This is a genomic window from Nannocystis exedens, assembly GCF_002343915.1.
In the GTDB taxonomy this organism is placed as follows: Bacteria; Myxococcota_A; Polyangia; order Nannocystales; family Nannocystaceae; genus Nannocystis; species Nannocystis exedens.
The window spans coordinates 5962981-6020651 of the sequence record NZ_NETK01000001.1 but is presented as its reverse complement, the minus strand read 5'-3'; the positions used below and the strand labels follow the sequence as shown (position 1 = coordinate 6020651).

At 71.0% G+C, this 57671-nt stretch carries 39 protein-coding genes and 2 tRNA genes (2 of these 41 only partly in view); 15 read left to right on the top strand and 26 right to left on the bottom strand.

Annotation, left to right across the window (positions count from 1 at the left end):
- Positions 1–442, top strand: the final stretch of a protein-coding gene (locus NAEX_RS23705; protein ID WP_143140544.1) for a c-type cytochrome. It extends 1184 nt beyond the left edge of the window; 442 of the gene's 1626 nt are visible here — the last part of the coding sequence; the start codon falls outside the window, past its left edge; its stop codon occupies positions 440–442.
- A gap of 144 nt (positions 443–586) precedes the next feature.
- On the opposite strand, the gene NAEX_RS23700 is transcribed toward NAEX_RS23705, so the two are convergent.
- From NAEX_RS23700 to hrpB, 3 genes are all read right to left on the bottom strand, one after another.
- Positions 587–1330, bottom strand: a complete 744-nt coding sequence (locus NAEX_RS23700; protein WP_096329750.1) for a spheroidene monooxygenase — start codon at positions 1328–1330, stop codon at positions 587–589.
- 4 nt (positions 1331–1334) lie between these two features.
- The gene (locus NAEX_RS23695; protein WP_096329749.1) at positions 1335–2096 is read right to left on the bottom strand and encodes a DUF4178 domain-containing protein; all 762 of its coding nucleotides are present in this window, start codon (positions 2094–2096) and stop codon (positions 1335–1337) included.
- A gap of 365 nt (positions 2097–2461) precedes the next feature.
- On the bottom strand, positions 2462–5011 hold the full coding sequence (hrpB, locus tag NAEX_RS23690) for an ATP-dependent helicase HrpB (RefSeq protein WP_245913785.1): 2550 nt from the start codon (positions 5009–5011) through the stop codon (positions 2462–2464).
- Between the two features lie 206 nt (positions 5012–5217).
- Between hrpB and NAEX_RS23685 the strand changes: the two genes are divergently transcribed.
- Both NAEX_RS23685 and feoB read left to right on the top strand, forming a co-directional pair.
- Entirely contained in the window at positions 5218–5448 is a 231-nt protein-coding gene (locus NAEX_RS23685) for a FeoA family protein (RefSeq protein WP_096329747.1), read from the top strand.
- Positions 5445–7619 (top strand): ferrous iron transport protein B, encoded by a 2175-nt coding sequence (feoB, locus tag NAEX_RS23680; RefSeq protein ID WP_096329746.1) that lies wholly within the window; start codon positions 5445–5447, stop codon positions 7617–7619. The genes NAEX_RS23685 and feoB overlap by 4 nt, the downstream gene beginning before the upstream one ends.
- 54 nt (positions 7620–7673) lie before the next feature.
- Here feoB and mscL read toward each other — a convergent pair whose 3' ends face one another.
- Together mscL and NAEX_RS23670 are read right to left on the bottom strand one after the other, a co-directional pair.
- Entirely contained in the window at positions 7674–8117 is a 444-nt protein-coding gene (gene mscL / locus NAEX_RS23675) for a large-conductance mechanosensitive channel protein MscL (protein WP_096333716.1), read from the bottom strand.
- Positions 8118–8308: 191 nt separating this feature from the next.
- Positions 8309–8728: an ExbD/TolR family protein gene (locus NAEX_RS23670; RefSeq protein WP_096329745.1), complete on the bottom strand. Its 420-nt coding sequence runs from the start codon at positions 8726–8728 to the stop codon at positions 8309–8311.
- Between the two features lie 1084 nt (positions 8729–9812).
- On the opposite strand from NAEX_RS23670, the gene NAEX_RS23655 reads away from it, so the two are divergent.
- A complete protein-coding gene (locus NAEX_RS23655; RefSeq protein ID WP_143825611.1) occupies positions 9813–10022 on the top strand; it encodes a hypothetical protein in 210 nt (69 codons plus the stop codon).
- 188 nt (positions 10023–10210) lie between these two features.
- On the opposite strand, the gene NAEX_RS48160 is transcribed toward NAEX_RS23655, so the two are convergent.
- Positions 10211–10609: a hypothetical protein gene (locus NAEX_RS48160; protein ID WP_143825610.1), complete on the bottom strand. Its 399-nt coding sequence runs from the start codon at positions 10607–10609 to the stop codon at positions 10211–10213.
- Positions 10610–10686: 77 nt separating this feature from the next.
- Positions 10687–11232, bottom strand: a complete 546-nt coding sequence (locus tag NAEX_RS23650; RefSeq protein WP_170135951.1) for a universal stress protein — start codon at positions 11230–11232, stop codon at positions 10687–10689.
- Between the two features lie 43 nt (positions 11233–11275).
- Between NAEX_RS23650 and NAEX_RS23645 the strand changes: the two genes are divergently transcribed.
- The 4 genes from NAEX_RS23645 (at position 11276) to NAEX_RS23630 (ending at position 14881) form a co-directional block, all read left to right on the top strand.
- On the top strand, positions 11276–12580 hold the full coding sequence (locus NAEX_RS23645) for a cytochrome P450 (protein WP_096329741.1): 1305 nt from the start codon (positions 11276–11278) through the stop codon (positions 12578–12580).
- Positions 12581–12753: 173 nt separating this feature from the next.
- A complete protein-coding gene (locus tag NAEX_RS23640; RefSeq protein ID WP_096329740.1) occupies positions 12754–13392 on the top strand; it encodes a hypothetical protein in 639 nt (212 codons plus the stop codon).
- Between the two features lie 5 nt (positions 13393–13397).
- Positions 13398–13973 (top strand): hypothetical protein, encoded by a 576-nt coding sequence (locus NAEX_RS23635; protein WP_096329739.1) that lies wholly within the window; start codon positions 13398–13400, stop codon positions 13971–13973.
- A gap of 41 nt (positions 13974–14014) precedes the next feature.
- Entirely contained in the window at positions 14015–14881 is an 867-nt protein-coding gene (locus tag NAEX_RS23630; RefSeq protein WP_096329738.1) for an RpnC/YadD family protein, read from the top strand.
- Here NAEX_RS23630 and NAEX_RS23625 read toward each other — a convergent pair.
- The 3 genes from NAEX_RS23625 to NAEX_RS23615 all read right to left on the bottom strand — a co-directional run bounded on the left by NAEX_RS23625 (position 14878) and on the right by NAEX_RS23615 (position 17328).
- Positions 14878–15441 carry a DUF3501 family protein gene (locus tag NAEX_RS23625; RefSeq protein WP_096329737.1) on the bottom strand — a complete coding sequence of 188 codons (564 nt, stop codon included), beginning with the start codon at positions 15439–15441 and terminating at the stop codon, positions 14878–14880. The genes NAEX_RS23630 and NAEX_RS23625 overlap by 4 nt on opposite strands.
- Positions 15442–15443: 2 nt before the next feature.
- On the bottom strand, positions 15444–16799 hold the full coding sequence (locus tag NAEX_RS23620; RefSeq protein ID WP_096329736.1) for a heterodisulfide reductase-related iron-sulfur binding cluster: 1356 nt from the start codon (positions 16797–16799) through the stop codon (positions 15444–15446).
- Between the two features lie 100 nt (positions 16800–16899).
- The gene (locus tag NAEX_RS23615; RefSeq protein WP_096329735.1) at positions 16900–17328 is read right to left on the bottom strand and encodes a rubrerythrin family protein; all 429 of its coding nucleotides are present in this window, start codon (positions 17326–17328) and stop codon (positions 16900–16902) included.
- Positions 17329–17467: 139 nt separating this feature from the next.
- On the opposite strand from NAEX_RS23615, the gene NAEX_RS23610 reads away from it, so the two are divergent.
- Positions 17468–18643 carry a molybdopterin-dependent oxidoreductase gene (locus NAEX_RS23610; RefSeq protein ID WP_096329734.1) on the top strand — a complete coding sequence of 392 codons (1176 nt, stop codon included), beginning with the start codon at positions 17468–17470 and terminating at the stop codon, positions 18641–18643.
- 72 nt (positions 18644–18715) lie between these two features.
- Here NAEX_RS23610 and NAEX_RS23605 read toward each other — a convergent pair whose 3' ends face one another.
- The 6 genes from NAEX_RS23605 to NAEX_RS23580 form a co-directional block, all read right to left on the bottom strand.
- Positions 18716–19435: a hypothetical protein gene (locus tag NAEX_RS23605; protein WP_143140541.1), complete on the bottom strand. Its 720-nt coding sequence runs from the start codon at positions 19433–19435 to the stop codon at positions 18716–18718.
- Positions 19432–20265 (bottom strand): hypothetical protein, encoded by an 834-nt coding sequence (locus NAEX_RS23600; protein ID WP_143140540.1) that lies wholly within the window; start codon positions 20263–20265, stop codon positions 19432–19434. The genes NAEX_RS23605 and NAEX_RS23600 overlap by 4 nt, the downstream gene beginning before the upstream one ends.
- Positions 20266–20506: 241 nt before the next feature.
- On the bottom strand, positions 20507–24289 hold the full coding sequence (locus tag NAEX_RS53885) for a BadF/BadG/BcrA/BcrD ATPase family protein (protein WP_170135950.1): 3783 nt from the start codon (positions 24287–24289) through the stop codon (positions 20507–20509).
- 58 nt (positions 24290–24347) lie between these two features.
- Entirely contained in the window at positions 24348–26153 is a 1806-nt protein-coding gene (locus NAEX_RS23590) for a hypothetical protein (RefSeq protein WP_211302461.1), read from the bottom strand.
- A 425-nt stretch (positions 26154–26578) separates the two neighbouring features.
- Positions 26579–27856, bottom strand: a complete 1278-nt coding sequence (locus tag NAEX_RS23585; RefSeq protein ID WP_096329731.1) for a NifU family protein — start codon at positions 27854–27856, stop codon at positions 26579–26581.
- Between the two features lie 47 nt (positions 27857–27903).
- Positions 27904–27986, bottom strand: a tRNA-Leu gene (locus tag NAEX_RS23580).
- Positions 27987–28011: 25 nt separating this feature from the next.
- On the opposite strand from NAEX_RS23580, the gene NAEX_RS23575 reads away from it, so the two are divergent.
- Positions 28012–28749: a hypothetical protein gene (locus NAEX_RS23575; RefSeq protein WP_096329730.1), complete on the top strand. Its 738-nt coding sequence runs from the start codon at positions 28012–28014 to the stop codon at positions 28747–28749.
- A 440-nt stretch (positions 28750–29189) separates the two neighbouring features.
- Here NAEX_RS23575 and NAEX_RS23570 read toward each other — a convergent pair whose 3' ends face one another.
- Positions 29190–30608, bottom strand: a complete 1419-nt coding sequence (locus NAEX_RS23570; protein WP_096329729.1) for an FAD-binding oxidoreductase — start codon at positions 30606–30608, stop codon at positions 29190–29192.
- A 127-nt stretch (positions 30609–30735) separates the two neighbouring features.
- Positions 30736–31014: a hypothetical protein gene (locus NAEX_RS23565; protein WP_143140539.1), complete on the bottom strand. Its 279-nt coding sequence runs from the start codon at positions 31012–31014 to the stop codon at positions 30736–30738.
- Positions 31015–31197: 183 nt separating this feature from the next.
- Between NAEX_RS23565 and NAEX_RS23560 the strand changes: the two genes are divergently transcribed.
- From NAEX_RS23560 to NAEX_RS23550, 3 genes are all read left to right on the top strand, one after another.
- On the top strand, positions 31198–32013 hold the full coding sequence (locus NAEX_RS23560) for a TatD family hydrolase (protein WP_096329727.1): 816 nt from the start codon (positions 31198–31200) through the stop codon (positions 32011–32013).
- 117 nt (positions 32014–32130) lie between these two features.
- Positions 32131–33618 (top strand): leucine-rich repeat domain-containing protein, encoded by a 1488-nt coding sequence (locus NAEX_RS23555; RefSeq protein ID WP_096329726.1) that lies wholly within the window; start codon positions 32131–32133, stop codon positions 33616–33618.
- Positions 33619–33813: 195 nt separating this feature from the next.
- Positions 33814–34236 (top strand): VOC family protein, encoded by a 423-nt coding sequence (locus NAEX_RS23550; protein WP_096329725.1) that lies wholly within the window; start codon positions 33814–33816, stop codon positions 34234–34236.
- Between the two features lie 8 nt (positions 34237–34244).
- Here NAEX_RS23550 and NAEX_RS23545 read toward each other — a convergent pair whose 3' ends face one another.
- Positions 34245–35051 (bottom strand): bifunctional hydroxymethylpyrimidine kinase/phosphomethylpyrimidine kinase, encoded by an 807-nt coding sequence (locus NAEX_RS23545; protein WP_143140537.1) that lies wholly within the window; start codon positions 35049–35051, stop codon positions 34245–34247.
- Between NAEX_RS23545 and NAEX_RS23540 the strand changes: the two genes are divergently transcribed.
- Positions 35050–35265, top strand: coding sequence for a DUF5818 domain-containing protein (locus tag NAEX_RS23540; RefSeq protein WP_096329723.1), 216 nt, complete (start codon positions 35050–35052; stop codon positions 35263–35265). The genes NAEX_RS23545 and NAEX_RS23540 overlap by 2 nt on opposite strands.
- A 216-nt stretch (positions 35266–35481) precedes the next feature.
- On the opposite strand, the gene NAEX_RS23535 is transcribed toward NAEX_RS23540, so the two are convergent.
- Both NAEX_RS23535 and NAEX_RS48150 read right to left on the bottom strand, forming a co-directional pair.
- A tRNA-Leu gene (locus NAEX_RS23535) sits at positions 35482–35564 on the bottom strand.
- A gap of 216 nt (positions 35565–35780) precedes the next feature.
- Entirely contained in the window at positions 35781–38837 is a 3057-nt protein-coding gene (locus NAEX_RS48150; RefSeq protein WP_170135949.1) for a methyltransferase domain-containing protein, read from the bottom strand.
- Positions 38838–39186: 349 nt separating this feature from the next.
- Between NAEX_RS48150 and NAEX_RS23525 the strand changes: the two genes are divergently transcribed.
- The gene (locus NAEX_RS23525; RefSeq protein ID WP_096329722.1) at positions 39187–40785 is read left to right on the top strand and encodes an adenylate/guanylate cyclase domain-containing protein; all 1599 of its coding nucleotides are present in this window, start codon (positions 39187–39189) and stop codon (positions 40783–40785) included.
- 342 nt (positions 40786–41127) lie between these two features.
- On the opposite strand, the gene NAEX_RS23520 is transcribed toward NAEX_RS23525, so the two are convergent.
- The 5 genes from NAEX_RS23520 to NAEX_RS23500 all read right to left on the bottom strand — a co-directional run.
- Positions 41128–53268, bottom strand: a complete 12141-nt coding sequence (locus tag NAEX_RS23520; RefSeq protein ID WP_096329721.1) for a tetratricopeptide repeat protein — start codon at positions 53266–53268, stop codon at positions 41128–41130.
- Positions 53269–53541: 273 nt separating this feature from the next.
- Positions 53542–54345, bottom strand: a complete 804-nt coding sequence (locus NAEX_RS23515; RefSeq protein WP_170135948.1) for a tetratricopeptide repeat protein — start codon at positions 54343–54345, stop codon at positions 53542–53544.
- A 438-nt stretch (positions 54346–54783) separates the two neighbouring features.
- Positions 54784–56886, bottom strand: coding sequence for an AgmX/PglI C-terminal domain-containing protein (locus tag NAEX_RS23510; protein ID WP_096329719.1), 2103 nt, complete (start codon positions 56884–56886; stop codon positions 54784–54786).
- A 121-nt stretch (positions 56887–57007) separates the two neighbouring features.
- Positions 57008–57286: a hypothetical protein gene (locus tag NAEX_RS23505; RefSeq protein WP_096329718.1), complete on the bottom strand. Its 279-nt coding sequence runs from the start codon at positions 57284–57286 to the stop codon at positions 57008–57010.
- Positions 57287–57511: 225 nt separating this feature from the next.
- Positions 57512–57671 carry the 3' portion of a tetratricopeptide repeat protein gene (locus NAEX_RS23500; RefSeq protein ID WP_096329717.1) on the bottom strand. Its footprint extends 1310 nt past the window's final position, so the window shows 160 of its 1470 coding nt (coding positions 1311–1470); its start codon lies off the right edge, out of view; its stop codon occupies positions 57512–57514.

Genomic DNA, 57671 nt, shown 5'->3' with positions numbered 1-57671 from the left:
CGACCCCGTCGTCGCCGAGGCCGGCACCGAGTACGCGCCCTACCTGGTCGACTGGTACAACGAGAGCTGGTACGGCCAGATCACCCGCATGGAGCCCGGCGACCCGTTCCCCGGCTACATGGCCCCGCCGCTCGACGGCGTGTGGGCGACCGGCCCGTTCCTCCACAACGGCTCGGTGCCGACCATCGAGCTCGTCCTCGACAGCACGCGGCGCCCCAAGTACTGGAAGCGCGTCGACCTCGACTCGACCAACTTCGACGAGGACGCGCTCGGCTGGCCGTTCGTCGACCTGCCCTACGGCCACGTCGGCGCCCCCGACGACGAGCGCAAGTTCATCTACGACACCACGTTCATCGCCCACAGCAACGCCGGCCACACCTTCGGCGACCACCTCACGCCGGCGCAGCGCCGCGCGGTGCTCGAGTACCTCAAGACGCTGTGAGGAGCCGGTGGTCGCCCTCGACGGAGACGTCGACGGTCCTCGATTCACGGTGACCTCCGCCGCGAGGCGGCGGACCCTGCCGTCTCGTCGGTGAAGCGCGCTCGAGCAGAGACTCGGCCGCCTGCGAGCGGTGCTCGCGCCCGTTCACCCGAACGCGGGGTCGCGGCCGTCGAGGCTGCCGGCCGAGCCGGCGGCGGCGAAGCGGAAGAACAGGTCCTCGGCGAACCATCGCCGCGCCAGCGCCGCGCGGGCCGCGGCCTGGTGGTTCGAGCCGGCCCAGGCGAACTGCTCGAGGCTCGCGGCGTCGTCCCACACGCTGAACGTGACCGGGCGGATCCACGGCAGCTCGCCGATCCCGAGCGCCACCCGCAGACCCGGCGCGCGCACCAGCCGGCGGTTGATCGCGGGCACCCGGGCCCAGAAGTGGAAGAACCCGCGCAGGCGCAGGCGGGCGCGGGTGATCGCCACCACGGGTAGCCCTTGGGGCAGGTCTGAAAGACCAGGTCCGAACGGACAGGTCCCGCCCCAGCTGCCGCGGCCGCGCACCGTCAGCAGCGCGACCGTCCACGCCTCGCGGGCGCGCGCGCGGTAGGCCGCGAACAGCGCGCTGCGGGCGAAAAAGTCCTCGAGGACATGCTCCGAAGACCAGGTCGCGACCAGGGCGTAGCGCGACAGGTCGGGCCGGGCGGAGAAGCCGAGGCCGCCGCCGCTGCCGCACAGGCGCCAGAACGAAAGCCCCGGGGTGGCGGCCAGCGGGGCGCGGGCGCGGCCCATCTGCTGGAAGGCCCACAGCCGCTGGCCCGGCGGGAAGCGCAGCACCGTGACGGTGGTGATCGGCGCGCCGGGCGGCGGGCGGTGGACCCACCGCAGAGCGGGCGCGTCGGGCAAGGGCTCACGACCCCGGCAGGAATTGGACCGCGTGCTGCGGGATGGCCGTGGCCGCGCCGACCAGCACCTGGTCGCCCCAGCGCTCGACCCACAGCGCGCGGTCGGCCGCGGCGCGGTAGACGTAGGTGGCCACCCGCGGCAGCGCCGGGCGCCCGTGCATGCCGACGCCGGCGGCGCTGGCCTGCCCGCGCCGCTCGAGCGCGTAGGTGTGCTCCTGGTGGGGGATGTGGCGCGGCGGCTCGCCCGACAGCCCGTGGCCGCGGACCGGCTCGGCGAGCAGCCACCGCTCCTGGTCGGGCGAGCCGATCAGCCAGCGGTGGCGGTCGGCGTCGGTCATCACCGCGATGACGGTGGCCGTCGCACCCTCCTTGAGGTTGACCACGCCGTCGATCAGGTAGTCGCCGTCGAGGTTGGGGTCGCCGGTCTCGACGACGACGACGTCGCCCTGGCGCAGCGCGGTGAGGGTGAGCTCGGGCCCGTCGGGGGTGTCGGGCGCGGCGCGAGGCACGGGGGCCGGCTGGAGGCGGCCCTGCAGGCGCTGGGCGACGCGGGCGCGGATCTTCTGGCTCACGGGGTCGCCGGGGATCGATCCGGACGTGGTCGACACGGAGGCCGCCGCGGCGAGGGCCAGCGGCGGATGCGGACCGTCGCCCTCGGTGAGCTGCCGCCGGTCGCCCCAGTCGCGGAGCCGCCGGGCGGCGAGGATCCCGACCCAAAAGGCGCCGGCGATGGTCATGGCGGCGAGCAAGGAGGCGAGCGTCAACATGCGGGAGCGGAGGCCCTCGACGCTTGCTTGTAGCATGCCGCTCCGGCCCGCGGGAGGCCGCGCTCGCCAGGACCGCCGCCCGCGCGCCCGGCCGTGCCCCCGCGCCGGACCGATCGCCGCCCGCGCGAGGTGCGAACCACCGGCCCGGCCCCGGCCGGTCCGACGCCGGCCCGCGGTCCCCCGAGCCCGTCCCGACCGCGCGCGGCGGCGCGCCCGACGACGGTCCGAAGAGACATGTCCTTTCGGGCATCCGGAGCAAGCGTGCGGCGGGCGGCGCCGGCGCGGGGAACGACGCGTTCATTCGGACATGTCTGGGAGGACATGTGCGGCACCGAACATGTCCCGAAGGACAGCTCGGCGACGGCTCACCGGCGCGGCGCCGGCGGCGCCGCGGTGCGCGGGTCTTCCGGCCACGAGTGGCGGGGGTAGCGGCGCATCAGCGCCTTGCGGACCTCGGGGTAGTGGCGGTCCCAGAAGCCGGCCAGGTCGGTGGTGACCTGCTCGGCGCGGCCGTTGGGGGCCAGCAGGTGGAGCACCAGCGGGACCTTGCCGCCGGCGATGTGCGGCCCGCGGCTCATGCCGAAGAAGTCTTGCAGGCGCGAGGCCAGCCACGGCGGCTTGTCGGGCTCGTAGTGGACGGCGGCGCGGCGGCCCCCGGGGAGCTGCACGTGCGTCGGCGCCAGCCGCTCGAGCCCGCCGCCGCCGGCGACGCGCGCCAGCAGCTGGCCGTACAGGTCGGCCGCGCGCAGCTCGGCGAAGCTGGTCCGCCCCTCGCACAGCTCGGCCAGCACCTCGCGCGCGACCGCCTCGGTGATCACCGGCGCCCCGGGCACGTGCGCCGCCACGAACGCCGAGCGCGCCATCAGCCCGCGCAGCGCCTCCGGATCGCCGACGAACCGCTCCGGCCCGGCCGCCAGCGCCTGGGTGCGCAGCAGCTCGCTGGCCGCGGGCGGCAGCTTCGCGCCGGTCGTGCGCTCGAGCAAAAGGCCCATGTACCGCAGCTCGCGCGCCCCCTCGACCCGCTCGCGCGCCGCGTTCCACTGCAGCTCGTCGCGCTCCTCGATCTCGTCGCACAGCTGGTCGATCAGCCACTCCGGCTCGATCGCGCAGGCGCTGCGCACCAGCACCTGGGCCCCGCGGTCGGCCTCGCGCCGCTGCTCGACCTCCAGCGCCAGCAGCCACGGCGCCGTGCGCACCACCGACCCCGGCCCGAGCCGCGCCGCCCCGCCGCCGGCCAGCGCCAGCGCCCGGAAGCCGCCGACGTCCTCGCGCGCCTGCGCCACCCGCTCGGGGAAGGCCGCCAGCAGGGCCATGCGCAGCCTGTCCTCTCGTTCCTGTTCTTTGATACCTAGCTCTTTGGACCTGTCCCTCGAATCATGCGGCAGCGCGCGCAGCAGTTGGTCGCGGACCTGCAGCGCGCGGCGGGCCGGGCCGGGCAGCAGGCCGCGCTCGTCGCCGCGGCGGCGCAGCTTCTCGAGGTCGGCGAGGTCGACCAGGACGTCGGCGTCGGCGTCGCACGAGGCGAGCGCGCCGGCCGGGCGGATCGACCGCTCCGACAGCAGCGCCGCGGCGCCGCAGGCGAGGCCGGGCACGCCGCGGTCGACGCCCTCGCACATCAGCCGCCCGAGCCGCGGGTGCAGCGGGAACGCCAGCATGCGCCGGCCGAGCGGGGTGACCCGGCCCGCGGGATCGATCGCCCCGAGCCGCCGGAGCAGCGCCTCGCCGGCCTGCAGCGCCGCGGCCGGCGGGGCCTCGAACCACGCGAACGCGGCCGGCTCGGCGACCCCGAACGCGTGCAGGTCGAGCAGCGCGCCCGCCAGGTCGACGCGGTGGATCTCCGGCGGCGTGTGCTCCGGCCGGCGGTCGTGGTCGTGCTGCGCGTACAGCCGCAGGCACCGGCCCGGCCGCGTGCGCCCGGCTCGCCCGGCCCGCTGGGCCGCCGAGGCGCGCGAGATCTTGCCGAGCTGCAGCGTCGGGATCCCGGTCCACGGGTCGTGGGCGGCCACCCGCGCCAGGCCGCCGTCGATCACCGCCGCGATCCCGTCGATGGTCACCGACGTCTCGGCGACGTTGGTGCTGAGGATCAGCTTCCTCTGGGGACATGGCCGGACGGCCAGGTCCTGCTCCGCCGGCGGCAGCTCGCCGTGGAGCGGGAACACCTGCAGCCCGTGGTGGGCGGCGAAGCCGGCGCAGGTCTCGGCGGCGCGGGCGATCTCGCGGGCGCCGGGCAAGAACACCAGGACGTCGCCGTCGAGCCCCTCGTCGACCAGCTTGGCCAGCGCCCGCAGCACGCCGGAGTGGAGCTCGTTCGGCTCGCCGAGGTGCTCGATCGCCACCGGGAACATGCGGCCGGCGCTGGTGATCCGGGCGCACTCGGTGGCTGCCCCTTCGGACAGGTAGGCCGCGACCGCGGCGCCGTCGAGGGTCGCCGACATGACCACGATCTTCAGGTCGGGCCGGGCCCCGCGCTGGAGCGCGCGCAGCAGGGCGAGCCCGAGGTCGCCGTCGATGTGGCGCTCGTGGAACTCGTCGAGCACGACCACGCCGACGTCGCGCAGCTGGGGGTCGGCGTGCAGCTTGCGCCCGAGCAGGCCCTCGGTGATGAAGCGGAGGCGGGTCTCGGGGCCGACCGCGGACTCGAAGCGGACCTGGTAGCCGACGGTGGCGCCGAGCGGCTCGCCGAGGCTCTCGGCCACGCGCGCGGCGGTCATGCGCGCGGCCAGGCGGCGCGGCTGCAGCACCAGGATCTCGCGCCCGCCGGCCAGCCCGGCCTGCAGCAGCGCCAGCGGCACGCGCGTGGTCTTGCCGGCCCCGGGCGGCGCCTCGACCACCGCGCAGGGCGAGCGCTGCAGCGCCGCGACGATGTCGCCGAGGACCTCGTCGATCGGCAGCTGCGAGGGTGCGCGCGTCGCCACGACGGGGCAGCATAGCGGCCCGCCACGGTCGCGCCCGCCCGCCGGTTTGCGCCTGGTCGCGTGAGTTTTCCGCGCGGCGCGGCCGGCCGCGTGAGCTGTCCTCGGGGTCATCTCTCCCGCAGACCTGTCCCGAACGGCAGGCAGCGGGTGGACCTCGCACGCCGCGCTTGACCGCGTGCGGGGGCCGGCGCCAAGCTCCGCGGGCGGTGGCCTTCAACCTGGCGCAGCTCGAGCTCGGCGCACGCGCCCGCGTGACCCTCGTCGGAGGCGCGGGGCCGCTGGCGCTGCGGCTGCTCGAGATGGGCTTCACGCCGGGCACGGTGGTGGTGCTGGTCAAGCGGGCGCCGTTCGGCGACCCGCTCGAGCTGCAGGTCCGCGGCTGTCACGTGTCGCTGCGCAAGGCCGAGGCCGCGCGGATCGAGGCGGTGAGGCTATGACGCCGCTGCGCGTGGCCCTGGCCGGCAACCCGAACGTCGGCAAGACCAGCCTCTTCAACGAGCTGACCGGCGCGCGCCACAAGGTCGGCAACTACGCCGGCGTCACCGTCGAGACCCGCGCCGGCGCCGTCGTGCCGCGCCTGTCGCCGGCCCGGCCGATCACCGTCCTCGACCTGCCCGGCACCTACAGCCTCACCCCGATCGCCGAGGACGAGGCGGTCGCGTTCCGCTGCCTCGCCGGCGCCGAGGGCGACCCGCCGGACGTCGTCGCCCTCGTGCTCGACGCCGCCAACCTGGCCCGCAACCTCTACCTCGCCGTCCAGCTGCTCGAGCTCGGCCGCCCGCTGGTCGTCGCCCTCAACATGATGGACGTCGCCGCCGAGGCCGGCATGCCCGTCGACCCCGCGGCGCTGGCCCGCGCCCTCGGCGTGCCGGTCGTGCCGACGGTCGCGCGCACCGGCGAGGGCATCGCGCGCCTGGTCGAAGCGCTAGGTTCGATCGAACATGTCCCGCAGGCCATCTCACCGCTGCGCGCGCGCCTCCTGGCCGACGACGACGCCCTGCCCGCGCCGCCCGGGATCGGCGCCGCCCGCTGGCGCTGGCTGGTGTCGGCGGCCGCGGCGGGCACGCTCGAGCTGGCCGGCGCGACCGCGGAGGAGCGGGCCGCCCTCGCCGCGCACCCGGCCGCCGACGTGACCGCGGCCGCGCACGCGCGGGTGATCGCCCGCTACCGCGAGGTCGACGCCCTGCTGGCCGAGATCGGCTTCACCGCGGCCCAGCGCGAGCGGGCGCCGGCGATGAGCCGCTCGGCCGCGATCGACCGCGTCCTGACCCACCGGGTGTGGGGGCTCCTGATCTTCGTCGGCGTCATGGCGACGATCTTCAGCTCGATCTTCACCTGGGCCGAGCCGCTGATGGGCGCGATCGAGTCGCTCATCGGCTGGCTCTCGGAGCAGGTCGCCGCCGCGCTCGGGCCCGGGGTGTTCACCGATCTGCTGACCCAGGGCGTGCTCGCCGGGGCCGGCAACGTGCTGGTGTTCGTGCCGCAGATCGCCCTGCTGTTCCTGCTGCTCGGGGTGCTCGAGGACTCGGGCTACATGGCGCGCGCGGCCTTCCTCGTCGACCGGCTGATGGCCCGGGTCGGCCTGCACGGGCGCGCCTTCGTCCCGCTGCTCAGCGGCTACGCCTGCGCGATCCCGGCGATCCTCGGCACCCGCACGATCACCGACCCGCGCGATCGCCTGGCCACGATCCTCATGATCCCGTTCATGAGCTGCAGCGCGCGCCTGCCGATCTACGTCCTCTTCATCAGCGCGCTGTTCCCCGCCGACGACCGCGTCGGCCCGTTCACCGTCGGCAGCCTGATGCTGGTCGGCTTCTACGCGCTGTCGACCGTCTCGGCCCTGGCCGCCGGCGCGATCTGGAAGCGCACCGCCCTGCGCGGCCCGACCCCGCCGTTCGTGCTCGAGCTGCCGCCCTACCGCCTGCCGCGGCTGCGCAACACCCTGCTCCACGTCTACGACCGCACCGCCGACTTCGTCCGCCAGGCCGGCACCGTCATCCTCTCCGTCACCGTCGTGCTGTGGGTGCTGCTCAGCTTCCCCCGCCCGCCGGACGCGCCGGACGGCGGGCGCGCGGTGGCCGAGGCCGTCCAGGTCGACCCGGCCGCGCATGTCCCCGAGGGCATGTCGCAAGGGGCAGCCGCGCATGTCCCGGAGGACATGTTGCAAGCGACCGACGAGGACTCGCCGATCATCCACTCGATCGGCGGCCGGATCGGCAAGGCCATGGAGCCGGTGCTGCAGCCGATGGGCCAGGACTTCCGCATGGGCATCGCCATCCTCGGCAGCTTCGCCGCCCGCGAGGTCATGATCAGCACGCTCGGCCTGGTCTACGGCATCGAGGCCGACGACGAGAACCAGACCCCGCTGCGCGAGAAGCTCCGCGAGGCCCGCGAGCCCGACGGCTCGCGCCGCCACACCCCGCTGAAGGGCCTGGCGGCGATGATCTTCTTCGTCTACGCCTGCCAGTGCATGTCGACGCTGGCGGTCGTGCGCCGCGAGACCCGCTCGTGGAAGTGGCCGCTGGTGATGTTCGCCACCATGTCGGCCCTGGCCTACGGGCTGGCGGTGCTGGTCTACCAGGTCGGACGCGCGCTCGGGTACACCTGACGTGCCCGAAGGGCGCTGTCCGCACGGACAGGACCGGCAGCGCGCCGCGGGCCGTCACAGCGGGCCGGAGCGGGCCTTGAGCAGGTCGCGGATCTCCATCAGCAGCTTCTCCTGCGACGACGGCTCCGCTGCGGCCTGCTCCTCCTTCTCGGTCATGCGCTCCTTGGCCCTGTGGATCGCCTCGATCAGCAGGTAGACGGCGAACGCGACGATCAGGAACGTGACGACGAAGTTGAGGAACACGCCGTAGCGGATCGTCACCGCGCCGGCCGAGGTCGCGGCGGCCAGCGTGTCGTAGGGGCCCGCCGGCGCGCCTTGCTTGAGGACGACGAAGAGGTTGGAGAAGTCGACGCCGCCGAGGAGGAGGCCGATGGGCGGCATGATCACGTCGTCGACCAGCGACTTGACGATCGCGCCGAACGCCGCGCCGAGGATGATGCCGGAGGCCATGTCGATCAGGCTCCCGCGCATGGCGAACTTCTTGAAACCGCTGAGCATCGGCGGCAATTTATTGTCCAGGTCGGACGCCGACGCCAGCGAACGGCGCGCGACGGAGTGCGATCCGCGGCTCGCGCCACGGATGAGCCCGGTCCGCGGTCCGCCGTCCGGGCGCGGACCGACCTGGCCGGAAGTTCAGGTCGGCGGCGAGGCCCTCACCGGCGGCCGGCGGGCGGCGGGGCGGCCGGCGCCTACAGCTTGTCGGAGGCGATGCCGACCGAGCCGACGCCGGCGTCGTGCGCCGCGGCCATCAGGCGGATCACCTCGCCGTACTTGACGCCGGGGGCGGCGTCGATCGCCAGCTTGCCGTCGTTCTGGACCTTCTGGTTGGCCTTGAGCGCCGCGACGACGCTGTCGGTGTCGCCGGCGATCACCTGCGAGCCGAGCTTGACGACCCCGCCGGCGTCGATCGACAGCAGCAAGGTCGCGTTCGGATCGGCCGCGCCCTGCACCTTCGACTGGGTGGGGATGTCGAGCGGCATCTGCGTGTTGGTGGCGGGCGGCGCCGACACCATGAAGATGATCAGGAGGCACAGGAGGACGTCGACCAGCGGGGTCACGTTGATCTCGTTGAGGGCGTCGCCCTCGTCACCGCCGACGCTGACAGCCATGGTGCGGCCACGCTAGCGGGCCGCGGCCGCCGCGTAAAGTCCGGGGCCGAGCGCCGGGGTCCGCGCCGGGGTTTCCGCGATATCCTGCGGCCATGCTCCGCGCTGCCCTCGTCCTCGTCCTCGCGCTCGCCGGGACCGCCTGCAACGCGCCCGCGACCGCGCCCGCCGCCAAGTCGGAGGCCGCCCCGAGCGCCCGACCGGCCCCGCCCGCGAAGGCCGAGCCCGCGCCCGCGAAGGCCGAGCCCGCGCCCACGCCCGCGAAGGCCCGCGACCCGCTGTGCGACGCCGCCGCGGCGCCGCTCGCGGCCCTGCGCGAGCACAGGGGCAACGCGCCGGTCGCCTACACGGGGACGCCGCTGCAGGCGTGGGTGAAGGCCAGCGACGCGGCGACCGGCCGCCACGACGACGCCGCGATCGCCGCGGTGCTGGTCGACACGTCCCCCGCCGGCTTCGCCTTCCTCCGCGCCCGCATCGAGGGCTCGATCGCCCAGTGGATGCGCGAGCGCCTGAAGCACGCCGCCGAGGACAAGGAGGGACGCGAGGCCGCGTGGGCGGCCGCCCGCTGCGCCTGGGACGTCGCCCTGAAGCCGCTCGCGGTTGAGGTCGCTGGCGCCGAGCCCGGCCTCGCCGAGGAGATCGACGCCGCCTTCGCGGCCGGCGAGGCGGCGCTGGCGAGCGGCGACCCGACGACGATCGACAAGGCCCTGCTGCCCGGGCACGAGGTCATCGAGAAGACGTGGTTCCGCCTGGCGCACCGCCGGCTGATGAGCGCCCTCGCCGAGGCCAAAGAGAAGAGCGACCCGGTGCCGCTGGCGCGCGCGCGCGGCGTGTTCGAGGACCTGCGCGACCGCCTGAAGGACCGCAACACCCCGGGCATCGCCGTCGTCGACACCGCCCTCACGGCCCCCCCACCAAGGTCGACGCCGACGCGATCGAGCGCGAGATCGCCCTGGCGCTGGTCAAGCGCGCCCGCAAGTACTGCGACGAGGCGCTCACCCCCGCCGCCAAGGGCCCGCTCGGCAGCGCGGCGGCGATGGCCACCGCGGCCGAGGGCATGGCCTACACGCGAGTTGTCCTTCCGGACATGTCCGAAAAGCTCAAGGGTCAGGGCTTCGACGAGGCCGCGCACCTGCAGGCCTGGCAGGGCTACGGCGAGGCGGTCGCGGAGGCCGACGCCGACGAGGCCAAGCGGCTCAGCGCCGAGCTCGTACAGTGGAACTGCGCCTATCAGCGCGCCCTGGCGATCCGCGAGTGCACGTCGTCGGCCGACGAGGTGTCGGCGAAGGCGCCGTAGCGTCCGCGGGCAGATGCTACCGCCGACGCGGGCGCGAGGTCCAGTGCCTGCGGTCACCCGCGAGGCGCGCAGCGACGTCGAGGTCGTGGCGCGCGGCGCCTCTCGCTCGCGTCACGCGACGTCGTCATGCGCCGGCCTCGTACTCGCGGCGGGCCCTCTGCGACGCATCGTAAACCGCCCGACGAGCGTCATGCGACGTCGAGTGTGTCTTCAACGACACCCATCGCGCCCCGATGGCCGCAAACACGCGCTCTGGCCCGGTCTGCGGCCATCATGGCCACATTAATGCCGCCTTGATTTGACGATCCTGGGGCCTCGCCAATGGTTTCGGCATGCGCCACACAGGACTCGCCGCCCGCATGATTTTCGCCGAACGCTTCACGGCCGCCGTCATCGATCGGCCCTTTTACGCCGGCCTGAAAATGGTCGCCACGCGCCCGCGCGTGACCGAGCCGACCGTCGTCGCGCCCGCCGAACCCGAGCCGGTCGCGCCGATGCCGCGCGCGGCCTAGCCGGTCGGACCTCGGTCCGGCGCGCTGGTCGGCGCGCCGCGCGTCGCACCGCTCCCACCTTCTTGCTTCTTGCACGACTCGATCTTTCCCAAAGGACATGGCCCTTGGAGCATGCGCTCAGGGCCATGTCCTTTCGGCGTCTCGCGCGGGGCTCACTCGTGCAGCGCGGGGATCACGAGGACCGGGCAGATCGCCTCGCGGATGACGCGGTCGGCGGTGCTGCCGACGAAGAACCGGGCGACCCGCGAGCGACCGCTCGCGGCCAGCACGATCAGGTCGGCGCCCTTCTTCTCCGACTCCTCGATGATGACGCTGACCGCCACCCCGGGCCGGGCCTCGATGACGACCTGGACCCCGGCGCAGTGGCGGTGGGCGATCACCTCGAGCGCGGCCTTGGACGTCTTCTGCGCCGCCTCGTGGACGTCGGTCAGCACCTGCGACGACAGGCCGACGCTGAGGTTGCCGGCGTACATCGTGCTGTAGTTGAGCGCGGGCGTGACGTGGAGGAGGATCACGGTGCCGAGGCTGGCGCGGGCGAGGTCGGCCGCGAGGACCACGCTGCGCACGGAGCTGGGCGAGAACTCGATGTACTGGCCGTCGACCTCGACCGCCTGGCCGGCGGCGATGTGCTCGTCGCTCGCCGGTGAGAAGTCGACCGGCACCAGGATCTTGGTGAAGGGGGCGCGCGCGGGAGTCATGCCGCTATTGTAGTACACCCCCGATCCGGTGGAAGGTGGACGCATGTCACGCCCCGTGCCCGGGCCGCGCCTCGCCCCGCTCGCCGCCTATCGCTTCGCCGTCGACCCCTACGGCTTCTTCGCCGCGTGCAGCCGGCGCTACGGCGACCCGTTCGCGTTCCACCTCGGCGGCAAGCGGCTGGTCGTGACCGGTCAGCCCGAGCTCGCCAGGATCATCTTCACCATGGACCCGGACGCCACCCGCTCGTTCGGCACCGAGCACCTCGCCGCGGTGCTCGGCCGGCACTCGCTGATCGTCGTCAGCGGCGAGCGCCACCGCCGCGACCGCAAACTGCTGACCCCGCCGTTCCACGGCGCCCGCATGCGCTCGTACGGGGCGATCATCCGCGAGGCGACGCGACGTCACGCCGGCGCGTGGCGGGTCGGCGAGCCGTTCGTCATGCAGCGCACGACGCAGGCGATCTCGCTCGAGGTGATCGTGCGCGCCGTGTTCGGCGTCACCGACCCCGAGCGGACCGCCGAGGTCGGCGAGGCGCTGGTCGGGGCGATCGAGGCGCTGCACCCGTCGTTGCTGTTCTCCCGCGTCCTCCAGCGCGACCTCGGGCCGCTGAGCCCGTGGCGCCGCTTCGCCGCCGTTCGTGCGCGGGCCGAGGCGCTCACGCGCTCGCAGATCGCCGCGCGCCGGGCCGAACCCGGAGACGACATCCTCAGCCTCATGCTCGCGGTCCGCGACGAGGACGGGCGGGCGCTCGGCGACGACGAGCTGGTCGACGAACTGCACACGTTGCTGTTCGCCGGCCACGAGACCACCGCGATCGCGCTGGCGTGGGCCATCTCGTGGCTGCTGCGGGCGCCGTCGGTGTTCGCCCGGCTGCGCGCCGAGCTGGTCGCGCTCGGCCCGGACCCCGACTACGAGGCCGTGGCGGCGCTGCCCTACCTCGACGCCGTGTGCCACGAGGTCCTGCGCCTGTGGCCGATCCTGCCGATGGCGCCGCGCACCCTGGTGAAGCCGCTGCAGCTCGGTCGCTACGAGCTGGCGCCGGGCACCGGGATCGCCGTCGGCACCGCCCTGCTCCACCAGGACCCGACGCTCTACCCCGATCCGCACGTGTTCCGGCCCGAGCGGTTCCTCGGCCGCAAGGTCTCGCCGTTCGAGTTTACGCCGTTCGGCGGCGGCCACCGGCGCTGCATCGGCGCCGCCTTCGCCCTGTACGAGATGAAGCAGGCCCTCGCCGTGCTGGTGCCCGAGTACGACCTGCGGCTGGTCGACGCCGCGCCGCCGCGGCCGGTGCGGCGCAACCTGTCGCTCGGACCCCTGGGCGGCGTCCGGGTCGTGCGGGCCTCCTGACGGGCGTTCGCGCGCCCTCGCCTCTACCCGCGCGCCCGGGCGCGGCGTATCCTGGGCCGCGATGGAAGGTCGCCCGATCCGCCCGCGCCGGCGAGCCGCGAGCTCGCGCCCTGCGGCGGCCGACCTCCGGTATGTCTTTCAAAACATGTTTGCTTGTACAGGAACTAAAGATTATGGATCCGCGTAGCAAGATCCCCGGGCTCGCCCTGCTGGCCCTCAGCTTCACCCAGTGTACCGGCCGCGAGCAGACGGCCGACCCGATCATCGGCGACTGGCGGGCGGTCCAGGTCGACGGCGAGAAGCACCCGCAGGCCCACGCCTACGACGAGGGGTTCCTGATCGGCGAGCAGCTCCGCATCGGCGACGACCTCGCCGGCGAGCTGGCCCTGTACCAGTCGGCGGAGCTCGACGGCCTCGACTACAACGCCGAGCGCGTGGCCGACCTGGTGGTCGACGCCTCGGAGGCGCCGAAGTACCGCATCGAGGTCGCGCACGACTTCTTCGAGGGCGGCAAGGAGCCCTACGACGTGCCGTCTTACCCGGACTACGGCGACGACACCGGTTACGCCGACACGGGCGCCGACGACACCGGCTACGCCGACTCCGGCGCCGACTCCGGCGCGCTCGCCGAGCCGGGCGACGACCTCGCCGGCTTGCGACCGCTGAAGCTGCCGAGCGCGCCGCAGCTGGCGCCCGAGGGCACCGTGTTCGCCTGCACCCTCGAGGGCGACACCTTGACCTGCGACCGCGAGGGCGCGGAGGAGTTCAAGCACTGGGTGTTCACCCGCATCCGCCCGGAAGACGAGGTCTGAGCGCCATGCAGCACCGCACCCGCATCCCCGTCCTGGCCCTCGTGGGCCTCCACTTCACCGGCTGCACCGGCGACGACGACAAGCCCGACCCGATCGTCGGCGACTGGGGCGCCGTCCAGCTCGACGGCGAGAAGCTGCCCGACGTCTACTCCGAGGGCCCGTACACGGCCCTGGTCGGTCTGCGCATGATCATCGAGGACGACCTGGTCGGCGCCTTCGAGTACTACAGCGTGCTCGACTACGACGACTACGAGTACCGCCACTCGTACGGCTCGGAGCTGATCGTCGACGACAGCGCGGCGCCGAAGTACCGCGTCGAGGTGCAGAAGAACTTCCTCGGCGACGACGTCGACTACACCGACTCGGTCGGCATGGCCGTCACCTCCGACGGCTACGACAGCGGCTACCTCGGCGACGACTCGTCGGCGATCGACCTGGCCGCGCCGGGCCGGCCGATCGTCGCGCCCGCGGAGCTGATCCTCACCTGTACCTTGGACCAGGACCTCCTGACCTGCAGCGGCGGCGACCTGAAGTCGCTGGTCTTCAAGCGCCAGGTGCCGGTGAAGCCCCAGGAGGGCTGACCCTGGCCCGCGCGCGCGCGCGATGCTAACTCGCGCGTACGATGCCCAAGCTGCCCCACGAGGCGCTCGTCCAGCTGGTCCGTCACGCCCCGGCGCTGATCCCCGACCTGCTGTGGCCCGGCGAGCGCTCGCCCGGACCGGTCCGGATCACCGCCGCCGAGTTCGTCGACCTCAACTTCGCCGAGCACCGCGCCGACGTCGTGCTCGGCCTCGGCGGCGCGCAGGACCGGCCCGACGAGGCGCTGGTGGTCGAGGTCCAGGTCGAGCGCGACCCTCGCAAGCGCTGGACCTGGCCGGTCTACGTCGCCGGCCTGCGCGCGCGCCTCGGCTGCCCGGTCACCCTCGTGGTCGTGTCGCTCGACCCCGAGGTGGCCCGCTGGTGCGCCGAGCCGATCGACCTCGGCCGGCGCCGCACCACGGTGCACCCGTGGGTGCTCGGGCCCGAGGCGGTGCCCGTGGTCACCGACCTCGAGCGGGCGCGCGAGCTGCCCGAGCTGGCGGTGCTGTCGGTCGCGGCCCACGCCGACGAGCCCGGCGCCGAGCACATCGCCCTCGTCGCGCTCGAGGCCACCCGCGAGCTCGACGACCAGCGGGGGATCTTCTATCCTGACTTCGTCGTCGCCCTCCTGGGCCGCGTGGCCCGCACCGCGCTGGAGAAGCTCCTCATGACCACCGGACGCTGGGAACCGCTGAGTGACATGTTCCGCAGACCCTGGCTCGACGGCATCGCCGAGGGCGAAGCGAGGGGGAAGGCCAGCATGCTGCTCAAGCTGCTGCAGCTCAGGGGTTTCGCCCTCGGCGACGAGCAGCGCGAGCGCGTCCTCGCCTGCCGCGACGAGGCCCAGCTCGACGCCTGGGCTGCCCGGGTGCTGACGGCGACCCGCCTCGACGAGGTGTTCGCCGATTAGTCGCGTTCGGCGAGGTCGGCCCGCAGGGCCTCGCGCTGGTCCGCGGTCAGGGCCGTCTCGCCGACCAATTCGCCGGCGAAGTCGACGCCGCAGGCGACCGGCGCGGCGCCCTGGACCGCGAACTTCAGGTACTGCACCGACGACAGCCGCCGCTCGCTGACCTGGCGTGGGTCCCAGGTCGCGCGGATGCGCCGGCCGTCCTCGCCGACGAGGTACAGGTGCTGCGGCAGCGCCTGCCAGCGCGACAGCTTGAGGTCGCGCTCCTGCGGGTCGTCGAAGCCGATCAGCACCGTCACCCCGAGGTCGCCGCCGTGGCCGAGCAGCTCGTTGTAGGTCGCGATCTCGTGGAGGATGTCGCGCTCGCGGACGATCTGCTCGACGCGCATCATCTCCTGGATCTGGTAGCGGATGGTCTCGTGGTTCTCGAACAGGAAGGTCAGGCAGTCGGCGACCACCACCCGGCGCAGCCGCTTGGCCGCCAGCGCGGCCTCGCGGAGCTGCGCCCGCTGCTCGTTGTAGGTCACGTAGTCGACGATCTCGGCGCGCTGGACCGCTCTCATGGCTACTCTTCCTTCGTCTCGTCGGTCTCGCCGGGGCCGAAGCTGTCGCCGCGGTAGGCGCGGGCCAGCAGCGACATCGGGTGCAGCGGGCGGGTCCCGGCGTGCTGTTCGAACTGGATCGCCGCCAGCGGGCAGTCGGTCACCCACGTCGTGGCCTCCGCCCCGCGCATGCCGTCGAACGCCTTCTTGCCGATCCGCTGCGACGGCTCGAAGCCCTCGACCCGCATCGCGTAGGTGCCGTCGTGGCCGCAGCACTCGGTCACGGTGGTGACCTGGACCCCGGGCAGCCGCTTGATCAGGTCGCGACCCTTGAAGCCGACCGCCTGGGCGCGCAGGTGGCACGGCGCGTGGTAGGCGATCTGGCCGTGGGGGCTGCTCTCGAACTTGCCGGCGAACCGCGGCTCGCGGCGGATCGACCACAAGAACTCGCTCGGGTCCATCACCGCCGCCGCCAGCCCGGCGGCCCGCTCACGATCTGTCCCTTCGAGCAGGTGGGGATACTCGCGGCGGAGCATCATCGAGCAGGTCGGGTTGATCGCCAGCACCTTGGCCCCGCGCTCGACGAACGGCATGAGCACGTCGAGGTTCTGGCGGGCGTTCTTGCGCAGCGACGCCAGGTCGCCGTGCTCCCACGCCGGCATCCCGCAGCAGCGCAGGCCGGACGCGCAGCGCAGGTCGACGCCGTTGCGCTCCATCACCTCGCAGGTGTCCTTGCCGATCTGCGGCTCGTTGTGCTCGACGTAGCAGGTCTGGAACAGCACCGCCTCGCCGCCGGGCTCCGCGGCGATCTTGCCCGACTGGTCGGCCCACTGCTCGAAGCCCTGCGGCGCGAACTCCGGCAGCAGCTTGTCGCGGTGGATGCCCAGCACTTTTTCCATGAACCACCGGTGCAGCTTCACCTGGTTCAAGGTGTTGACCACGCCGAGGCTGGCGCGCGCCAGCTTGCCGGTCAGGTCGGGGTCGCCGAGGAACTTGTCGCCGAGGCTCGTGCCCTCCTCGCGGGCGCGGATCGCCTGGTGGCGGTGGACCAGCTTGGGGAAGTCGAGCTGGAACTCGTGCTTGTCGCGCGGCGTGTACGGGCACTGGACCTCGCACAGCTTGCACTGGAAGCAAGCGTCCATCACCCGGTTCGTCTCCGCCGCGTCGAGCCTGGTGACGTCGCCGTCGTGCTTCTTGTCGAGCAGCTCGAACAGGGTCGGGAACGCGTCGCAGTACTTGAAGCACATGCGGCAGCCGTGGCAGATCTCGAACGCCCGCGTGACCTCCTTGGCCAGCGCGGACCTGTCCCAATAGACAGGCTCGCTCGGATCGTAGGACAGCCCGTCGGTCGGCTTGTACGAGATCGGCCCCTGGCTCATGGCGCTCTGTGGTTCGGAGATTGATCTGGCCTCGCGGGCATGTCCCGCGGAACATGTCCCTGAGGCCCTGTCAGCGTCCACGCCGCGGGCGGCGCGCGGCTCAGAAGTCCATGGCGTCGAGGGCCTTCTGGAACCGGCCGGCGTGCGAGCGCTCGGCTCGCGCGAGGGTCTCGAACCAGTCGGCGATGTCCTCGAAGCCCTCCTCGCGGGCGGTGCGCGCCATGCCCGGGTACATGTCCGTGTACTCGTGGGTCTCGCCGGCGACCGCGGCCTTGAGGTTGTTGGAGGTGTCGCCGATCGGCAGGCCGGTGGCGGGGTCGCCGACCTTGCGGAGGTAGTCGAGGTGGCCGTGCGCGTGGCCCGTCTCGCCCTCGGCGGTGTCGCGGAAGAGGCCGGCGACGTCGGGGTGGCCCTCGACGTCGGCCTGCTTGGCGAAGTACAGGTAGCGGCGATTGGCCTGCGACTCGCCGGCGAACGCGTCCTTGAGGTTCTGGTGGGTCTTGGTGCCGTTCAGCTTCTGCGCGCTCATGGGGAGGATGCTCCTGCGTGGATCGGTGCACCCCCCTTCTACCACGCCGGCCGTGCTCTTGGACACATGCCCGGACGGTCGTCACCGCCCCGGCTGCGTTGCTCGCGGGCACGGGCCGGGCTAGCGTGACGCCGTTCCGATGACGGACGGCGACACTCTCGGCGTACACGACTTTCCCGATGCCACCGACGTGCCCGCGGCGGAGGGGACCGCGCTCGAGCTGCGGCCCGTCGACGGCATGCCGACCTGGTTCGGCCGCCGGCTCGCGCGCGCGCTGCTGCGACTGGTCAGCATGGAGGAGAACAAGCCCGCCCAGCTGTCGCAGACGGTCACCCCGACCGCCGGTTATTTCCGCCGCGACCGCCACGTCCACCCGGTCGTCGACCCCGACACCTATCGCCTGCAGATCACCGGCGTCGCCGCCCCGCGCGTGCTGACCCTGCCCGAGCTGCTTGCCCTGCCCCGCGAGACCCGCGTGTGCGTGCAGGAGTGCGCCGGCAACGGCAACCACCTCCAGGGCTCGGCCGGCCTGTGCGGCCAGGCGGTGTGGGAGGGCCCGAGCTTCGCCAGCCTGCTCGAGCTGTGCGGCGGGCCGGGACCGGCCACCCACTTCGCCTGCCACGGCCTCGACGACCTCGGGTTCCTCAAACGCGGCTACCACTACGGGCTGTCGCTCGAGGAGCTCACGCGCGCGCGGGCGATCGTCGCCGTGACGATGAACGGCGAGCCGCTGTCGCGCCGCCACGGCTTCCCGTCGCGCCTGATCGTGCCGCGGATCTACTCGATGTCGCACGTGAAGTGGCTCGGCCACATCGAGGGCAAGACGAGCCCGCACATGGGCATCCACAACCGGTTCGTGTTCACCAACAAGGAGCGCAGGGGCGGCAAGTGGGTGCGCGTGCAGGCGCGCTGGATCGGCCTCAAGTCAATCATCTCCGACTGCCGCGCCGCCCGGGGCGGCGGCTGGCTGCTGCTCGGCGCCGCCTGGGGCGGCGAGCACCCGATCGCCGCGGTCGAGGTCAGCACCGACGGCGGCCTGTCGTGGCAGCGCGCCCGCCTGCAGCCGATCCGCGAGCAGGTCGCCCGCGACCCCCGCCTCGCCTCCGGCGAGGTCGACGGCGCCTGGTCGGTGTTCCAGTTCCACTGGCAGCCGCCCGGCCCCGGCACCTACAAGGTCGGCGCGCGCGCGATCGACGAGGCCGGCAACGTCCAGGCCCTCGACAACGACCCCAACGTCCACGGCCATTTCAATCAGACCCGCGTCAAGTGGCGCATGGTCGAAGTGCCCGAGAACCGGTTGCCACCTGGCGATTGAGACATGTGCTCAGGGATATGCTCTCACGGGCATGTCCCATCGAGCCTGTCTGCAACGACAGGAGAGCCCGAGTCAGAGCGGGGCGTAGCCGAAGAAGGCGCCGAACTGCGGCATCGGGGCCCGCTCCTCGTGGCCGATGTCCCAGCCGAGGCGGGCGAGCGCGCCGAACACCCACCGGCGCGTTTCGCCGAAGCGCAGCCCGATCCGTCCCTCGACCTCGACGACAGGGAGCAGCGGCAGGTTGAAGGAGACGCCGCCGCCGACGCTGGTAAAGCCGCGGCGGTCGGCCCCGAAGCCGTGCAGCGCCGTGAGGTGGTGGCGGTGCGCGAGCAGGCCGCTGAGGTAGCGCTCGGCCAGCCCGACCGAGACGGTCAGCTGGTAGCCGAGCGCCCAGGTGCGCGGCAGTCGACCGCCGAGGAACACGGTCACCGGCGCGGTCGAGGGCGCGGGGCTGATGCCCGCGACCACGCTCGGCAGCCAGGCGAACACGAACTTGCGCGGCGGGGCCGCGGGCGCCGCGGGCGACGGCGCCGACCGCGATGCGACGGGCGGCGGCCCTGCCTCGCCGAGGGAAGCCGAAGTCGCGGCGCCCGGCGTCGCGGACAGCGGCGCCACGGGCTCGGTGGACTCGGCGACCGGCGCCGCTGCGCTCGCACCGGCGCCGCTGCTCGCCGGGACGGACACGCCGCTCGCACCGACGGGTGCGGCGCTCGCATCGACGGCGTCGCTGGCCGGCCCGGCGCTCGCCCCGGCCGGCGCCTGGACCACCAGCAGCAGCGTCCACGCGATCATGCGCTCCTCGTCCGTCGCCCCGCGATCCACAGCAGCGGCGCGAGCAGCCACAGCGCCAGGTCCGGGCGCGAGCCACCGACCGCGCACGGGATGTAGACCGCCTCGCGCTCGCCGATCTCCTCCGGCTCGAGCCGCACCGCGTCGCCGCGCGCCCCGTTCGCGGCGACCGGCGTGAACTCGAGCGGACCCGCGGTGGGCGGCAGGCGGAGCTCCGCCTCGTCGCTCACGCTGATCGGGTACACCTCGCCGGTCGGATAGCGCAGCTCGATGCGCCCGCCCTCGCGCAGGTAGGGCGCGTCGAGCCCGTCGAGGCGCACGAGCAAGTTATCGACGTCGCCGGGGCAACAACCGCCGTCGGTGCCGCGCTCGATGCGGACCTCTCGCAGGCTCACCTCCCCCGGGGGCGAGGCCGCGGCGTGGCCGACGGTGAACTCGCTCCACGTCTCGTCCTCACCGCCCCCGGAACACGACATCGTGTAGGTCTTGCCGGCGACCAGCGGCTCCCGCGGCGCGTACTCGACCAACTCGCCGAAGCCCACCTCGTCGGCGCCGGCCCGGCAGTTGCGGCCGAGGCGGATGGGATCGGCGAAGCCGGAGTAGCCCTCGGCCTCGAGGATGCAAGCGTCGGGCTCCAGGCCGCAGGAATAGAGGCGCCACGGGTGCGCGTCGACCGGCACGTCCTCGGTGACCACCAGCTCGCCCCCGTGCTTCCAGCCGGGCCCCCAGCACGTCAGCGCCCCGGCGGGCGCCGGCGCGACCAGGAGCGCCGCGACGCCGAGGGCGAGCGGCGGCGCCAGCGACTTCCACGACGCTTCCGATCGGCGACGCATGAGCATCACCCCTCAATGTACTACGGCGCCATCGATTCGGCACCCGCAAGGGAACGCGAGCGTGACCATGATGGTCGAAGTCAAGATCGGGGATGACCATCGCGGCGCGGTCACGCTGGACCTATCCCTCGCCAATCACCCCTGACCGACAGGTCCTTCCGACCCGTCGCCCTGCGACTCAAAACGAAGAGCGACGACCTCCGCGCGGGAGGCCGTCGCTTCGGCTCGGCTGGCCTTCAGGTCAGCCCTTCTTGTCGAGGTGCGCCCCGGCCGGCACGCCGCCGGCGTTCGGGCGCGGCAGCAGGCCCGCGGCCGCGAGCACGACGTCGGGCTTTTGCGCCTGCTCGGCGGCCAGGCGCGCCTGGGCCGACTCGATGCGGCGCAGCAGCTCGGCCTGGTACTCCTCGAGGCGCTCCTGCACGCGCTGCTTCTTGGCGAGCTGGCGACGCATGTCCTCCTGGTAGCGCTTGAGGAAGTAGCCGATCGTCTCGATGCGGATCTTGATCGACCCGGTCGGCTTGTTCTCGTCGATGTCCTTGAACGAGAAGTACGGCGTGCCCGAGTTCTCGATGATCTCCTCGATCACCGTGTAGATCGGCGCGTCGTGGCCGCACTTGAAGCTCGACAGCTCGAGCGCGACCAGGTTGGGGTGGCGCGCCGTGAACTTGGCGGCCCACACCTTCTGGTTGGTGTTCTCGCTGTAGCTGTTCTTCCACACGTCGGTGATGTCGAACGGGTCCTTGATGAACCCGGCGTCGATGTCGGGCTGGAACAGCGGGCGGACGATGTCCTCGTCGAGCGGCAAGGACTGCACGGTGAAGATCGGGTAGCCGAGCTTCTGCAGCTCGTCCGGGATCTCGTGGTTCATGCCCGGGTCGTTGTGGTACGGCCGCGCCAGCAGGACCACGCCGATCCGCTGCTCCTGCTCGAGCCACTTCAGCACCTTGCGCCCGTCGGCGCGGTGGTTGACGAAGAAGCCGTCCTGGGCCTTGAACGCCTCGTCGACCGCGCGGCTGTTCTCCTCCTCGGACAGCCCGAGGATGTCCTTGAAGTAGGTGAACATCTGCTTCTTGCACAGCTTGCGCTCGGCCATCTGCACGAACGGCACGACCAGCTTGATGCCCTTCTGGGCGAACACGTCGGCCTCCTTGATGAAGGCGGCCTTGGTCGTGTCGGCCGAGCCGACCACCGTCGGGCACGCGCGCGAGCCGACCGTGCCCGACAGCCAGGTCTCCATCGAGTCGACCTGCGGGAACACGATCACGTCGAGCGGGCGCTTCTTGTGCTTGGTCTCGACCAGGTTGTGCATGTGGGCGATGCACACCTTCGACGGGAAGCACGGGTCGATCGCGCCGCGCTTGGCGCCCTCCTTGTAGAGCTCCTCGGAGGTGAAGTCGGAGTAGACGAGGTTCTTCGCCGGGACCCCGAGCGCCTCGAAGTAAGCGCTGAAGAACGGGTTCTGCGAGTACTGGTTCAGCACCCGCGGGATGCCGATCCGCAGCGTCGCCCGCTTCTTCATCAGCTCGACCCGCCGCTGCTGCGCCGCCAGCGTCTCGCGCGTGACCGCGGCCAGCGGCGCCGCCTTGCCGACCTTCTCCGCCACCTTCTCGAGCGTGCCCGCGGCCTTGCCGAGCAGCTCGACGACCTTCGGGCTGCGGTTCAGCTTGCGCAGCAGGCCGTCGACCTTGTCCTGGTGCTCCGCGAGCTGCGGCGGCAGGTCGAGGTGCTCGCTCAGGCCGAGGCCGACCTCCTCGATCTTGTCGGCGACGTTCGGCGGGTTCTGGGCGTCCCAGATGTCCTTCGCGGCCTTGGCGGCGAGGTTCGGGAAGTTCTTCTTGAGCTGGTCGAGGCCGCCCTTGATCTTCTTCATCGAGTCGAGGTCCTCGACCTCGCCCTTCTCGCAGGTGGCGATGATCAGCCGCTTGGTGCCGACGGCCTCCTCGGGCTTGTCCTCGCGCTTGCGGATCTTGAGGAGCTGACCCAGCGCCATCCGCCGCTCGGCCTCCTGCTGCTTCATCTCGAGCTCGACGTCGATGAAGGTGCGCAGGCACTTGTTCTTGCAGAAGTAGCAGCGGGTGCTCTCGTCGCGTCGCTGAGTGAAGTCGATGCTGGCGACCTTGTCGATGCCGATCCACTCGGTCTTGTGGTCGAGCTGCTGGACCATGCGCCGCACCTCGAGCGCCGCGCCGATCGCCCCCGACTCGCCGCAGTGCTGGTGGACGATGACCTCGGCCTCGGTGCCCTTCGACTTGAAGCGCTCCTGGATGAAGTCGACCTGGGCCTTGACGGCGGCGAGGTTGTGCTGCGTGCCGCCCTGGAGGATGAACTTGCTGCCGAGCTTGGCGAGGTTGGGGATCTGGCTGACATACAGCCAGATGTTCTTCGGCAGCACGGCGGCGAGGCCGGCCATGATCTCCTCGGGCGCCCAGCCCTGGCGCTGGAAGTCGACGATGTCGGACTGCATGAACACCGCGCAGCCGTAGCCGAAGGTCGGCATCGCCTGGGCGCCGAAGGCCCGCTGGGCGTACTGCTTGACGTCGATGCCGAAGCCCTCCGCCGTGCTCTGCAGGAAGTAGCCGTTGCCCGCCGAGCACTGGGTGTTGAGCTTGAAGTCCTTCACCTTCCCGTTCTTCAGGATGATGATCTTGATGTCCTGCCCGCCGACGTCGCACACGACGTCGACGTTGTCGTAGAAGTGCAGCGCGCTCTCGCAGTGCGCCACGGTCTCGACGATCGCCGCGTCGGCGCGCAGCGTGTCGCGCAGGATGTCCTTGGCGTAGCCGGTGGTGCCGACGCCGAGCACGGTGAGCTTGGCGCCCGCGCCCTCGACCTGCTGGCGCAGGTCGGCCAGCAGCTCCTTGGTGTCGACGATCGGGTTGCCCTTCGAGAGCTGGTAGACCTTGCGGATCACCTCGCCCTGCTCGTTCAGCATCACCGCCTTCGACGAGGTCGAGCCGCCGTCGATGCCGATGAACACCCGCACTTCCTCGCCCGGCGTGAACTCCTTCGGGACGAACTTGGCCGGCTTGTACTTGGCCATGAAGTCGTCGAGGTCGGCCTCGTCCTTCGACAGACCGGCCGCGCCGGCCTTCTTCTTCTCGAGCAGGCGGCCCTCGGTGAGGTACCACTGCAGCTTCTCGGTGCCCTGGTAGACGCCGACGCGCTCGTCCTCGTCCTTGCCGAACTCGACCGCGCCGATCGCCGCGTAGTACTGGGCGTTCTGCGGCACGATGATGAGGTCGGCCGGGTCGACGCCCTCCGGCAGCGGCACGTTGCGCTCGTGCCAGATCGGCGGGATGTTGGCCTTCCACGCCTCGACCATGCCCTTGATGTACGTGTTCGGGCCGCCGAGCAGCAGCACGTACGGCATCAGCGTGTGGCCGCGCGTCAGCACCGACAGGTTCTGCTGCACGATCGCCTCGAACAGCGACGCCATCAGCTCGTTGGCCGGCACGCCGAGCTTCTGCAGGCCGTTGACGTCGGTCTCGGCGAACACGCCGCACTTGCCGGCGACCGGGTGCAGCTTGTGGCCGTTGTAGGTCTGCTGGCACAGCAGGTCGGCGGGGATCTTCAGCTTCGCGTTGATCTTGTCGATCACCGCCCCGGTCCCGCCGGCGCACTTGTCGTTCATCGACGGGATCTTCTTCTTGCGGCCGGTCTCCGGGTCGGGCTTGAAGACGATGATCTTGGCGTCCTGGCCGCCGAGCTCGATCACCGAGTTGACCTCGGGGTGCAGCTTCTCGACCGCCAGCGAGACGGCGTTGACCTCCTGCACGAACTTGGCCCCGACCCACCGGCCGACCCCCGCGCCGCCCGAGCCGGTGATGAACATGCGGGCGTTATTCGCCAGGTCCGGCACCGCCGCCTCGATCTCCTTGAACATCTTCAGCGCCCGCTCGGCCTGCTTGCTCTCGTGGCGCTGGTAGTCCTTCCACACGATCGTGTCCGTGGCCGCCTCGACGACGACCGCCTTGACCGTGGTCGACCCGAGGTCGACGCCGACGATGTACTTGAGTTGGGACATGTTCTGGAGTTCCTGTTCCTGAAGACCTGGCTGGAAGGACCTGGCGCGAGAGGCAGCCTCACTCGGCGGCGACGCGGACCTGCTTGGGCTTGACGCCGTCGGCCTGCATGCGCTCGGCGACGTGAAGGGCGAAGTTGGCGCCGGTGCCGACCACGCGCGGGTTGTGGCGCGGGAACTGGTACATCGGCCGCTTCATCTCGGGGTGGGCGTCGACGTAGGCCTTGAGCTCCTCGAGGCTGTACGGGAGGCTGGAGAGGACCTCGGCGAACTCGCGCTTGGCCTTGGCCTTGGCCTCGCCGAGGGCCATCTGGACGCGGCTGTGGGCGTTGATCTCGCCCTCGCCGGAGGTCTCGATGGGCAGGAAGATCATCTCCTTGTAGCGGTTGACGACCGCCGACTGGGCGCCGTCGGACTGGGTGCTGGGCATGCAGCCGAACGGCTTGAGGCTCAGCACCATGTGGGCCAGGCCCTTGTGCGAGTAGTAGATGTTCTTCGACACCTCGAGGTGGCCTTCGCCGCCCTCGGAGCGGGTGTGGTAGAAGCCGTGGCCCAGCCGCTCCATCTCGTCCATGTCGACGATCTCGTGGGCGATGTGGCCGAGCGCCTCGACCATGCGGCTGTACTCGCGGCGGAAGATGGTGTCGGCGACCTTGGCGATCGCGCGCTTCTTCAGGTAGCCGGCCTCGATCTGGGCCCGCTTGCCGAGCTCGTACCACTTGACCTCCTCGGCCTTCTCGACGAGGCCGTGGCGGTCGCGCGCCTTGATCTTGGTCTGCCACAGCATGTACGCCAGCCAGGTCGCGATCGGCTCGGTGATGACCTCGGCGCCCTCGCTGTGGAGGAAGCGGAACATGTTGAAGTTGCCGTCGCCCTCGGTGGTCTGGGCCCAGAACTCGCCGGTGACCTTGACGATCGGCTTCGGCTGCAGGCGGTCGACCTCGACCTCGTCGAACTTCTTGGCGATTTGCCGCAGCGGCTCGATGTAGTCCTCGCTGGTCAGCAGGTCGAGGAACTTGACCGCCTGCTCGGCGATGTCGAACGCCTTGGCGTTCTTGCCCTTGAGCAGGTCGCCGAGGGTGGTACCCGCCAGCTCGGCCGGCTGCTTGCGCTTCATGACCCGGTACATGAACTCGAGCGACTCGGCGGCGGCCTTGTCGGTCGCGCCCGGGACGGTCTCGTAGGCGCGGATGCAGTTGGCGACCTCGCTCAGGATGTCGCCGCAGTTGAACGCCGAGACCATGCCGGCGAAGAAGTCGAGGTTCATCTTCAGGCCGGCCTCGAGGTCGCCCTGCTTGAGCCCGCCCTTCTGCTGGAACAGCATCACGCGGAAGCCGTCGAACCCGGCGTTGCGCAGCGCCAGCCGGTACTCGGCCTCGTACATGCCGAACCGGCACGGACCGCACGCGCCCGCGGTCAGGAACACGTGCGAGTCGATGATCTCCTGCACGCTCATGCCCTGCTTGTCGCGCAGGTGCTGCAGGTACTGCACGAGGTTGCCGACCGTGAAGTAGGTCGGGTTGCACTGGCCGTTGTTGCCGTACTCCTTGCCGAGCTGGAAGGCGTCGACGTTCGGCGTCGGCACGACGGCGGTCTTGTAGCCGAGCGACTCGAACACGCCCTTGAGCAGGTGCTCGTGGCGGAAGGTCAGGCCGCCGAACAAGAGGGTGGTGTGCGGCCGCTGCGGCGCCGTGAACGAGTGCTCGAACGGCTTCTTGAAGTGCATGTTGACGGCGCCGAAGCTCACGCCCTCCTCCTGGGCGAACTTCTGCTGCGCTTCATCGAGGAGCGACTTCACCTGCGGCTGCGAGAGGATCTTGAGCGAGGTGCTGCGTTGCGAGGTCGGGGTCGTCGTCGTGGTCGCCATCGTTGGTCCTGCAGGGCGGTAAAAGTTGGCTGACAGTGTCGTCAGTGACACATGTGTCAGTCAACCGGGAAGAGTCATGCACACTTCCCAAAGACCCGCAAGAAAGCACGCCACGGGGCGAATTGACCCACGGGCTCATCCCGAGCCGGGGTTTGATAACCCCTGACCGCGCGGTGAGAATTGAGCGTTTTCGCGCTCCCGGAGGCGGGGCCCGGAACAGCATTCCGCGCGCGCCGGGAGGGAAATTCGGCCCGGCGCGTCGAGGGGGTCCGGCGGCTGGGATCGCTATGAAGAGGATCGGCGGCTGCGCAGCTCGCGAGGCGAACGGCAAGAAAGGGGGATGCGCCGATCTCGGTGACGAGCGCGTCACGGCATGACGGCAGCTCGCATGCGATCGCGTGCGATACGGCCGGACGGTCGCAGCCCTACGGCGCGAGCTGAGGCGAGCGGATGCCCTTGATCTGCGGGATCTGCTGCTTCAGCTTGCGCTCGATGCCCTGCTTCAGCGTCGCCTGCGAGCTCGGGCAGCTGACGCAGTTGCCGGTGAGCCGCACGCCGACGGTGTCGGCCGTGACGTCGAGCAGCTCGATGTCGCCGCCGTCGGCCTGGACCAGCGGGCGGCAGGTCTCAAGCACCTCGCGGACGCGGGCGATCAGCGCCTCGCCCTCGAGCGGCTGGCTGTCGACGGCGGCGCTCGGGTCCTCGAGCAGGGCCTCGAACGGCGAGCGCTCGGGGTGGACCACCGGCAGCTTGACGGGCGGCTTCTTGACGGGCGCGGCGGTCGTCGGCTCGTACGGCACGGTCGCGCCGCCGGCGGCCTTCCAGCCCTCGATGCCGCCGCGCAGGCTGACGACCGACTTGAAGCCGCGGCGGGCGAGGATCTCGGCGGCCTGCAGCGAGCGCCGGCCCGAGCGGCAGTAGGCGATCCACACGCCCTGCGGGTCGAGGTCGTCGACCTTCTCGAGGTCGCCGAGCGAGACGGTGCGCGCGCCGGCGAGGATCCCGGTTTGCGCCCACTCCGACGGCTCGCGCACGTCGAGCAGCAGGACCTTGCCGCCCTCGGCCAACCTGGCCTTGAGGCCGGCCGCGGTCAGCTCGCGGCCGTCGCCGTCGTCCTCGTCGTCGTCACCGACGATCGCCGCGACCACCGGCGGCGTGGCCGACGGATCCTTGAGCAGCTCGACCAGCTTGCCCGACTCGTGCAGCTCGCGCAGCTCGTCGAAGCCGCCGATGCACTGCTCGCGGATGAACACGTGCGGCGCGGTGCGGCGGCCGGTCTTGGTGCGGATCGCCGTGCGCAGGTCGTGGTTGTCGGTGTAGTCGATCGTCTTGGCGAGCAGGTTCTGCTCGCGCACGAGGTCGAGCGCGGCGCGGCAGTAGGGGCAGCCGCGCTTGTAGTAGATCACGAGCGCCGGCTCGGCCGGCTTGGCGTCGGCGGCCTGCTCGGGCTTGATGATGCCGCGGTCCTGCTGCCACTTGCGCAGCTTGTCGCGGTCGGACTGCCACATCGGCTGGTCGGGCGTGCCGCCGTCCCAGCTCGGGATCTCGAGGCGCAGGTCGATGCGGTCGAGGCCGACGATCCCCCGCACGCGATCGAGGCCGGCAGCGGCCAGCCGGACGGGCGCGTGCTCCGAGGTCTTGCCGCGCTCGACGACGCGGTCCAGAGTGTGCACGGTGATGCGCTTGAGGAGCGTGCCGATCACGAGGGGACGCCTTAGCCGGCGCGACCGGCGGCGTCAAGTCGGGCAATTGCGAGCCGTCGGACTCGAACCGACACACCCGGCGGGTACTGGAACCTAAATCCAGCGCGTCTACCAATTTCGCCAGGCTCGCGCGGAACAGAGCGTATCATCTCGGCGTGACGTCGCTCCAGAGGCTTTGCGCGTGGACGTGTGCTTTCGTCGCGATCGGCTGTTCGCAGCCGACCGGGCCGCAGAAGGCGGGGCCCGAGGCCAAGACGGAGACAAAGACCGAGGCCGAGGCCGCGGAGCCCGCCAAGCCGGCGGAGGCCAAGGCCGCGGCGCCGACGACCTTCGGCAAGGTCCGCAGCGACGTGAGCCTGCCGCTGCCGGCCCTGCTCGGGCAGCCGGTCGCCTCGGTCGAGGCCAACTTCGGCGAACACCAGGGCAAGGGCCTGAGCCGCTCGACGTGCGTCCGCTTCGCGCCGGAGCGGACGTTCTTCCGCTGCGCCTTCGCGCTCCAGCGCTACGCCGACAAGGGCGACCAGTGGGCGGGGATCCGCGTCGAGTACGAGGACGGGGTGGCGGCCTCGATCGGCTTCGACGGTTTCAAAAAGGGGTCGGGCCCGTTCGACCCCAAGGTGCTGCTGGCGGCCGTGGGACTCGAGCTGCCCGACGAGCCCCGCACCGACGCGCCGGCGCAGGGCGTCCGCCGATGGGCGTGGTTCAACGACCGCGCGCGCCTCAAGATCGGCGAACATCAGTACCGCGTCGAGATCTCCGTGGTCGGTGAGGACTGGAGCCGCAGCCGCATCGACGTGATCCTCAACGATCCGCTGACGCCGGAGCAGAAAGCCAAGATCGTGCCGCCCGGGCCGGGCAAGGCGGAGGTCAGCGAGCCCCCGCCGGGGCAGTGAACGCCGAGCGCGGCGCCTCTGCTTCCTCCCGTCGATCCCCCGGCGAGCGCGCGAGCGCGGCGCCTCGCACGACCGACCCGCCAGGTGGCACCCCTGCCCTCGCCTCGCCTGCCTCGCGCCTCGCGTCCTCGGCTTCCGCGCCTGGTGGTTCGTCAGGTCGACGGCGAGCGCGGCGCCTCACCTTCCTCGCGTCGCACGACCGACCCCGCGAGGGTTGCTCACTCGCCTCGCCTGCCTCGCGCGACGAACCAGCGAACGCCGCGTGCTCGGCTCTCGCGCCTCGTGGTCCGTCAGCGAGCGGGTCGCCTCGCCGTGCTCGCGCTGCTTGCCGCTCGTCGGCCGGAGCCGCGTCGCTTGAACATGTCCATCATGGACATGCTCTTCAGAGCATGCTCTTCAGGCCATGCTCTGAAGAGCATGCCCCTTGAGACATGCCCGCTTCAGAAGATCTTGCCGGGGTTGAGCAGGCCGGCGGGGTCGAGGACCGACTTGATCCCGCGCATCAGCGCGACCTCGGTGGGGTTGCGGCTGTAGTGCAGGTGGTCGCGCTTGAGCAGGCCGACGCCGTGCTCGGCGGAGATGCTGCCGTCGTGGGCCTGGACGAGGGCGTAGAGCTCGTCGTCGAAGGCGTGGACGCGGTCGAGGAATTCGGGCAGGCCGGTGGCTTCGGGGCGCAGGAGGTTGAGGTGGAGGTTGCCGTCGCCGACGTGGCCGAAGCACAGCGCCTCGATGCCGGGCAGGCGCGCGGCGACCAGCGGGCGCCAGGCGGCCAGGAACTCGGCGACGCGGGCGACCGGCAGGGCGATGTCCGCCTTGTGCGGGGTGTGGCGGTGGAGCGACTCGCTGATGTCCTCGCGGTAGGCCCACAGCGCGCGGGCCTGGGCCTGGGTGGCGGCGAGCACGGCGTCGGCGACCTCGCCGGCGTCGACCGCCTCGCCGAGGCAGGCGCCGAGCTCGTCGCGGGTGTGCTCGAGCGCGGCCGCCCCCGGCACCGGGACCTCGACCTCGACCAGCACGTAGCGCGCGGCCGCCTCGGCGAACGGCGGGTCGCCCTTGCGGTGGGCGAGGACGTGGTCCAGGCAGCCGTGGTCGAGGAACTCGAAGGCCGACAGCGTCAGGCTGCTCCGGCGCAGGCGGGCGAACAGCGCCAGGACCTCGGCGTCGGACGGCACGGCGCACAGCGCGACCAAGCTGTCGGCCGGCGGCCGCGCGAGCTTGAGGGTGACCTCGACGATCACCCCGAGCGTGCCCTCGCTGCCGATGAACAGCTGCCGCAGGTCGTAACCGGTGTTGTTCTTGACCAAAGCGCCGCCGAGCACGAGCAGCTCGCCGCTGGCGAGGACGACCTTGAGGCCGAGCACCCAGTCGCGCGTGAGGCCGTAGCGCAGGACCTTCACGCCGCCGGCGTTGGTCGCCAGGCTGCCGCCGATCTGGGCGCTGCCCTTGGCGGCGTAGTCGACGGGATAAAGGAGTCCGGCGGCGGCCGCCGCGTCCTGCACGGCCTGCAGGGTGGCCCCCGCCTCGCACCGCAGCGTGCGGGCGGCGGTGTCGACCTCGAGGATCCGGTGCATCCGCTCGAGCGACAGCACGACCTCGCCACGAGTGGCGGTCGCCGCCCCCGCCAAACCGGTGCGACCGCCCGAGGGGACGATCGGAACGCCGTGAGCGGCACACGCGCGGACGACCGCCTGGACGTCGGCCGGCGAGCGCGGAAACACGATGAGCGACGGCTGCACCGGCCAGCCGCCGCGGCAGCGATCGGCGCCGTAGTAACTCAGGTCGGCCGGGTCGTCGCTCAGGCGCTCGGCGCCGAGGGCCGTGATCAAGGCCGCGCGGAGGTCTTCGAGGTCGGGGGCCATGGCGTGCGAGGGTAACCCAAAGGCGCGAGCGCGCCCGCATGCCGCGGGCGCGCTCGGCTCGGCTTCCCGGTTACCAGCGTTAGGTCGCCCCCGAACGATGTTCACCGTTCGGGAAGCGGCCGTAATGCTAGAGCGCCGGGAGGGCGTTGGCAGGCAGGCGCATGAGCTGGCGGACCATGCGGACGACCGACTTCACGACCGGGTGGCCCTTGATGAAGACGACGCCCACCACGTGCTTCTCGTCGCCGGCGACCAGGATCGCGTGCTCGCCGACGAGGATGCGAACAGCGCTCTCGCCCGCCACCTGCCGCAGCTTCACCGCTTCGAGCACGATGGGCTTCCAGCGCTCCTCGCCGACCCACGCCGCGTCGCCCGCCTGCGCCTGCTCCGCGGTTTGGTCCAACACGGCCACGATGCCGTCGTGGCGAAGAACGCGCTCAATTCGTGTCGATGACATGGACTTCCCTGTTTTCTGGCCCAATTGGGCCCGTACGTCGCAAACTGGGGGGGTCGCGTTACGGGCTTTGGGTTTTACAAAAAGCCCCCAGGTGCGTCAAATCCGCAAGACTGATTTCACGGTGATTACCGCATGAATCTGATCGACACCCACGCGCACATCGACATGCCGCGCTTCGGCGATCGTGCGGAACGTCGATTTGCCGCTGTTCGGGCCGCTGCCGCGGGAATTTCCGCGATCGTGATCCCCGGTGTCGAACCGGAATCTTGGGCGGGCCTGCTCGAGACCGCGGCGGACCTGCGCGAAATTGCGCCGACCGTGCGCTTTCACACCGCCCTGGGGATCCACCCGCAAGTCCTTCCCGAGCTCGACCCCGCGCATGATTCCGCGGCCCTGACCGCATTAAACGACCAGATTCGCGCGGCCCCGGCGGGGCTCGTGGCGATCGGCGAGTGTGGCCTCGACTTCGGACCGGGCGGCGGCGGCGTGCCGCGCGAGCGGCAGGTCGCGGTGCTGCGGGCCCACTTCGCGCTGGCGCGAGCCACCGGGCTTCCGTTGCTGCTGCACTGTTTGAAGGCCCACGCGGCCATGCTCGAGCTGCTGGACGAGCGGCCGCTTCCGCCGTCCATCCTGCACAGCTATTCGGGCAGCGCCGAGATGGTGCCGGCGTTCTGCCGCGGCGGTCACGCGGTCTCGTTCGCCGGGGCGCTGACGCTGCCTGGAGCACGGCGGCCGGTGCTGGCTGCTCGCGCGGTCGCGGCCGACCGGCTGCTGCTCGAGACCGACTCGCCCGACCAGACGCCGGCGTCGCGCCGACCGGCCCGCAACGAACCGGCGTTCCTCGAGGACATCGCCCGCGCCGTCGCCGCGGCCCGCGGCGAGCCGGTCGAGCGGGTGGCCGAGACCACCACCGCCAACGCGCGCCGCTTCTTGCGGCTCGCCGCCTGACGATGATGCGAACCTGCATGCTGACGACCGTCCTGGCGCTCGGGACAGGCCTGCTCGGGTGCGGCGGCCCGCCCCCACGCCGGCGCCGGCGGCCGGGGTCCCGCCCCCCCGCCGCCCGTGGTCGCCGCGCCGGAGCCCGAGCGCGTGCCGCCGCCGCCCGAGAAGCTGGTGGTCTCGCACCCGCGCGAGCTGGCAGAGCTCGACCTCGGTCGGCTGGTGTCCCTCGACCTCGCGCTGTCGCCCGAGGACCGGCGCGAGCGGGCCAGCCAGCTGCGCGACGACCTCGATTACGACCACGCCTGCGCGGAGCTCGACCTGACCCGCCTGGCCGAGCGTACCCCGGCGCTGCGGTCGCTGCGGATCTCCGGCTGCCTCGACGCGGTCCACGCGGGCCTCGGCGCGCTCGTCGGCGTCGAGAGCCTCGAGCTCGCCGACCTCACGCTCGACGGCGTGGTGATGGGCCGGATCGCCAGCCTCCCGCGGCTGCGCGACCTGACCCTCGCGCGCGTGACCCAGGGCGCCGAGCCGGTGGCCTTGCTGGCGCGAGCGCGGCTCTCTTCGCTCGTGCTCCGCGACCTCGCCACCGACTCGGGGCTGGCGGCGATCGCCGGCGACGTCGCCGGGCTGCAGGCGCTCACGCTCGAGGGCCCGTGGGCCGGGCACGACGCGCTGCTCGAGGTCGCCGACGCGACCGCGCTGCGCGAGGTGAAGCTGCTCGACACCCGCGCCGGCAACTTCTCGCTGCACCAGCTCAAGCCGCTGACCGACCTGTCGCGGCTGACGCTGCGCGGCCCGAGCTTCAACGACTACAGCCCGCTGTACGTGCGCGACCTGCCGCTGACCGAGTTCACGTGCGCCTGCCCGAACCTCGGCGACAAGGGCCTGCGCGCGCTGGGCCGCCAGCTCGGGCTGCGGCGGCTGGTGCTGCCGCAGTCGCGGATCACCGGCGCGGGGCTCGAGGAGCTGGCCAAGCTCGGGCTGCAGTCGATCGAGATCCGCGGCCGCGACCTCGGGCCCGACGGGCTGCTCGCGCTGAGCCGCCTGCCCGACCTGCGGACCCTCGTGCTCGGGCTGGCGCCGCCGCTGACGCTGGCCGACCCGACGATGCAGCACCTCGGCGAGCTCGCCGGCCTGCGCACGCTCGTGCTCGACATCCCGAGCCTCGGCGACCGCGTCGCCGACGAGCTCGGCGAGCTCACCGGGCTGGTCGAGCTCGACCTCGGGGGCACGCAGATCTCCGACGCCGGGCTGCGCGCGCTCGCGGGCATGCACGGGCTCAAGGTGCTGCGGCTGCACCACACCAAGGTCACGCACCGCGGGCTGGCCAACCTCGCCGGCCTGACGCAGCTCGAGGTGCTCGAGCTCGACCACACCGACGTCGTCGACGGCGGGGTGGCCCACCTCAAGGACCTGACCGCGCTGCGCGTGCTGCGGCTCGACGCGACCCTCATCACCGACCAGTCGCTGCAGTACCTGCGCGGCATGGACAAGCTCGAGCAGCTCAACCTCGCCGACACCGTCGTCACCGCCGACGGCGCGGCGACGCTGCTGACGCTGCCGTCGCTGCGCTCGGTCAACCTCGCTCGCACGCGCGCGAGCGACTGAGGGGGCGAAGGACCCGCGGTGACGCCCGCCGAAGGCCGAGCCGTTCATACCTGCCTCCGAGGACAGGCAGGGCGCCGAGGTTGGCCGAACCGCTCGGATGCGGTAGACCTCCGCGACTCACTCGACGGGCGGCCGATCGTCGCGCCGGCGTCTCTCGCCGCCCCGCAGCGATCCCGCGACGAAAGCGGCGACACGATGCAGATCAGCCTGATTGGTTTCGTCCTGGCGGCGGAGAACCCGACCCGAAGCGCCAGGTGGTTCGAGCAGCACTTCGGGTTCAAGGTGGGCGTCGACATCGGCTGGTACGTCCATCTCCAGTCCGAGGGCCACCCGAACGTCAGCCTCGACTTCGTGCAGCGCGACCACGAGTCCTGGCCGGTCGCCGCGCGCGGCAAGCAGGTCACCGGCTCGCTCCTCGCCCTCCTGGTCGACGACGTCGACGCCGAACACGAGCGGCTCAGCCGGGCCGGCGTGACGATCGTCCTGCCGCTGATCACCGAGCCGTGGGGTCAGCGGCGGTTTCAGGTCGCGGGCCCGGACGGCCTGTTCGTGGAGGTCCTCCAGCGCGTCGAGCCCGACCCGGCGTGGCTCGCCGCCCACGGGCTGGCCGCGAGCTGAGCCGCGCCTCACGTCAGCGGCGGCGCGCGCTCGGGCAGGTGGACCCGGCCGTCGACGCCGGGCACGCAGCGGGTGCGGGCGACGTCGAGCCAGGCCACCGCGGCGCTGATCGACGCCAGCATGTGGCGGCCCTGGGCCAGGCCGCAGGCGATCGCCGTCGCCAGGGCGCAGCCGGTGCCGCGCGGGTCGGGGCCGGCCACGCGCGGCCGCTCGAACACGTGGACCTGTCCCGGGAGACAGGCGATGTCGCGGACCCGCTGCTCGTCGTCGACCGCGCTCTTGAGCAGGATGCCGGCGCGGCCGAGCGCGTCGGCGGTGCGCTGGACCAGCTCGGGGTCGTCCTCGGTCGAGCCGGTCAGGGCCGCCGCCTCGCGCCGGTTGGGCGTGACAAGCCATGTCTCTTCGGACATGTCCCGAAGGCAATCTCGGAGGATGTCCCCGCGCGCGCCGAGGTCACCGCCGTCGGAGGCGGCGAGCACCGGGTCGACGACGACCGGGACGCGGCGGGACGCGACCTCGCCGAGGACCGCCTCGACCAGGCCCGCCGGCAGCAGGCCGATCTTGATCGCGCGCGGCGACGGCATCGACCGCAGCTCGCGGACGACCGCGTCCACCGGCCGCGGCTCGGAGGTCGCGGGTCGGCCGTGGCCCTGGCGGGTCCACGCGGTCACGAGGCGGGCCACCGGGACGTTCGGGGCGCAGGCGGCGGCGGTGAAGGTGTCGCGCAGCAGGCCGGCGCCGCCGGTCGGATCGAGCCCGGCGAGCAGCCACAGCGCGGTGGCGTGGCTTGAAGTCTCGGGTACACTGCGGACCATGGCGACCTTCACCGGGACCGTGCGGAAGAACGACCTCGAGGGCGGCTTTCACGAGCTCGTCACCGACAAGGGCGATGTGTACCGCCTGAGCAAGTGCTCCGTGAAGGCGGGGGCGCGGGTGAAGGTCGAGGGCAACGTCGAGTCCGGGGGTTTCGGGATCCACATGTCCGGCCCGAGCATCGCGGTCAAGAGTATCGAGGTTCTCGGCAGCTAGCGCCGGCCCCGAGTCGTCGCCTCCGCCGCCCGCACGGGCCGGCGCGTCGGGCCGTCACCGACAGCCGCCCCCGCTGGGGCGCTGGGACATCGTTTCGCGGCGCGAACGTCCGGCCTGAATCGAAGGCCCACGGCTCGCGCCGGGCGAGCTCGCGTCTGCGAGGGACGAAAGCCGAAGGCCCTGTCACCGGGGGTGACAGGGCCTTCGGCCTTCTAGTGCGAGGAAAGGGACTCGAACCCCCACGTCCTAGGGACACACGGACCTGAACCGTGCGCGTCTACCAATTTCGCCATCCTCGCGGCGGGCGTGGAACCTAGGACGACTCGGCTCCGGCGTCAAGCACTTTTCGCAAGGACTGGGGTCGGAGGGTCCCAAAATTCGGCGCGCATCTGGCGCCGACTGGCGAACGCAGGACCGCGGGCTCCTCGACCTACAGGGGGAGCCGACCGCAGCGGACCGGTCTCGAGCCTCGCTCGCTCGCCCACCGCGAGGCCCGGCCGTGCCGGGCACGACCGCTACGAGGACTTGTCGCCCTGCGCCTTGCCGGACTCGGCGGCAGGCAGGGGTCCGGTCTTGCCGTCTTCGGCGGCCTGGTCGGGGCGGACGGCGAGGAGGGCCTGCAACTCCGGCTCGAGCTCGCCGTCGTTTGGCCAGGCCTCGTCCTCGAGCACCTCGATGACGATCCGCTGGGTCGTCACTTCGCTGGCGCGTGGGGCGCCGTGGCGCTTGTCGTCGTCGAGCTCGCCCCACTCGGTGTCGATCGAGAACACCTCGTCCTCGTCCTCGTCGGGCACGACCACCACCCGCGGGGGCGGGTCCATGTCCTCGTCCGAGTCGATGTCGACGTCGGACGGCAAGCGGAACACCGGGCTGGAGACCTCGGCGCTGCCGAGCGAGCCCATGTCGAAGTCGCCGGAGTCCGCGGCCGAGCCGCCGGCCAGGCGAGCCGCCAGGCTGACCGGCTCGGACTCGTCGTCGAGGTCGATGCCCGCCAGAGGGTCGGGGTCGCCGGGGTAGCGCCGGATCGCCGGCGCCACGATCGAGTCCTCCGGGTCGGGCTCGGGCTCGTCGACGTTCACGTCGAAGCTGCCGCTGGTGTCGGGCCCGTCGATGATCGTCGCCGGCGCCAGCGACACGCGGGCCAGGCGGGCGCGCTCGCTGTCGAGGAGGCGCTCGAGCTCGGCGATCTTCGCCTGCGCTTCCACCAACAGGTTGCGCGTGACGTCGAGCTCGTCGGCGAGGTCCTCGTACTGCTCCTTCTGCTTCTCGAGCTGGGCGAGGCCGGCGGCCAACCGCGCGGCGGAGCGGTCGGTGGCGTCGTTCATCTCCCAGATCTTCTGCTCCGCGGTGTCGAGCTGGAACAGCATGTATTCCATCTCTTCCGCGCGGATGCCGGCCTCGAGGCGAGAGCGGCGCAGGCGGGCCCGCTCGTGCTCGACGATCCGCTGGTGCTCGGCCTCGCTGCGCGCCAGCGCCTCGGCGTGCTCGGCGGCCTGGTCGGCCAGCTCGCCGCGGAGGGTCAGGATCTCGGCGCGTGCGGCGTCGGACAGCGGGCCCGAGGCCTGGACCATGCGGCTCGCGCCGAGCGAGACGATCTGCTGCAGTTGATCGATGGCCTGGTGCTTGGCCTCGAGCTCGCGGCGCAGGCGGAACAGCTCGACCTCGGCGCCCTGCTTGGCGCCGGCGAGCGCCTCCATGTCCTGTCGCTGGCGACGCAGGCGGGCCCGCAGGTGCTCCTGTTCGGCCACGCCCTCCTCGAGCCGGCGCTGCAGCTCGGCGGCCTCGTCCTCGCGCTCGATGGTCTTGCGCTGCTGCTCGCGCAGGCGCTCCTGCAGGCTCGGGACGGTCTCTTCGAGGCGCTGGATGTGGACCTGCAACACCGCGAGCTCGCCCCGCAGCTGGGCCGCGAGGGTCGCGTGGTCCTCGACCGAGCGCCGCAGCTCGCGGACCGTGCGGGTCGCGTCCGCGAGCTCGCGGTCGCGGCGGCGGACGATGTCGGCGGCGGCGCGCTCGCGGGCTCGCAGCTGGTCGCGCTGGGCCGTGACCTTCTCGAGCTCGAGCTGCCGCGCCGCGTGGTCGGCCGGCGACGCCGCGCCGTGGCCCCCGCCGGACTCCTCGCGCGCGCGCAGCCGCTGCTCCTGCGTGTTGTAGAGGCCCTGCAGCTCGGCGTGGTCGACCTCGAGCTTGCGCAGCTCGTGGCCGAGGCGCTCGAGCTCCTGCACCCGGTCCTGCTCGATCGCCCGGCTGCGCTCGACCTGCTCGCGCAGCCGATCGACGTCCGTCACCAGGCGGACGTTCTCGAGGTGCTCGCGGCGGATCTCCTCTTCTTGTTGCAGCACCCGCGTCTCGAGCTCCTGCAGCTCGGCGGTGCGGCGCGCCAGCTCCTCGCGCAGGCGGTTGCGATCGATCGCGGCGTCGGCGGTGGCCCGGCCGCTCTCCGGCGCCGCCAGCGGCGCGACCTCGTCGACGAGCTCGTGGGTCGCGACCGCGTTGTCGGCGTCGGGCCGGCGCATCAACATCGCCAGCGAGTGCATGCGGCTGTCCTCTTGGACATGTTGCAGCGACTCGAGGCGTTGCCGCGCCGCGTGCAGCTCGGCGTCGGTGCGGGCCTTCTCCTCGCGGGCGCGGTCGAGTTCACCGGCGAGCTTGACCGCGTGCGCGAGCAGGCTCTCGCGCTCCTGCGAGAAGTTGTTGACGATCTCCCGCAGCCGCTCGAGCTCGGCGACTGTGTCCGGGTCGAGCACGACGGAGGCGGACGGCTCGGGCTCGGGCGTCGCGGCCGCCGGCGCGGGGTCCGGCTCCGGCGCGATCTCCGGCTCGGGCATCGGCGCCGGCGCCGAAATCTCGTGGACGCGCGGCTGCGGCGCGCCGAGCAGGGCCGACGCGGACTCGGCGGCGAACAGCGCGACGAGGTCGAAGTCGGTGTTCTCGGACGGCTCGGGCTCCGGCTCGGGCTCCGGCTCGGGCGGCAGCGGCAGCGGCGACGCGACCGTCACCTCGACCACTTCGATGGTCGGGGTGAGCGGCGCGACCGGGCCGGTCGGCACGATGACGCACTCGCGCAGCCGGGCCTCGAGCTCGGACTGCGAGGCGATCAGGAGGTAGCGCTGGATCGGCAGCGGCTCGTCGAGCAGGCCCTCGCGCAGGATCGGCACCAGCGCCTCGCCGGGGGCGGCGGGCAGGAGCGGCGCGACGCTCACGCCTTGCCACTCGAGCTGGGCGAAGGCGCCGACGTGGGCGAAGACGCCGCGGAGATCGTCCTCGACCTCCCACAGGTGATCCGGGTCGGGCTCGACGCCGAGAGCGAGGATGCCACCGTCGCGTAACACTCGCTTCGCCTCGACGATGAGCGCGTGCCGGGCGGTCGGGTCGTGGGTGACGCCGCCTTCGATGCACGTCACGGCGTCGATGCTGCGGTCTCGCAGCGGCAGGCGCGACAGCTCCAGCGGGCCCGACCACACCTCCAGACCGGGCTCGGCCGGGCAATCGCCGCCGAGCACCAGCACCCGGGCCACGCCGGCTGCCGCGAGCCGTCGCGGTCCTTCAGGCCCCCCGGGGAGCACGACGGCCACGCGCTTTTGGAGCAGCCAACGCTCCAAAGCTACATATGCGGGCAGGTGGTACACGAGGAGGGGACTTTGGCCCCGGCATCATACTGCAAGGACCATCGCTTTCCCCCCAGAGACAGCGATGGCGCAAACGCGCGCGGCGGTCCGCACGCGGGCCCGCAGAGGCACGGTCCGCGGATGAACTCGAGGCCAGCCGGGGGCCGCGAAGCGGACGGCGACGCGGGCAGCGGCGGTGCGGACGCGCCTGGGGATCGACCTCCCGGGTGCGTCGCGGTCGATCGTCCGGCTCGCAGCGGGGACATCGAGGGCGGTTGATCCGCGGATTTACCTGCCCTACGATGCGGAATCGTCGATGGCGGCCAAGCTCATCCTCATCGGGGGGGACCACCCGACTGAGCACATCCTCACGTCGTTCAACACCCTCGGGCGCCATCCCGACAACTCGATCCAGGTGCTGGATCGGATCGTCTCGAAGGAGCACAGCCGGATCACCCTCGGCCCCGACGGCCGCTACGTGGTCCGCGACGTCGGGAGCCTCAACGGCACCTTCGTCAACGGCGAACGCGTCACCGAGCGAGTGTTGAAGTCGGGCGATCAGATCTCGCTCGGCAACACGACCTACCGCTTCACCGAGGACCCGCCGCGCAACCAGCCCCCGGTCCTCAACAAGGTCACCATGACCCCGGACCAGGTGCAGAGCCAGGTCCAGAGCTCGGTGTCCGCCAGCTCGCGGTTCTTGCCCGCGGCCGACATCAAGGACGTCGCCACGCTCCGCGCCGACTACGAGAAGCTGCGGATCGCCCACGAGCTGTCGCAGCGGCTGTCGATCGACGCCGAGCTCGACACGCTGCTGCAGAAGATCGTCGACGAGGCGTTCCAGCTGATCCGCGCCGACCGTGCGGTCATCCTGCTCGTCGACCCCGAGACCGACGACTTCGTGCCGCGCTACGTCCGGCAGAAGCGCGACGAGGAGATCCGGCTGTCGCGCAGCATCCTCGACGAGGTCCGGCTCAAGAAGCGCGCGGTGCTGTCGTCGGACGCGATGGTCGACGAGCGGTTCAAGGCGGCCAAGAGCATCATCATGCAGGGCATCCGCTCGACGATGTGCGTGCCGCTGCTCTACAACGACAAGCTGCTCGGCGCGATGCACATGGACTCGATGCTGGCGACCGGCGCGTTCAACGAGCGCGACCTGCTGCTGTTCTCGGGCATCGCCACGCAGGCGGCGGTCGCCATCGAGAACAACCTGCTGGCGCAGAAGATCGAGCACGAGGCGTCGAAGCGGGCCCAGTTCCAGCGCCTCCTGTCGCCGAACCTGGTCGACCAGATCGTCTCCGGGCAGCTCACGCTCAACCAGGGCGGGTCGCGGCGCGAGGTGACGATGCTGTTCGCCGACATCCGCGGGTTCACCGGGATGAGCGAGCGTCACCCGCCCGAGGAGATGGTGGCGACGCTCAACGAGTACTTCGAGGTCATGGTCGACGTGCTGTTCCGCCACGGCGGCACGCTCGACAAGTACGTCGGCGACGAGATCATCGGCCTGTTCGGCGCGCCCGTCGAGCTGCCCGACGCGCCGCTTCGCTCGGCCCGCTGCGCGCTCGACATGATGCGCGCGCTCGAAGAGTTCAACCGCCTGCGCGCCGACCAGGGCCGCGAGAAGATCAACATCGGCATCGGCGTGAACACCGGCCTGTGCATCGCCGGCGCGATCGGCTCGTCGCGCACGCTGCAGTACACCGTCATCGGCGACGCGGTGAACATCGCCGCCCGCCTGTGCAGCCTGGCCAAGCCGGGCGAGATCATCATCTCCGAGTCGACCCTGCAGCTGTCCGGCCCGCACGTGATCGTCGAGCCGCGCCAGACCGTGAAGGTCCGCGGCCGCAACGAGCCGCTCAAGATCTATGCGGTCCAGGGCATCCGCGACACGGCGCCGCCCGCCAGCCGCAGCTGAGCCCGCGGCCACCGAGACCCGTCGGCGAGACGCACAAGAAGCGTGCTCGTCGCGCGGGCGGCGAGCTCTGCCGAGCCGGGAACGGTGACATGCCCCGAGGACGCGTGACGACGGGCGACGCGTCGCCGAGCTGCCCGCCGTAAGGAGCTGAGACTCAGCCGAAGCCCTGAGGCCGCGTCACGCCATCATCTCCACTCTCTGCTCCTCACGACGTCGCGCGACCGGTCACCCCGCGCGCGCCGAGAACGGTCTCGCGCGTCGCCGCGTCGCCCGACCAAACGCCGAGAGGGCGGCCTCGGCCGCCCTCTCGGACATGTCCTAGCGGACAGCTGGCTCCCGGTCTTACGCGACCGAGACGCCGATGCCCTTGCGCGCCTTGAAGTAGTCCTCGCTGATGCTGTAGAGGACCAGCTCCTTGATCTTGTCCTTCGGCGTCATCGCCGAGCCGAACGCGGCCTGCTCCTGGGAGATCAGGTGCGCGGCCGTGATGAGGTCGTCGCACAGCAGGAAGCCGATGCGATAGGCGGTGATCTCGGTGCCGAGGGCCCACTTCTTGACGTCGGTGGAGCCGCCGGCCTCGACGAAGCGGCGCATGAGGCTGCGCATCTGGTCGCGGGCGTTGGCCGGGAGGCGCGACAGGATCTCGCGGGCGATCTGGTCGAGCTCCTGGCGGTTGCCGCCGGTCTCCATGTCGCACATGTGCATGCAGGCGAGGAACACCTGCTTGAGGTTCTGCGGCGAGCGGTCGAGCGCGACGTAGGCGTAGTGCGGCAGGTAGAGGTCGGACATGTACCGGCCGAGGGCGAAGGCGAGGTGCTTCTCGTTCTTGCCCTTGAGCAGGTTCTGGAACACGACCATCGTCGGGTGGACGCGGCCGTCGCGCTGCGCGTTGATCAGCGAGACGTCGCCCGGGTCTTCCGGCCGGAGGTAGAGGTCCGGCTGGCCGACGTTGAGCAGCTGCATGACGTACTTCGCCATGCGCGACACCGGCGCGGGGTCGGTGTTGATGTCCGTGCGCTCGTTGGGCTTGAGGTACGCGGGCAGCGGGTTGGCGCGCCAGGCCGCGATCGCCGGGGCGATCGAGCCGAGGATGCCGGTCAGGTACAGGTCCTCGTCCGGGTGGAACACGTGGCGGCGGAGGATCTCCTCCGAGAGCCGCTGACGCGCCTGCCGGAACTCGTTCGTGGCGTACTTGTCGTGGATCTGCTGCTCCTCGGGCGTGGCCTGCTTGAGGAACACCAGCGTCCGCGCCAGGCAGTAGGCCTTATCGAACTGGTTGCTCTTCCGGTAGATGTTGAAGAGCGCGTGGTAGCTCTCGTACCGGAAGGGCTCCTGGGCGATGAGGATCTGGTGCTCCTTGACCGCCTGCGTGGCGTACTCCTGCGGGTTGTCCTGCATGAGCGCCTCGTAGAGCTCGGCCAGCAGGTAGTGCCGCTCGGTGTTGCCCGGGTCGAGCTTGGCCGCGACTTCGAAGGCCGCGGTGGCCGCCTTGAAGTCCTTCAGGCGCGTCCGGTAGATCTCCGCGAGGTTCGACCACAGGGTGATCTTCAGGTCGCCCATGCCGTCGGCCGGGAGCCGCTTCAGCATCTTCCGGTACGAGCGCTCGAGGGTCTTCCAGTCCTTCGACTTGGTGACCATCGCGTCGATCGCCTGGAACGCCTTCAGGTACGTCGGGTCGTCGTCGAGCACCGCGTTGAAGCGGTCGATCGACTCGTCGTGGGCCTTGAGCTCGTCGCGGAGCAGCACCGCCGCGGTGTAGTTGTACTTCGAGCGCCGCTTCGGGTCCTTCTCGATCTCGACGATGCGGTCGATGATCCGGACCGACTCCTCCCACTGCTTGTTGCGGGTGTAGATGTCCAGCAACGTGTGCAGCAGCGGGTAGTCCTTCGGCTGCAGGTCGAGGGCGTTCTGGTAGGCCGCCGCCGCCTTCTGCCAGTTCCCGAGCTTCTCGAGGTACAGCTTGCCGATCTCGTTGTAGATCGCCGCCTGCGCGTCGCCGGTGGCGGCCACGTCGATCATGGCCCGCTTGGCCTGGATGACGCCCTCCCAGTCGCCCGCGCCCGTCTGCAGCTCGATGACCGCGTTCAGGGTGGCGAGGTCGTGCGGGTCCACCTCGAGCGCCTTCTCGAGGTAGTTGAGCGCCTTCCGCGGCTCGTTCTGCCGCTTCTTGATCATGCCGAGGCGGTAGTAGACGAGCACCGTCTCGGACGAGCTCTGGGTGTCGCGGTGCTGGACCAGGATCGTCTGGTACAGCTTGAACGCCTTCTCCCAGTCCTCCTTCTCGAACAGCAGGTCGGCCATGCCGACGAGCACCTCGCGGTTGGTCGCGTCGATGTCGTAGGCGCGCTTGTACTGCTTCAGGGCCTTGTCGCTGTTGCCCAGCTTGCGGGCGACCTTGGCCGCTCGCAGGTAGAGGTCGCGCTGGTCCTGGTCGCCCAGGCCGAGCTGGTCGGCCTTGCGGGTGAGGACGTCGAAGATCGGGTCGGCGTCGGCGAAGCGACCCTCGTCGTAGTAGATCTGGCCGATTACGCGGCCGACCTTGACGTGCTCCGGATCGAGCTTGAGCACCTCGGCGAACAGCGCGACGGCCTTCTCCTTGTTCTCGAGCTCCTCGTAGTAGATGAAGCCGGCCTCGGCCGCGAGCGCGATCTTCTCGAGCTTGGTGTTCGAGTAGCCGAACGCCGCCTCGAGGTTGCGGGCCGCCTTGAGCCAGTCGCGCCGGCCCTTGTACAGCTCCGCCAGGCTGACGATCGCCGGCACGTAGCCCGGGTCGATCTCGGTCGCCTGCGTCAGGCGCCGCTCGGCCTCGTCGAGCTGGCCCAGCTTCTCCTGGTAGACCTGGCCCATGCGGGTCAGGTGCTGCACGCGGACCGCCGGGTCGCGCGACAGCTCGACCAGGCGCGCCAACGTCTTGAGCGCGGCCGGCCAGTCCTCGATCTGCTCCTGCAGGCGAGCGAGCGTGACCGCAGAGTCGAAGTGCTGCGGGTTGAGCTCGAGGATCTCGCTGTAGGTCTCGATCGCGCGGTCGATGTCCTGGATCTGCTTCTCGTAGACCTGCGCCATCGCCACCAGCAGGTCGACCTTGGCGGCGGGCGCCGTGGTGACCGCGATGTGGTTGCGGTAGGTCTCGACCAGCTCGGTCCACTTCTCGAGCCTGGTGTACAGGTCCTCGAGCTGGCGGTAGGTCGGGTCGCGGTACTTGTCGAGGAGGAGGATCTTCTCCAACGCCTCGGCCGCCCGCGCCGGGTCCTGCGCCAGGTTGACGTGCGCGGCCGCCATGCGGTCGTAGATCGCGATCTGCTCGTCGCGCACGGTGGTGGTGTCGAGCTCGGCCTCGAGGACGCCGAGGTACTGGGGGACGTTGCCGCCCGCCAGGTACAGGCGCTCGAGCGCGGCCAGGGCCTCGCGGTCGCCCGGCTCGCTGTCGACGATGCTGCGATAGGTCTCGATCGCCGCCGCCGCGTCGCCGAGCTGACCCTCCTGGACCCCGCCGATCCGCTTGCGCAGGGCGATGACCTGCTCCGGCTCGTCGAGGGTGCCGACGCGCCGCTCGAGCACGCCGACGAGGTCCTGCCACTGACCCTGGTTCTGGTGCAGCCGAGCCAGCGCGTCGAGGGCGTTGATGTTCTCGCCGTCGATCTCGAGCACCTTGCGGTAGCTCTCGATCGCCGCCGGGATGTCACCGAGCCCGCCGTCCTGGACCTCCGCCAGCTGCGTCAGCGTGCGGACCTGGATGTTCGGGTCGGTCTCGAGCGGGACGATCCGCGCCAGCGTCTTGGCCAGCTCGACGTTGTTCATCGCGCGCCGGTAGAAGCCGGCCTGCTCGCGCAGCGCGTTGATGTTGTTGGCGTTGAGCTTCAGCGCCTCCTCGAGCGACTTGAGGCCGTAGTCGACGCGGTTGAGGTGCTCGCCGTACCAGCGGCCGATCTTCACCCACAGCTCGGCCTGCTCGCTCTTGTCGGGGATCGAGCGGACGATGCCGTTGTACTCGTTGAGCAGCTCGCCCCACTTGTTGGCCTGGGTGGCGAGGCGCTCGAGCTCGCGCGAGGTGTCCTCGTTGGCGTAGTCGATGTTGAACGCGTACTTGAGGACCTCGAAGGCGTTGTCCGGGTCGCCCTGGTTCTCCTCGAAGACCTTGGCCATCTTCTGGTAGGTCGAGACCTTGAACTTGGCGTCGTCGAAGATCTCGACCTGCCGCAGGTAGAGCTCGATGAGCTCGCCCCACGCCTCGGTCTCGCGGTAGATGGTCTCCAGCGCCTCGTGGGCCGGCATGTAGGCCTGGTCGAGGTCGAGGATCTCGAGGTAGGCGCCGGCCGCCTCGGTCTTGTTGCCGAGCTGCTGCTCCCAGATCGCGGCGATCTGCATGAGCACGTCGATCTTCTCGGGCGCCGACTCGACGACCTTGCGCTTCTTCTCGAGGACGCGGATGACCTCGTCCCAGCTGGCCTCGCTGCTGTGCAGGCGCTCGAGCGCTGCCAGCGCCTCGAGGCTGCTCGGCTCGAGCTCGAGGACGTGGCGCCAGGCGGCGATCGCGGCCTGGGTGTCCATGAGGTACTCGGCCTGGATCCGGCCGACCTGGGCGTAGTAGGCGCGGAGCTGCTCCGTGCCGAGGATACCCGGGCCGAGCTCGATCAGGTTCGAGAGCACGTCGTTGAGCTCCACCCACGACTCGTTGCGCTGGTAGATCGCGTGGAGCGCGGTCAGCGTGTCGAGGTCACGGCCGTTGAGCTCGCGGGCGTTGAGCCACGCGTCGAGGCTGTTGCGCTCCTTGCCCAGCTTGTCGCCGTAGACGTGGGCGAGCTGCTGGTAGATCGCAACCTTCTGGTTCGCGTCCTCGACCGCGAACACCTGCCGCTCGAGCACCTCGGCGAGCTCGTCCCACCGCTGCGAGCGCTCGTGCAGCACGGCCAGCTCGCCCAGCGCGAGCGGGTCCTCGCCGCGCAGCTCGAGCACCTTGCCCCACAGCTCGACGGCGGTCTCCTCCCGATTCAGGGCCTCGGCCGCGATCTTCGCCATGCGCTGGTAGCAGGCCGCGGTGTCCTCGTCGGTGTTGGCGATCGCCGCGGTGCGCTCGTACGTCTTGTACAGGTCCTCCCAGCGGGCGGCGCTGAGGTACAGGGCCTCGAGCCGCTCGAGGGCGCGGAGGTTGTTGCCGTCGATGTCGAGGGCGCGGTTGTAGGCGGCGATCGCCGCCTCGGGGTTGGCCAGCCACTGCTCGAAGGCGGCGGCGAGGCGCATCTCGAGGTCGACGAGGACCTCGCCGTCCATGGTCGCCTGGATCCGGCGCTGCAGGATCTCGGCGAGCTCCTCCCAGCGGCCGGTCTGGGTGTACAGGCGGTCGAGCGCCTGCAGCCCCTCGGCGTGGTCGGGCACCAGCGCGAGCAGCCGGTTGTAGACCTCGATGGCGCGGGCGCGGTCGCCGAGCCTGGTCTCGAGGACCTGGCCCGAACGACTGAGCACGGCCACGCGAGCGTCCTGCGCCAGGCCCTGGTTCTCGAGGATCTGCTCGCCGACGTCGACGATGAAGCCCCACTCCTGGGTGAGCTCGGCGAGGCGCTCGATCTCCTCGGCGACGCGCTCGCTCAGCGGGTCGTCCATGTACGCGCGCAGCCACCAGTAGTAGGCCGTGCCGGCGTCGCCCAGCTGCTGCTCGCAGATCTGCGCGGTGTTCTCGATGATCTGCAGCCGCTCCGCGGTGTCGGCGGTGGCGTTCAGCTTGACGTCCGCGAGCTTGATCAGCGCGTCCCAGTTGCGCGACGCCTGATACAGCGGCTCGAGGATCGAGGCGATCTCGTTCTGGTGCTCGCCCTCGGCGAAGATGAGCTCGAGCGTCGCCTGCGTGGCCGAGCTGTCGGGGTCGATCTCGAGGATCGTCCGGTAGGCCTCGATGGCCTTCGGCAGGTCCTGGATGTTGTTCTGGTAGATCTGGCCCATGCGGTACTGCAGGGCGATGATCTCCTGCTCGTCCGCGGTAATGCCGATCTGCCGGCGCAGGTTCTCGACCAGCGGCTGCCAGCGCTCGAGCCCGGTGTAGATGCGGTCGAGCTGGGCGATGGCATCACGGTTCTCACCGTCGATGTCGAGGATCGCCAGGTAGCGCTCGATGGCGTCGTCGATGCGGTTCAGCTTGGTCTCGAGCACGACCGCGAGGCGGTGCAGCATGCCGACCTTGGTCGCCGGATCGGGGATCGCGGCGGCCTGCTCGGCCAGCAGGCCGGCGAGCTTCTCGTGGTCGCCCGTGACCTCGGCGAGGCGGTGGAGCTGACCCAGCGTGGGCTCGTGGGTCGGCTCGATCACCAGCGCGCGGGCGTAGGCGGCGAACGCCTGCTCGAACTGCTGCAGCTGCCGCTCGTGGATCGCGGCGATCTGGTGCAGCAGCTCGATCTGCTGCGCAGGATCCTGGACCTGCTTGACCATCACCTCGTAGATGTCGACCAGCTTCTCCCACTCGGCGAGCTGGTTGTAGAACGGCGCCAGGACCTCGGCGGCCAGCATCGGCTGGTCCTCGCCGTGGACGATGCGGTCGAGCGCGGCGATCGTCGGCGCGTGGTCGGGGGCGTGCGCGAGGGTGTCGCGGTAGGCCTCGACGGCGCGGACGATGTCGGCCAGCTGGGTCTCGTAGAGCCCGCCGATCCGGTGACGCAGCGCGGTCTTTTCGTCGCGCTGCGGCGCGACCTCGACGGCCCGCTCGAGGATCCCGAGCTGGTCCTGCCAGCGCTCGGCCTGCCCGTAGAGGCGGTCGAGCGCCTGGATGGCGTCGTAGTCGGCCGGCTCGAGGTCGAGGATGGCGCGGTAGGTCTCGATCGCCTGCTCGACGTCCTTGAGCTTCTCGTCGTAGATCGGGCCGAGCTGGTGCAGCCAGTAGCGCCGGTGCTCGGGGCTCTCCGCCAGCTCGGTCTTGCGGCGGTAGATGTCCTTGAGGTTCTCCCACGCCTCGGTCTGCGTGAACAGCTTGGCGAGGGCGTCGAGCGCCGAGGCGTCGGCGTCGTCGAGCGCGAGGACCTGCTGGTACAGGGCGATCGCGCCGGCCGGATCCTCCATCGCCGTCTCGCGCGTCTGCGCGGCATAGAGGAGGAGCGCCTTTCGGTCGGCGACCTCGGTGACCATCTCCGACTTGCGCACCACCGCCTCGACCAGCGAGCTGAAGTTCGAGTTCTTGAGGTGGAGGTTGATGAGCGCGTCGACGGCCTCGAAGTTGCCGGGGTCGACGCCCAGGATCCGCTCGTAGCTCGCGGCGGCCTTGGCCGGGTCCTCGATCACGAGCTCGTAGATCTGGGCGATCTTCACCAGCAGGCGGATGATGAGCGCGTCGTCGACGATGTCGGGGATCGACTCGTCGTAGAGGGCGACAAGGCGCGGGTAGTCGCCTAGCTGGCGGGCCAGCGTCTCGAGCCGCTCCTGCGTGGTGGCGTTGCTCGGGTCGACCTTGAAGGCGCGACCGAGGGCGTCGAACGCCTTGCCCTGCTCCTCGCCCGCGATCTCGTACAGCTCGGCGATCCGGTGCAGGAGGCCGATCTTCTCCTCGGCGTCGGAGGCGTGCGTCACCATGATCTCGTACGCCTGGATCAGCCGCGGCCAGTTGTTGTTGACGCGGTAGAACGGCTCGAGGGTCTTGGCGACCGTGAGCTGCTGCTGCTCGTGGGTCAGCAGCGTCTCGAGGGCGCCGAGGGCGGTGGCGTTGCCGGCGTCGAGCGCGAGCACGCGGTGGTAGGTCTCGACGGCCTGACCGGCCTGGTCGAGCTTGGTGAGGCGCAGGTCGCCGAGGCGGAGGTTGAGCTCGATCTGCTTGTCCGGGTCGGTCGACAGCGTCAGCTGACGCTCGAGGTTCTCGGCCAGCTCGGTCCACGCGCCGCGCGCGAGGTAGAGCCGGTCGAGGGCGACGATCGCCTGCAGGTTCTCGAACTCGTCGGCGAGGATCTCGTTGTAAGTCGCAATCGCCTCCTCCTTCTGGCCGAGCATCTCGTCCTGCAGGTAGGCGATGCGGAACCGCAGCTCCTGCCGCTTGCCGCCGTCGTTGGTCAGCGGGATCTGGCTGCGGTACACGCCGAGCAGCTCGCCCCAGTTCTGGTCGCGGCTGTAGAGCTTCTCGAGCGCCTCGAGGGCCTCGACGTTGTCGGCGTCGACCTCGAGCGCCTTCTTGAAGTTCTCGATCGCCTTGGGCGCGTTGCCGAGGCGCTGGTCGTACAGGCCGGCCAGGCGCATCAGAAGGGTGCGCTGCAGGTCGCTCGGCAGGTCGCCGGCGACCGCCTCCTCGAACAGCGCGGCGTAGTCGGCGTAGCGGTTCTCGAGGTGGGCGAGCTTCTCGAGCTCGACCTGCGCGGCCTCGTTGCGCGGGTCCTGGCGGAACGCGCGGCTGTAGGCGTCGAACGCCGCCGTGGTGTTGCCGATGTTGTTGGCCAGGATGGCGCCGATCTGCAGCAGCAGGCCCACGCGCTCGTCGACGGTGCCGGCCGCGGCGACCTGGATCTCGAGCGTCTGGACCATCTTCGGCCAGTCGAGCAGGCGCTCGTAGACCGGGAGCAGGATGCCGGCCACCGTGGTCTTGAGCGCGTCGTCCTCGAGGTAGCCCTCGAGCCGCTTGCGCGCCTCCTCGTTGGCGGCGTCGACGTCGAGGACCTGGCGGAACAGGTCGACGGCGTCGGGCGCCGAGTTCAGCTTGTCCTGCTGGACGATGCCGAGACGGAGCAGCAGGGTCGCGCGGGCCTCGACCTCGTCGGGCGCGGTGACCTCGAGCTCGCGGCGCAGGATGTCGGCCAGCTCGGTCCACTTGCCCTGACCGAGGTAGAGGCGGTCGAGGGCGGCGAGCACGGCCGGGTCCTCGACGCCGGTGGCGAGCACGGCCTCGTAGGCGGTGACGGCCTGGTCGACGTGGCCGAGCTGCTCGTGGATGCTGCCGATCCGGGTCTGGATCGCGCGGCGGTCGTCGTCGTTCGTGGCGAGCGACAGCTTGGTGCGGAGGACGTTGAGCAGGTCCTCCTCGCGGCCGAGCGCGAGGTAGAGCCGCTCGAGCGAGGTGAGCGCGGTCGGCTCCTCGGCGTTGATCTCGAGGATCGCCTGGTTGGCGGCGAGGGCGGCCTCGAGGTCGCCCGAGCGCTTCTCGTAGATCTCCGCCAGCTTGAGCCGCAGCGGGATGCTGTCGGGGTCGGTGCCGTACTTCTCGATCGCGGCGCGCAGCGACTCGATCTGCTCGGTCCAGGCGCCGATCGACTCGCCGAGGCGGAACAGGTGCTCGCGCGTGTCGGCCTGGGTGTGGTCCTCGGTGAAGGCCTGGCGGTAGTAGGAGAACGCCAGCGCCTCGTCCTGGCCGATGCGCTCGGCCAGCTCGGCGAGCCGGCGGAGCAGCGCCTGCCGCTGCGCCGGATCCTCGCTGTGGTTGAGCTGAATCTTCAACGGCACCGAGATGTGCCGCTCGTCGTGCGCCTGCTCGTAGAGGTCGATCAGGGCCTCGGCGACGGTGAGGTTGTTGTCGTCGAACGACAGCGCGCGCTCGAGGGCACGGGTGGCCTTGTCGGCCTTGTCCATGCGCGTCTTGTACAGATCGGCGATCTTGAGCAAGAGCGTGGTGCGAGCCGCCCCCTCGGCGGTCTCGGCCTCGCGCTCGAGCACGCGGATGAACTCGCCCCACTTGTCCTGCTTGGCGTAGAACTCCTGCAGGCTCTCCATGTCGCCGACGGCGAGGTAGAGCTTCTTGAGGGCGTCCTGGGCGCGGCGGTTCTCGGGGTCGAGCTGGTACAGCTGCTCCCACGCCTTGATCGAGCTGGCGTTGTCGTCGAGCTTGTCGCTGTAGTTCGAGCCGAGCTTGATGAGGTAGTTGGCCTTCTTGGCCGGGTCGTGCTCGACCTCGGCGAGCGTGCGCAGCACGCCGGCGAGCTGGCCCCACTCCTTCTCGCGCTCGAGGAGACCCTCGAGCTGCTCGAGCGCCTCGTGGTGGGTCGGCTCCATCGCCAGGACCTGGTTCCACAGCTCGATCGAGAGCGGGTTCTTCTTGATCTTCGAGACCGCGGTGCGAGCGACGTCGAGGAGCTGCTCCATGCGCTGCTCCGGGCTCTCGATCAGCGTCAGCTCCTTCTGCTGGACGTGGACGAGCTTCTCCCAGTCGCGCCGCTTGGCGTACAGATCCTTGAGCTTGGTGATCGCCTCGACGTTGTACTCGTCGGCCTCGAGCACCGACTCGAAGCTCTTGATCGCCTCGGCCTGGTTGTTGAACTTGTCGAGGAAGAGGCGACCGGCCTCGAGGTGCAGGGCGGTGCGGCCGACCGGGTCGGTGGTCAGCTCGGCGCGGCGGCGGATCCTGCTGATCAAGTCCGGCCAGCGCTTCATCTGCTCGAACTGGTTCTGCTGGGTCTCGACGACCTTGAGCAGCGACTCGGTGTCGCCGGCGTCCTCGAGCACCTTCTCGAACGCGGCCAGCGTGGTGACCACGAGGCCGGGCTGACGCAGGTGGTCGCGGTAGATGTCGAGCAGTTGCCAGTACGAAGCCTTGGTGTGCTCGAGGTCCTTGTGCGGGTCGCCCTTGAGCTCGTCCTTCAGCAGGTCGGCGACGTTGCTCCACTTGCCGGCCTCGGCGTAGAGCTCCTTGAGGCGCGTCCGCGGGTAGCGCTTCTGCGGCAGCTTGCCCATCGCGTCGCGCCAGGCGTCGATCGCCTTGGCGCCACCGGCGGCCTCGGCGGTGCGGGCGGCGTTGTAGATCCGGACCTCTTCGGGGAGGAAGATCTCGCCGTGCATCTCGACGCCCTCCGGCGGGATCGCGGCGAGCTCCGCGGCGATCTTGTCGGCGGCGGCCTTCTCGGCGGCGGCCTTCTCCGCGGCGGCCCGCTCGGCAGCGGCGGCCTTCTCGGCCTTCTCCGCGGCGGCCTTCTCGGCAGCGGCGGCCCGCTCGGCGGCGATGCGCTCGCGCTCGGCCTTGTCGGCGGCGGCCTTCTCGGCGGCCAGGCGCTCGCGCTCGGCCTTCTCGGCAGCGGCCTTCTCGGCAGCCGCTGCCTTCTCGGCGGCGGCCTTCTCGGCGGCGGCGGCCTTCTCGGCGGCGATGCGCTCGCGCTCGGCGCGGTCGCGTTCGGCCTTCTCGGCGGCGGCGCGGTCGGCCGCGACGCGGTCGCGCTCCGCTCGCTCGGCGGCCTCGGCCTGCTCGGCCGCGGCCTGCTCGGCCGCCAGACGCTCGGCGGCCTCGCGCTCACGCGCCGCGTCCTCGGCGGCGGCCTGCTCGGCGGCGGCCCGCTGAGCCGCGGCGGCTTCGGCCTCGGCCCGCTCGGCGGCGGCCCGCTCGGCAGCGTCGCTGCTCGGAGCCTCGAGGGCGCCGAACTGCTGCGTGAACTCGACGAGGATCGGGTGACGCGGCGCCTGATTGACGGCGTAGGCGAGCAAGCTGCGGGCGCTCTCGACGTCCTGGCGCTGCTTCCACGCGATCTCACCGCCGAGGAGGGCCAGCAGCGCCGCGTCGGTCGGGTCGGTGATGACCTGCAGACCGCGGGCGGCGAGCTCGACGAGGCCCTCGGAGTTGCCGGTGCGCTCGGCGGCCTTCTTGAGCATGTGGAACGCGCCGAGGTGCCAGTCGGCGTCGTTCTCGTCCTTGAGCACGCTGGTGCCGATCGAGTAGGCGTACTCGAGCGCCTGGCGGAAGAAGTACGCCGCCATGTCGGCGTTGTTGAGGCGCACCTGCCAGATCAACGCGAACTGACGCAGCAGCGCGACCTTCTTGTCCGGCTCGCGCTCGAGCGCGGCGCGGCGGTCCTGCAGCTTCTGGATGTGCTGAAGGTGACCGCCGGCGGCGAGCAGGGTCTCGGCGATGTAGCCGGCCTCGTCGTTGCTCGGATCGGCGTCGAGGGCCTTGAACAGCAGCGGCAACAGGCGCGGGTCTTCGGGCGCCTCTTGCTGCAAGATCCGCGCGGTGCGGAGGTAGAGCGCCGACAGCTGGTGGCCACCGTTCTCGACGTTGGCGGCCAGCGGGTCAGCCTGGCCGCTCAACGCGATCAGCTGGTTGTAGCAGATGTTCTGCAGCGCGAACTGCCAGTTGCTCCGGTCGTACAGCGACTCCTGGAAGCGGTCCTGGTACTCTTGATTGCGGCCGTCGGCGCTGGCCGCCGCCTCGAGGTACTGACGCGCCTGATCGACCTGCCGCAGGTTGAGCAGCGCTCGACCGTAGGCGTAATTCAGGGCCGGCGCCCGGTTCGGGTCGCGATTGGCACGCAGCTCGAGCGCCATCAGCTTGGTGACCATCTCGAGGTTGGCCATCTGCTGATAGATCTTGCGCGCCGACTCCAGGGCCTTGAGGTTCTCACGGTCGCGCTTGACGGCCGTCTGGTAGAACGTCATCGCCTTGGCCTTGTCGAGCAGCAATCCCTCGCAGGCCTGGGCGAGGTGGTAGAACGCCGCGGACTGCGCCTGAGGCGTGCCGGCGGAGCTCGCCTGCGACTCGGATTCGTCGATCACCCCGCTCCACTCGGAGACCTCGGTGAGCCGTGACTTGATGCGCGTCGTTACTTCCATCTGAGACCCTGTTTTTTGAGCATTATCGGGGGATTACCCCGGGCTCGGGAGACGGCGGATATACCACGCACCTCGCCGAGCGTTCAACGCGTCCGGAACGATTCAACGCAGGCAGGCCGAGTAGGCCCACCGTGCGCACGACGGGGGACACCCGCGGCGAGCCGCGGGGTAACTGATGGTAGGTCGGGCCTGGGGGGCCGCGTAAGTCGAGGTGGCGAGCCGTCCTCGAAGGACCGCGGGGCCCTGGCCTCACGGATACCGTCGATTTCGGGCTCAGATGACGTCCTGCATGCGAGCGACCGTGTCGCGCGCCGCCTTGATGAGGTCGGGACGGGCGTCGCCGGCCTTGCCCAGGAACAGCTCGAGGTTCTCCTTGGCTTCCTTGCGCTGGCGGAGCTCGGCGTAGGCCATGCCGAGGCCGTAGAGCGCGTCGGCGCCGTCCGGATCGATGGCCTTGGCCTTCGTGTAGGCGTCGATGGCCTCTTTCATCTGGCCGAGCTCGAAGTGCGCACGGCCGAGGCCGTTCCACATGCGCGCGTCCTTGTCGTTGATCTGCGCGCCGGTATCGAGCACCGCCATCGCCACGTTGGCGAAGCCGTAGTCGATGTACATGTTGCCGAGCGAGACGAACGCCGGGCTGTAGCTGGGCTTGATCTCGATGGTCTTGCGGTAGGCGGCGTCGGCCTTCTCGGGCTGATCGAGCTTCTCGTACAGCACGCCGGTGCGGTAGTGGGCGCGGTACATCTTCGGGTCGAGCTTCAGCGCCTCTTGGAACGAGTTGATCGCGGCGTTGAACTTGGTCTCGCGCTCCGACGACGACACGCCGTCGGCCTCGCCCTGGGCCTGCTGGACGGCCCCGAGGTCGTACCAGTACTCGGCCTGCGGCTCGGCCTTCATGTTGTCGATCGCGCCCGTGAACGCCTTCTCGGCGTCGACCAGCTTGTTCTGCTTCTTGTAAATCTGGCCCAGGGTGTGATGCGCGGCGGCGTAGGTCGGGTCGAGCTGAATGGCGTCCTGAATCGCCTTCTCGGCGCCGGCGGTGTTGTTGCGGTCGAACAGTTGGATGCCTTCGTTCATCCGATTGATCGCCTGGACTCGGTTACGGCTCGCCAGGCCGTTGCAGGCCGGGAGAAGGACAGCGCAGGAGACGACGAGAGCGGCCAGAGGGGAGAGACGACGCATCAGAGACCTTTCCGGATCGCGTGCGGATGATAACGGGCGGGGCATCTGGTGACAAGGTTGCACGTCGGCGCGATCGTTCGCGCCGTTTCTCGGCGCTCGCGAAGTGTCGCCGACATCATGGGCGAAAACGCGCTACTCGCGCCGAGCAGCGCCGAACGGGCTGCCGTGCCCAGCAATGGCGTGGACTTGTGAGTTGACGCGAGCCTGCTGCAGGCGACGGGCGATCTCGTCGACAGATCTCCGCAAGCGCAGCGGCCCTTAAACGCCGAAGGCCCGGCGCGTGCCGGGCCTCCTGGCCTTTGAGACAGGCTGCCCCTCGGGACAGCCGACCGATCAACCCGGCTCGAGGACGAACGGGTACGAGACGATGACCGAGCCGCCGCCTTCCGGCTTGGGGAAGGTCCAGCGCTTGACCGCCTGGGCGATGCAGGAGCCGACGGCCGGGTCCTTCATCGTGCTCTCCTGGACCACCGCGGTGGGCACCTTGCCGGTGCCGCCGATGGTGAACTGGACGGCGACGCGGCCCTTGGCGTTGGGGTCGCGGGCGAGGGCCTGGTTGTAGCAGTAGCGGACCTCGTTGATGTGCGCGCGGACGATGCGGCGGATGATGTCCTTGTCGAGCGCGCCCTGGACCTCGGCCTTGGCCTGACGGACCGTGGGGACGCGGGTGCCGCGGCCGCCGAAGCCGGCGCCTGCGCCACGACCGTAGCCGGAGCCCGTGCCGCCGCCGCCGCCCTTGCCGATCAGGCCCGTGTTGCCGAGGCCGATCGTGCCCTCGCCGGTGCCACCGCCGCCGCGGCCGGTGCCGACCAGGCCGAGGCCGCCGACGCCGTACGCCTCGCCGATCTCGGTGCCGGTGAGGCCGCCCCACACGTCCGCGTCGTCGTTGCCGACCGCGAACGCGCCGCCGTACGGCGAGGCGAGGAAGTGGCCGCTCTCGGCGCTCATCACCCCGAGGATGCCGGCCTGGCGCGCGGCCATGTCGGGGTCGAAGTTACGGGCCATCTGCGGGATGGCGTCCTTCGGACCCTTCATGGCGTAGAGGCCCGACTTGTTCTTCGAGGTGGGCTTGCCCATCTTGCCCTCCTCGCCCTTGTGCCGCTGACCGGTGCCGCCGGCCTCGTCGTCGGAGTTCTCCATGTCCTCCGGCGGCGGCTCCTCCTCCTCCGGCGGCTTGTCGGGCTGGTTGAGGTAACCGACGAAGCGGTTCTCCTCCATCATCTCGTCGAGGCTGAGGTTGCCGGCCTCGTTGGGGATCAGGTGCGTGAGCACCAGCAAACTGCCGATGACCACGAACGACGCGCCGTTGTAGATCCAGAACGGCTTGTCGGTCTCGCTGCCGCCCTTGATCACCGCGCCCGGGGCGACCGAGTTCACGTAGAAGGTGACGTCCTGGTACTTGACCCGCGCCGTCGCTCCGGGCGGCAGCGGGAAGCTGAACGACGAGCCCTGCGAGCCCGCGCGACCGGTGGCGACCAGCTGCTGCAGCGTGATCGTCTGGCCGTCGAAGGTGACCTCGCCGCTCATGTTCTGCGTGAAGTTGAGCGCGAACTCGTGGTCGCTGCCGCGGACCAGCGGGAAGCCGTTGGGCTCGGGCAGACCGGCCGGCGGCACGTGGAACGACGCGCCGTGGCCCTCGCCGATCGTGAAGTTCTTGTTGACGTAGTCGCCGGTGCGGATGAGGCCCATGCTGAACGGCACGAGGCCCGCGATCGCCAGCAGCATGCCGATCGCCGCCAGACCGTTCCCGGGCGGGGTCGGCCGCGGCGTGCCCTGCTCGATCGACTCCTGGACCTTCTTGCCGTAGCCGGCCCAGTCCTGGTTCACGTCGCTGAAGAACACCGCCGCGCCGGCGACCAGCATCGCCCCGCCGATGGCGAGGAAGATCGGCGCCTGCGACTTGCGGTTCTTCAGCTGGCCGACGTGCTGCACGTCGAGCACCGTCGTGCCGTACATCGCCACGACCTCGGCCACCCGCGAGCCGCTCTGATTCTCGACCTCGCTGAGGTCGATCTGGATCGGTGCCCGCGTCGCCATCGGCGCCGCAGCGATCGGCGCCGCCGCCACCGCGGCCGCCGCCACGGCCACCGGCGCGACCGGCTGCGCCGGCGCCGGCGCGGCCGCGACCTGCTGCTTCACGAAGCCGACCTCGAGCCGGTACGGCCCGAAGTTCAAGGCGTCGCCGTCGTGCAGCACCGCGTTCTTGTCGATTCGCTGGCCGTTCAGCACGGTGCCCGCCGCGCTCCCGAGATCGATCACCCGCACCTCTTCGCCGGACACCTCGATCACGGCGTGCATGCGGGCCACGGCCTCGTCATCCAGGCAAACGTGGCTGCTCTTCAGCTTGCCGATCTTGATGACATCCTGCGTCAGCGTCTGGGTGTCGACGAGCTGATCGCCGTAAAAGACTTTGATAGCGAGCGTCTTGGTGGACATGGTCGGTCCTCGGTCCGGCGGATTGCGCGGGCAGAGACAGCGGGCTTCGGTGGCGGTTCCCGGGTTCCGGGAGATTGTTCAAAAAAGAAACGTGAGTGAAAGCACGGGCGTGAGGCCCGGATCACACGTCGTTGGCCATCTTGATGAGCTCGGGGATGAAGTGCGGCCGGATGGTGATGAGGCTGGCGTGCTTCGTGCGGCCACGGGAGGCGATGTTGGCGCCTTCGGGCGAGAGCAGCTCGCCGTCGACGTTGTCGTCGTCGAAGTCGTAGACCGTGGTGCCGCTGCCGCCCTTGCCCTTGTTGGCCGCCGTGTCGGCGTCCTGGTCGCTAACCGGCGCCGCGAAGGCGGTGGTCGAGGCGAAGAGAGTGGACAGCAGAGTGATCAGAGCGAGCCGCATGGTGAAACCTCGTGGAGCGGTCCCCCTGGGACCTTCACGCACCATACCTCGCTCGGGCCAGCCTTGTAAACGCCCGGCGATTGTGATGCGGCGGCCTGCGGGCGCGAATGAAGGAGGAGACGGCCTGGGCTGCGAGATCGCTCCGCGGCAGGAGCGACCCGCAGGACCCAAGCAGAAAGGGGCGGCCGTGCGGCCGCCCCTCATGCGCGGATGACGAGCTCCCGATTACTTGGGAGGCGTCGCACCCCCGGCGGGCGCTGCGCCTGCGGCCGGAGCCGGGGCGCTGCCGGCGGCCTCGGCGGCCTCGGCCTGCTTCTCGAGCTCGAGGAGTCGCTTGCGCTCTTCCTCCTCCTGCTTCTTCGCCTGCGCCTCGAGCTCCTTGGCC

Bases quoted from the DNA above. Each gene is read 5' to 3' on its own strand.
- NAEX_RS23695 (WP_096329749.1), bottom strand. From the start codon at position 2,096: ATGTTGACGCTCGCCTCCTTGCTCGCCGCCATGACCATCGCCGGCGCC.
- feoB (WP_096329746.1), top strand. From the start codon at position 5,445: ATGACGCCGCTGCGCGTGGCCCTGGCCGGCAACCCGAACGTCGGCAAG.
- mscL (WP_096333716.1), bottom strand. From the start codon at position 8,117: ATGCTCAGCGGTTTCAAGAAGTTCGCCATGCGCGGGAGCCTGATCGAC.
- NAEX_RS23670 (WP_096329745.1), bottom strand. From the start codon at position 8,728: ATGGCTGTCAGCGTCGGCGGTGACGAGGGCGACGCCCTCAACGAGATC.
- NAEX_RS23655 (WP_143825611.1), top strand. From the start codon at position 9,813: ATGTCCGAAAAGCTCAAGGGTCAGGGCTTCGACGAGGCCGCGCACCTG.
- NAEX_RS23650 (WP_170135951.1), bottom strand. From the start codon at position 11,232: ATGACTCCCGCGCGCGCCCCCTTCACCAAGATCCTGGTGCCGGTCGAC.
- NAEX_RS23645 (WP_096329741.1), top strand. From the start codon at position 11,276: ATGTCACGCCCCGTGCCCGGGCCGCGCCTCGCCCCGCTCGCCGCCTAT.
- NAEX_RS23640 (WP_096329740.1), top strand. From the start codon at position 12,754: ATGGATCCGCGTAGCAAGATCCCCGGGCTCGCCCTGCTGGCCCTCAGC.
- NAEX_RS23635 (WP_096329739.1), top strand. From the start codon at position 13,398: ATGCAGCACCGCACCCGCATCCCCGTCCTGGCCCTCGTGGGCCTCCAC.
- NAEX_RS23630 (WP_096329738.1), top strand. From the start codon at position 14,015: ATGCCCAAGCTGCCCCACGAGGCGCTCGTCCAGCTGGTCCGTCACGCC.
- NAEX_RS23625 (WP_096329737.1), bottom strand. From the start codon at position 15,441: ATGAGAGCGGTCCAGCGCGCCGAGATCGTCGACTACGTGACCTACAAC.
- NAEX_RS23620 (WP_096329736.1), bottom strand. From the start codon at position 16,799: ATGAGCCAGGGGCCGATCTCGTACAAGCCGACCGACGGGCTGTCCTAC.
- NAEX_RS23615 (WP_096329735.1), bottom strand. From the start codon at position 17,328: ATGAGCGCGCAGAAGCTGAACGGCACCAAGACCCACCAGAACCTCAAG.
- NAEX_RS23610 (WP_096329734.1), top strand. From the start codon at position 17,468: ATGACGGACGGCGACACTCTCGGCGTACACGACTTTCCCGATGCCACC.
- NAEX_RS23605 (WP_143140541.1), bottom strand. From the start codon at position 19,435: ATGATCGCGTGGACGCTGCTGCTGGTGGTCCAGGCGCCGGCCGGGGCG.
- NAEX_RS23600 (WP_143140540.1), bottom strand. From the start codon at position 20,265: ATGCGTCGCCGATCGGAAGCGTCGTGGAAGTCGCTGGCGCCGCCGCTC.
- NAEX_RS53885 (WP_170135950.1), bottom strand. From the start codon at position 24,289: ATGTCCCAACTCAAGTACATCGTCGGCGTCGACCTCGGGTCGACCACG.
- NAEX_RS23590 (WP_211302461.1), bottom strand. From the start codon at position 26,153: ATGGCGACCACGACGACGACCCCGACCTCGCAACGCAGCACCTCGCTC.
- NAEX_RS23570 (WP_096329729.1), bottom strand. From the start codon at position 30,608: ATGGCCCCCGACCTCGAAGACCTCCGCGCGGCCTTGATCACGGCCCTC.
- NAEX_RS23560 (WP_096329727.1), top strand. From the start codon at position 31,198: ATGAATCTGATCGACACCCACGCGCACATCGACATGCCGCGCTTCGGC.
- NAEX_RS23550 (WP_096329725.1), top strand. From the start codon at position 33,814: ATGCAGATCAGCCTGATTGGTTTCGTCCTGGCGGCGGAGAACCCGACC.
- NAEX_RS23540 (WP_096329723.1), top strand. From the start codon at position 35,050: ATGGCGACCTTCACCGGGACCGTGCGGAAGAACGACCTCGAGGGCGGC.
- NAEX_RS23545 (WP_143140537.1), bottom strand. From the start codon at position 35,051: ATGGTCCGCAGTGTACCCGAGACTTCAAGCCACGCCACCGCGCTGTGG.
- NAEX_RS23525 (WP_096329722.1), top strand. From the start codon at position 39,187: ATGGCGGCCAAGCTCATCCTCATCGGGGGGGACCACCCGACTGAGCAC.
- NAEX_RS23520 (WP_096329721.1), bottom strand. From the start codon at position 53,268: ATGGAAGTAACGACGCGCATCAAGTCACGGCTCACCGAGGTCTCCGAG.
- NAEX_RS23515 (WP_170135948.1), bottom strand. From the start codon at position 54,345: ATGAACGAAGGCATCCAACTGTTCGACCGCAACAACACCGCCGGCGCC.
- NAEX_RS23510 (WP_096329719.1), bottom strand. From the start codon at position 56,886: ATGTCCACCAAGACGCTCGCTATCAAAGTCTTTTACGGCGATCAGCTC.
- NAEX_RS23505 (WP_096329718.1), bottom strand. From the start codon at position 57,286: ATGCGGCTCGCTCTGATCACTCTGCTGTCCACTCTCTTCGCCTCGACC.